This window comes from Pseudomonas sp. MIL9 (genome assembly GCF_016887925.1).
GTDB classification, from domain to species: domain Bacteria; phylum Pseudomonadota; class Gammaproteobacteria; order Pseudomonadales; family Pseudomonadaceae; genus Aquipseudomonas; species Aquipseudomonas mohnii.
The window spans coordinates 284,068-338,375 of record NZ_JAFEHE010000005.1 but is presented as its reverse complement, the minus strand read 5'-3'; the positions used below and the strand labels follow the sequence as shown (position 1 = coordinate 338,375).

Genomic DNA, 54,308 nt, shown 5'->3' with positions numbered 1-54,308 from the left:
TGTCCATCGAGCTGAAATACTTCGAAGGCCGTCCGGTTATCGAAGAAGTGAAGCGCGTTAGCCGTCCAGGCCTGCGTCAGTACAAGTCCGTCGATGATCTGCCAAAAGTTCGTGGCGGTCTCGGTGTGTCTATCGTCTCCACCAACAAGGGTGTGATGACTGATCGTGCTGCGCGCGCTGCCGGTGTCGGCGGCGAAGTTCTTTGCACTGTGTTCTAAGGGGGGATAAGCATGTCTCGCGTCGCTAAGAACCCCGTTAAGCTGCCAGCCGGTGTCGAAGTAAAATTCGCAGGTCAACAGCTTTCGGTGAAGGGTGCCAAGGGCACTCTCGAACTGAACATCCATTCGTCCGTTGAGATTGTTGAAGAAGCTGGTGAGCTGCGTTTCGCTGCTCGCAATGGCGATCAACAAACTCGCGCAATGGCTGGTACCACTCGTGCGTTGGTAAACAACATGGTCCAAGGCGTAAGCCAAGGCTTCGAGCGCAAGCTCCAGCTGGTCGGTGTTGGTTACAAAGCGCAAGCAAAAGGCACAGTGCTGAACCTGGCTCTTGGCTTCTCGCATCCAGTGGATTACGAACTGCCGGAAGGCATCACCGCTGAGACTCCTAGCCAGACCGATATCCTGATCAAGGGCATCGACAAGCAGCTGGTAGGTCAAGTGGCCGCCGAGATCCGCGACTTCCGTCCACCAGAGCCATACAAAGGCAAAGGTGTGCGCTACGCGGACGAAGTCGTCCGTCGTAAAGAAGCCAAGAAGAAGTAGGGCATAGCAAATGACCGACAAAAAAGTTACTCGACTGCGTCGCGCTCGCAAAGCACGCCTGAAAATGCACGAACTCGAAGTCGTGCGTCTCTGCGTGTTCCGCTCTTCGCAGCACATTTACGCCCAGGTCATTTCGGCCGACGGCAACAAAGTCCTGGCAAGCGCCTCGACTTTGGATAAAGAACTGCGTGATGGCGCCACTGGCAACATCGACGCGGCCACTAAGGTTGGCCAGCTGGTCGCTACGCGTGCTAAGGCCGCTGGCGTCTCGCAGGTGGCTTTCGACCGCTCTGGCTTCAAGTACCATGGCCGCGTTAAAGCGTTGGCTGATGCTGCTCGTGAAGCTGGGCTGGAGTTCTAAGTTATGTCAAATAACGACCAAAAGCGCGACGAAGGCTACATTGAGAAGCTGGTTCAAGTTAACCGCGTAGCCAAAACCGTTAAAGGCGGCCGTATCTTCACTTTCACCGCGTTGACCGTGGTTGGTGATGGTAAAGGGCGCGTTGGCTTCGGCCGTGGCAAGTCGCGTGAAGTGCCTGCTGCGATCCAGAAGGCAATGGAAGCTGCTCGCCGCAACATGATCCAGGTTGATCTGAACGGCACCACTCTGCAGTACGCAATGAAGTCCGCTCACGGCGCTTCGAAGGTGTACATGCAGCCTGCTTCTGAAGGTACCGGTATCATCGCTGGCGGCGCTATGCGTGCCGTTCTCGAAGTTGCTGGCGTTCAGAACGTTCTGGCCAAGTGCTACGGCTCGACTAACCCGGTAAACGTGGTTCACGCCACTTTCAAAGGTTTGAAGGCTATGCAGTCTCCTGAATCCATTGCCGCCAAGCGTGGCAAAAGCGTCAAGGAGATCTTCTGATCATGGCTACCGTTAAAGTTACGCTGATCAAAAGCATGACCGGCCGCATCCCTAACCACAAACTGTGCGTTAAGGGTCTGGGTCTGCGTCGCATCGGTCACACTGTAGAAGTCCAGGATACTCCCGAGAATCGCGGGATGATCAACAAGGCTTACTACATGCTGCGTGTCGAGGGTTAATCGATGAAGCTCAATGATCTGAGTCCAGCGCCGGGTTCCCGTCGCGAAAAGCATCGTCCGGGCCGTGGTATCGGTAGTGGTTTGGGTAAGACTGGTGGCCGTGGTCACAAAGGTCAGACTTCCCGCTCCGGTGGCACCATTGCTCCAGGCTTTGAAGGCGGTCAACAGCCGCTGCATCGTCGCCTGCCGAAGTTCGGTTTCGTTTCCCTGAAAGCCATGGATCGCGCAGAAGTGCGTCTGTCCGAGCTGGCTAAAGTGGAAGGCGACATCGTCACCGTGCAGTCCCTGAAAGATGCCAACGTGATCAACGTCAACGTACAGCGTGTGAAAATCATGCTGTCCGGTGAAGTGACTCGCGCTGTCACTATCGGCAAGGGAATCGGCGCCACCAAAGGTGCGCGTGCGGCTATCGAAGCAGCTGGCGGCAAGTTCGAGGAATAAATGGCTAAGCAAGGTGCTCTCTCTGCGCTCGGCAAAGGCGGTATGTCTGAACTCTGGGCTCGTCTGCGTTTTCTGTTCCTGGCGATTATCGTCTACCGAATAGGCGCACACATCCCGGTTCCAGGTATCAACCCGGACCGACTCGCGGACCTGTTTCGACAGAATGAGGGGACCATTCTTAGCTTGTTCAACATGTTTTCCGGCGGCGCGCTGGAACGGATGAGCATCTTTGCATTGGGGATCATGCCGTACATTTCGGCATCGATCATCATGCAGCTGATGACCGCCGTCAGCCCGCAGCTGGAGCAGTTGAAGAAGGAAGGTGAAGCTGGCCGTCGCAAGATCAGCCAGTACACCCGCTACGGCACTGTCGTCCTCGCTCTCGTTCAGGCCATTGGCATGTCCATTGGTCTGGCGGGGCAGGGCGTAGCGTTCACTGGTGACTTTGGCTTCCATTTCGTCGCGGTATCCACTTTTGTGGCTGGTGCGATGTTCATGATGTGGCTGGGTGAGCAGATTACTGAGCGTGGTGTTGGCAACGGTATCTCGATGTTGATTTTTTCGGGTATCGTCGCCGGTCTTCCGAGAGCGATCGGGCAGTCTTTCGAGTCTGCACGTCAGGGTGATATCAACATCTTCGCCCTGGTTGCCATCGGTTTGCTGGCAGTAGCGATTATCGGTTTCGTGGTGTTCATTGAGCGTGGCCAGCGTCGTATTGCTGTTCACTACGCCAAGCGTCAGCAGGGTCGCAAGGTCTTCGCTGCGCAGACCAGCCACTTGCCGCTGAAGGTGAACATGGCCGGTGTTATTCCGGCTATTTTCGCGAGCAGCATATTGCTGTTCCCGGCTTCGTTGGGTGCCTGGTTCGGTCAGTCTGAAGGTATGGGCTGGTTGCAGGACATCTCGCAGTCGATCGCTCCTGGTCAGCCGTTGAATATTCTGCTGTTTAGTGCAGGGATTATTTTCTTCTGCTTCTTCTATACGGCGTTGATGTTCAATCCGAAAGACGTAGCGGAAAACCTGAAGAAGTCCGGTGCCTTTATTCCGGGCATCCGTCCAGGTGAGCAGTCTGCGCGCTACATTGATGGCGTTCTGACTCGCTTGACCATGTTCGGTGCTCTTTACATGACGGCCGTCTGCCTGTTGCCCCAGTTCCTGGTGGTTGCAGCCAACGTTCCGTTCTACCTTGGCGGGACCTCGTTGCTGATCGTGGTCGTGGTTGTGATGGACTTCATGTCCCAAGTACAATCGCACCTCGTTTCGCACCAGTACGAATCCCTGATGAAGAAAGCCAACCTGAAGGGTTACGGCAGCGGCATGTTGCGCTGAGTACCCATAAGGTTCGAGGAGTTGGTGATGAAAGTTCGTGCATCGGTGAAAAAGCTGTGCCGTAACTGCAAGATTATTCGCCGCGAAGGTGTTGTTCGAGTAATTTGCAGCGCGGAACCGCGTCACAAACAGCGCCAAGGCTGAGTGTGATTGTGCTTCAAGCCCGGCAGCTAGTGCGCTGCCGGGTTGATTATTTGTTATTACAGCGATATTATCTCGCGCCCTATTTCTTGGCTTCCGGGGCGTAGGTAGCTGTCAATTGGAGTCCCACTGAATGGCCCGTATTGCAGGCGTTAACATTCCAGATAACAAGCATACTGTTATCTCGCTGACCTACATCTATGGTGTTGGTCGCACTACTGCACAGAAAATTTGTGCAGATACTGGGGTAAACCCAGCAGCAAAGATCAAGGATCTGAGCGACGAGCAAATTGAACAGCTGCGTGGCGAAGTGGCGAAGTTCACCACTGAAGGTGACCTGCGTCGCGAAATCAACATGAAAATCAAGCGCTTGATGGACCTCGGTTGCTATCGCGGTCTGCGTCATCGTCGTGGTCTGCCAGTACGCGGTCAGCGTACCAAGACCAACGCGCGTACCCGTAAAGGTCCGCGTAAGCCGATCCGCAAGTAATCGCCCCAGCGAATCGACAGGAAATTAATCATGGCAAAACCTGCTGCTCGTCCTCGTAAAAAAGTTAAAAAGACAGTGGTTGATGGCATCGCCCACATCCATGCATCTTTTAACAACACCATCGTGACCATTACCGACCGTCAAGGTAACGCTCTTTCCTGGGCTACCTCCGGTGGTTCGGGTTTCCGCGGTTCCCGCAAGTCCACCCCGTTTGCTGCTCAAGTAGCTGCTGAACGTGCTGGTCAAGCTGCGCTGGAATACGGCCTGAAAAACCTCGACGTAAACGTCAAAGGTCCAGGTCCAGGTCGTGAATCCGCAGTCCGCGCTTTGAACGGCTGTGGCTACAAGATCGCCAGCATCACCGACGTGACGCCAATCCCGCACAACGGGTGCCGTCCGCCGAAGAAGCGCCGCGTGTAATCCAGGAGATTGTAAAGAATGGCTCGTTACATTGGTCCAAAATGCAAACTCGCTCGTCGCGAAGGCACCGATCTCTTCCTGAAGAGCGGCGTGCGCGCGATCGAATCGAAGTGCAACATTGAAGCAGCACCTGGTATCCACGGCCAACGCCGCGGTCGCCAGTCCGATTACGGCACCCAACTGCGTGAAAAGCAGAAGGTCCGTCGTATCTACGGCGTTCTCGAGCGTCAATTCAGCGGCTACTACAAAGAAGCTGCTGGCAAGAAAGGCGCAACTGGCGAAAACCTGTTGCAACTGCTCGAATGCCGTCTGGACAACGTTGTATACCGTATGGGCTTTGGTTCGACTCGTGCCGAATCTCGCCAGCTGGTATCGCACAAGTCGATCAGCGTAAACGGTCAGACCGTTAACGTACCGTCCTACCAGGTTCGTGCTGGTGACGTGGTTGCTGTTCGCGAGAAAGCAAAAAATCAACTTCGCATTGTCCAAGCTCTCGATCTGTGTGCCCAACGTGGCCGCGTAGAATGGGTAGAAGTAGACACTGAGAAGAAGTCGGGCGTTTTCAAGAACGTTCCAGCTCGCAGTGATCTGTCCGCCGACATCAACGAAAGCCTGATTGTCGAGCTCTACTCCAAGTAAGGGCTAGAAAATAGGTGCATCCATGCAGATTTCGGTAAATGAGTTCCTGACACCCCGCCACATTGATGTGCAGGTTGTCAGTCCAACCCGCGCCAAGATCACTCTCGAGCCTCTCGAGCGTGGCTTTGGCCACACCCTGGGCAACGCGCTGCGCCGCATCCTGTTGTCCTCAATGCCCGGCTGTGCAGTAGTCGAGGCCGAGATTGACGGTGTGCTCCACGAGTACAGCGCCATCGAAGGTGTACAGGAAGACGTAATTGAAATCCTGTTGAACCTTAAAGGTCTGGCTATCAAGCTGCACGGCCGTGACGAAGTTACGCTGACCTTGTCGAAGAAGGGTTCGGGGGTGGTTACCGCTGCCGATATTCAGCTGGATCATGATGTCGAGATCGTTAACCCCGATCACGTAATCGCTAACCTGGCGTCTAACGGCGCCCTGAACATGAAGCTCGTCGTAGCTCGTGGTCGTGGTTATGAACCGGCAGACTCGCGTCAGAGCGATGAAGACGAAAGCCGCAGCATCGGTCGCTTGCAGCTTGACTCTTCGTTCAGCCCGGTTCGCCGTATCGCATACGTGGTGGAAAACGCCCGTGTCGAACAGCGTACTAACCTGGACAAGCTGGTTATTGATCTGGAAACCAACGGTACTCTGGATCCTGAAGAGGCTATCCGCCGCGCTGCAACCATCCTGCAACAGCAGTTGGCTGCGTTCGTCGACCTCAAAGGTGACAGCGAACCAGTGGTAATCGAGCAAGAAGACGAGATCGATCCGATCCTGCTTCGCCCGGTTGACGATCTGGAACTGACTGTACGTTCGGCCAACTGCCTTAAGGCGGAAAACATCTACTACATCGGTGACCTGATTCAGCGTACCGAAGTAGAGCTGTTGAAGACTCCGAACCTGGGCAAGAAATCCTTGACTGAAATCAAGGACGTTCTGGCCTCCCGCGGTCTGTCCCTCGGCATGCGCCTCGACAACTGGCCGCCTGCAAGTCTTAAGAAGGACGACAAGGCGACTGCCTGATCGTCGTAATCACCGAACGTAGTGTTTGGTAAGGAATGAACCATGCGTCATCGTAAAAGTGGTCGTCACCTCAGCCGCACCAGCTCGCACCGCAAGGCCATGTTCCAGAACATGGCGGTGTCGCTGTTCGAGCACGAGCTGATCAAAACTACTCTGCCAAAAGCCAAAGAACTGCGTCGCGTTGCTGAGCCGCTGATCACTCTGGCCAAGACAGACAGCCTGGCTAACCGTCGTCTGGCTTTCGACCGTACTCGTTCGAAAGCTATCGTTGGTAAGCTCTTCAACGACCTGGGCAAGCGTTACGCTACCCGTGAGGGTGGCTACCTGCGCATCCTCAAGTGCGGTTTCCGCGCTGGCGACAACGCGCCTATGGCGTACGTCGAGTTGGTTGATCGTGCTGTCGGCGGTGAAGCTGTATCCGCTGAGTAAGACGTCAGTCTGAAACAAGGAACCGGGCCCAGTGCCCGGTTTTTTGTGCCTGTAAGAAATGCGCTCTACGTACAAGCTTCAAGCCTTCCTGGTCGGCACTATAAGTGTGGGTTGATCATTAGTAATTTTCTATCGATCTCCGCAAGTTAATGAATTTGTGGCGGTCACGATGATGATCAATACTTCCCGCCAAGCCGATTCCCCGGCAGTTCAAGACTGACAAAGGAAGAGTTCGCATGAGCCAAAATAAAACACTGACCACCGCCAGTGGCGCTCCTGTCGCCGATAATCAGAATTCCCGTTCCGCCGGCCCTCGGGGCCCGCTGCTGCTCGACGATTTCCACCTGATCGAGAAACTCGCCCATTTCAACCGGGAAAACATCCCTGAACGACGTGTACACGCCAAAGGTTCAGGTGCGTACGGTACGTTTACCGTGACTCGCGACATTACTCAGCTCACCAGCGCCAAGCTGTTTGAAACAGTGGGTAAACAAACGCCGACCTTTTTGCGGTTTTCCACCGTTGGCGGTGAGCGCGGTTCGGCGGATACCGAGCGCGATCCACGCGGCTTCGCGTTGAAGTTCTACACCGAGGAAGGAAATTGGGACATTGTTGGCAACAACACGCCAGTGTTCTTCATCCGCGATCCGCTCAAATTTCCGGACTTTATCCATACGCAAAAGCGGCTGCCGCAAAGCAATCTCAAAAGCGCGCAGGCGATGTGGGACTTCTGGTCCCACTCTCCTGAAGCGCTGCACCAGGTCACGATCCTGTTTTCCGATCGTGGCATTCCTGATGGCTATCGTCACATGCACGGCTTCGGCAGTCACACGTACAGCTTGATCAATGCCAATGGCGAACGCCATTGGGTCAAGTGGCACTACAAGACCCGACAAGGGATCAAGAACCTGGCGCCGGCAGAAGCTGCGCGCCTCGCGGGTACTGATCCGGATTACGCCCAGCGTGATCTGTTCAGCGCCATCGAGCGTGGCGACTTCCCGAAATGGCGTGTGTGCATCCAGATCATGACCGAAGCACAAGCTGCCGCGCATTATGAGAACCCGTTCGACGTGACCAAGACCTGGTCGCAGAAAGAGTTTCCGTTGATTGAGGTCGGCGAGTTGGAGCTCAATCGCAACCCGCTCAACTATTTCGCGGAAGTCGAACAAGCAGCGTTTGGCCCAAGCAATATGGTACCGGGAGTTGGGCTGTCGCCAGACCGGATGCTACAGGGACGCGTTTTCGCTTATGCCGATGCTCACCGCTACCGTGTTGGCACCAATCACCAACAATTGCCGGTTAACGCTCCGCGTAGCCCGGTTAACAGCTATCAGCGCGATGGATCGATGGCGTTTGGCACCAATGGCGGTGCAGCACCCAACTACGAACCGAACAGTTATGTCGAATCGCCTAAACAAGCACCTCGTTACGCTGAGCCGGCGCTCGCGTTAAGCGGTTCGGCCGATCGCTACGATCACCGCAAGGATACCGATTACTACAGTCATGCCGGCGCGCTGTTTCGCCTGATGAGCGATGAGCAGAAAGCGTTGTTGGTCGGTAACATTGCCGGTGCGATGGGGGGTGTATCCAGTGATGTGGTTGACCGCCAATTGCAGCATTTCTACAAGGCTGATCCGGCGTATGGAGAAGCAATCGCGAAACTGCTCGACGTACAGCTTAACGAAGTCTAAATGAGAAGCAGAACCGCCCTTGATTGGGCGGTTTTTGCGTTAATTAAGCTGCTTTTCTCAGAATATCTTCGCTTTTATTGCTTGAATCGAGTGACCTGCCAGGCAGCTTGGTTCAAACTACAGACTTTCAAGCAGGGAGATGTAGGGCGATGCAAGGCCACCCAGACGTTATCGATTACCTCAACACGTTGCTGACCGGCGAATTGGCCGCGCGTGATCAATATTTCGTCCATTCGCGGATGTATGAGGACTGGGGATTCACCAAGCTCTACGAACGAATCAATCACGAAATGGAAGAAGAAGCCGGTCACGCCGATGCGTTGATGCGGCGGATACTGATGCTGGAAGGCACGCCACGTATGCGTCCGGACGATCTCGATGTGGGCACTACAGTGCCTGAGATGCTCGAGGCGGATCTGCGCCTTGAGTACAAGGTTCGCGCAGCACTGTGCAAAGGTATCGAGCTCTGCGAGCAGCACAAGGACTACGTCAGTCGCGAAATCTTGCGTATTCAGCTCAATGACACCGAAGAAGATCACACCTACTGGCTGGAAAAGCAGTTGGGTCTGATCAAGTTGATCGGTCTCGAGAACTACCTGCAATCGCACACCTGATTGCGGCGGATATCAAAAAGCCCCTGTCACTGATGAAGTGACAGGGGCTTTTTACTGGCCTGGACTCAGGCCCGATCGCGTTCCAGTAGCGGTTTCAGGTAGAAGCCGGTATGAGACTGTTTCATCTGCGCCACTTCCTCCGGTGTACCGACGGCAATGATTTGCCCGCCCTTGGAGCCGCCTTCCGGCCCCAGGTCCACCAACCAGTCAGCGGTCTTGATCACGTCCAGGTTGTGCTCGATCACTACGACCGTGTTGCCGTGGTCGCGCAGTCTGTGCAACACGTCGAGCAGTTGCTGGATATCTGCAAAGTGCAGGCCCGTGGTCGGCTCGTCGAGGATGTACAGGGTCTTGCCTGTGTCCCGCTTGGATAGCTCGCGGGACAGTTTCACCCGCTGTGCTTCGCCACCGGACAGCGTGGTCGCGGATTGCCCCAGTTTGATGTACGACAGGCCGACATCCATCAGCGTCTGCAGCTTGCGCGCCAGTGCCGGTACGGCGTCGAAGAACTCCCGCGCTTCCTCGATGGTCATCTCGAGGGTTTCGTGGATGCTCTTGCCCTTGTACTTGATCTCCAGGGTTTCGCGGTTGTAGCGCTTGCTCTTGCACACGTCACAAGGAACGTAGATGTCCGGCAGGAAGTGCATTTCCACCTTGATCAGGCCATCGCCCTGGCAGGCCTCGCAGCGTCCGCCCTTCACGTTGAAGGAGAAGCGCCCCGGCCCGTAACCACGGGAGCGGGACTCCGGCACGCCGGCGAACAGTTCGCGAATCGGCGTGAACAACCCGGTGTAGGTCGCCGGGTTGGAACGCGGCGTACGACCAATCGGGCTCTGGTCGATATCGACGACCTTGTCCAGGTGCTCCAGACCCTTGATGCTGTCGTGAGCGGCGGCTTCCAGCGTGGTTGCACCGTTGAGTGCCGTGGCGCTCAGGGGAAACAGCGTGTTGTTGATCAGGGTCGATTTGCCTGAGCCGGATACACCGGTCACACAGGTCAGCAGCCCGATCGGGATCTCGAGGTCGACGTTGCGCAAATTGTTGCCGCGAGCGCCCTTGAGCGATAGCGACAGCTTCTTGTTGCGCGGCGTGCGTTTGGCCGGTACTTCGATCTTCACCCGACCCGACAGGTACTTGCCCGTCAGCGAGTCAGGGTGAGCCATCACCTCGGCCGGCGTGCCTTCGGCGACGATATGTCCGCCATGAACCCCGGCGCCCGGGCCGATATCCACCACGTAGTCAGCCAGGCGAATCGCATCTTCGTCGTGCTCGACCACGATCACCGTGTTGCCGATATCCCGCAGATGCTTGAGCGTGCCAAGCAACCGGTCGTTGTCGCGTTGGTGCAAGCCAATCGACGGCTCGTCGAGGATGTACAGGACACCAACCAGGCCGGCGCCGATCTGACTGGCCAGGCGAATACGCTGGGCCTCACCACCGGACAGGGTGTCGGCGCTGCGATCCAGCGACAGGTAATCCAGACCGACGTTGACCAGGAACTGCAGGCGCTCGCGGATTTCCTTGAGGATCTTGTCGGCGATTTCCCCACGACGTCCGGTGAGCTTGAGCTCGCCGAAGTAATCGCAGGCATCGCCGATGGGCAGGTTGGTCACCGCCGGCAAGGTTTTCTCGCCGACCCATACATGCCGCGCCTCACGCCGCAGACGGGTGCCGCGGCAGTCCGGGCAGGCCTGGGTGCTTAAGAACTTGGCCAGCTCTTCGCGCACCGAAGCCGATTCGGTTTCGCGGTAGCGGCGTTCCAGGTTCGGCACGATGCCTTCGAACGGGTGCGAACGCTTGACGATGTCGCCACGGTCGTTCAGGTACTTGAAGTCGACGTTTTGCGAGCCACTGCCGTGCAGGATGAATTTCTGCTGATCGCCGGGCAATTCGTTGAACGGCACTTCGAGGCTGAACTTGTAGTGCGAGGCCAGCGAGCCGAGCATCTGGAAGTAATAGACGTTGCGTCGATCCCAGCCGCGAATTGCGCCTTCGGCCAGGGTCAGCTCGCCATTGACCAGTCGCTTGATGTCGAAAAACTGCTTCACACCCAGGCCATCACATGTCGGGCAGGCGCCGGCCGGGTTGTTGAAAGAGAACAGCTTGGGTTCGAGTTCGCTGATGGCGTGACCGCAAATCGGGCAGGCGAAGCGTGCGGAGAAAATCATCTCTTCACCCGGTTCGTCGTCCATCGGTGCCACCAGGGCGATGCCGTCTGCCAGCTTCAGCGCAGTCTCGAAGGATTCGGCCAGACGTTGCTGCAGGTCGGCGCGGACCTTGAAGCGGTCGACCACCACATCGATGGAATGCTTCTTTTGTTTGTCGAGCTTGGGCGCTTCATCCAGCTCATACAGCTTGCCGTTGATCCTGGCGCGCACGAAGCCCTGGGCACGCAGCTCTTCGAACACCGAAAGGTGCTCGCCCTTGCGCTCGCGAATGACCGGGGCCAGCAGCATGAGCTTGCTGCCCTCCGGTTGCGCCAGAACCAGGTCGACCATCTGGCTGACGGTCTGAGCCTCAAGCGGGATGTCGTGATCCGGGCAGCGCGGAATACCTACGCGGGCATAAAGCAGGCGCAGGTAGTCGTAGATTTCGGTGATGGTGCCGACCGTCGAGCGCGGGTTGTGCGAGGTCGACTTCTGTTCGATGGAAATGGCCGGCGACAGGCCTTCGATGGTGTCGACATCGGGCTTTTCCATCATCGACAGGAACTGGCGGGCGTAGGCCGACAATGATTCGACGTAGCGGCGCTGGCCTTCGGCGTAGAGCGTATCGAAAGCCAGGGATGACTTGCCGGAGCCGGACAGGCCGGTGATGACGATCAGCTTGTCCCTTGGCAGGGTCAGGTCGATATTCTTCAGGTTGTGGGTTCGAGCCCCACGAATCAGGATCTTGTCCAAAGTGGCCTCGCTTGGCGGGCGTCGAAAACGTAAGAGTATACGGCCAAATACTGGATGGATGCACACTATCAAATGACGGGAGTATTGGCTTACATGAAGAGTCTGTCAGCTGAGCGCGTCAAAGCGTCGCGATATACCCCGCCAATCGATGGGACTGGTAGAATCGCCGCCGGTTCACATGAGGTTTTTCCATGCACGATCCCCACAGCGAACGCATGAGTGGCAGCGAGACCCGCGCGGCGAGTGGTCTGGCCCTGGTGTTCGCCTTCCGTATGCTTGGCATGTTCATGGTGTTGCCGGTATTGGCGACCTATGGGATGGACCTGGCGGGAGCGACCCCGGCCCTTATCGGGCTGGCGATTGGCGCTTACGGCCTGACCCAGGCGATTTTCCAGATTCCTTTCGGTTTCATTTCCGACCGCATCGGTCGCCGCCCGGTCATTTATCTCGGTTTGATTATCTTTGCGCTGGGCAGTCTGCTGGCCGCCAACGCCGATTCGATCTGGGGCGTGATCGCCGGACGTATCCTCCAGGGGGCCGGGGCGATTTCCGCCGCAGTCATGGCATTGTTGTCAGACCTGACCCGCGAGCAGCATCGGACCAAGGCCATGGCCATGATCGGCATGACGATTGGCCTGTCGTTTGCCGTCGCCATGGTGGTCGGACCGTTGCTGACGCGCGCTTTCGGCCTGAGCGGATTGTTCCTTGCCACCGGTGGCATGGCGCTGTTCGGCATTGTGATCGTGATGTTCATGGTGCCGCGTGCCACCGGGCCGTTGCAGCATCGTGAGTCCGGTGTCGCACGCCAGGCGCTGATTCCGACGCTCAAGCACCCGGACCTGCTGCGCCTGGACCTGGGCATCTTTGTGTTGCACGCGATGTTGATGTCGAGTTTCGTTGCGTTGCCCTTGGCCCTGGTCGAAAAAGCCGGGCTGCCTAAAGAGCAGCACTGGTGGGTGTACCTGACCGCGCTGCTGATTTCCTTCTTCGCCATGATTCCGTTCATTATCTACGGCGAGAAAAAACGCAAAATGAAACGAGTTTTGCTCGGTGCCGTCGTGACGCTGATGCTCACTGAGCTATTCTTCTGGCAGTTCGGCGACAGCTTGCGGGCTCTGGTGATCGGGACGGTGGTGTTCTTCACTGCGTTCAATCTGCTGGAAGCTTCGTTGCCGTCGCTGATCAGCAAGGTTTCACCGGCCGGCGGCAAGGGCACGGCCATGGGGGTGTATTCCACCAGCCAGTTCCTGGGTTCGGCACTGGGCGGCATTCTCGGCGGCTGGTTGTTCCAGCATGGCGGTTTGTCGGTTGTGTTCCTGGGATGCGCCGGTCTGGCTGCCCTCTGGCTGGCCTTTGCTGTTACCATGCGCGAACCACCCTACGTCACGAGCCTGCGCTTGCCGTTGTCGCCCGAGGCGATCCGCGAAGCGGGTCTGGTTGAGCGCCTGAAGGCGGTCGTAGGGGTAACAGATGCAGTGATCGTCGCTGATGAAGCGGCCATTTACATCAAATTGGACACCGAACTATTGGATCGCACCACCCTTGAGCGCCTGGTGAACAGCCCGGCCGAGGCAGCGTGCGTAGCCTAGGAGAACGTAATGGCCCGTGGGGTTAACAAAGTCATATTGGTCGGCACTTGCGGCCAGGATCCTGAAGTTCGCTACCTGCCAAACGGTAACGCCGTGACCAACCTGAGTCTGGCGACCAGCGAGCAGTGGACTGACAAGCAAACCGGTCAGAAAGTCGAAAAGACCGAATGGCACCGTGTGTCGATGTTCGGCAAAGTTGCAGAGATCGCTGGCGAGTACCTGCGTAAAGGTTCGCAGGTGTACATCGAAGGCAAGCTGCAGACCCGCGAGTGGGAAAAAGACGGCATCAAGCGTTACACCACCGAAATCGTCGTCGACATGCAAGGCACCATGCAACTGCTGGGCGGCCGTCCACAGGGCGACCAGCAAGGCCAGGGCGGCGGTAACAACTACCAGCAATCCGCTCCGCGCCAGCAGGCACCACGTCCTGCCCCGCAACAGCAGCCACAGCGCCCGGCACCGCAACAAGCCGCGCCGCAACCGGCTCCGGATTTCGACAGCTTTGATGACGATATTCCGTTCTGATAAGCCGCTTCACCCGCTCTGAACACAAAGGCCCGGCGCTCACAGCGTCGGGCCTTTTTTTGTGGGCAATGGATTGATCAATTCGCTACCGGGCGCGGCAAGCTCCGGTCCTAGCCCTGGCTCGCAGACAGGAACTCGTCGGTGGCTATCACCTTGGCGTAGGCAAAACCCAAGGCTGACATGAAGGCCGCATGAACGTGGGCAGCCGGGACTGTCACGCCGTTGAATTCCAGGTCACGGGTCGCACAGGCGTCGTGGATCACTGTCACGGTGTAACCAAAATCCGCTGCGGCACGGGTGATGCCATCGATGCACATGTGGCTCATGCTGCCGACCACCACCAGTTCCTTGATGCCCTGTTCGTCGAGGATCGACTGCAGTTCGGTTTCGCGGAACGAGTTGACGAAGTGCTTGAGTACCACCGGCTCATCGGTACGGTTGAGGACTTTGGGGTGCAGCTTCGCGCCTTCGGAGCCAGGGGTGAAAAACGGTGCTTCTTCGGACGTGAATTCGTGGCGAATGTGCACCACCGAATCGCCAGCATCACGGAAGGCGTTGAGCAGACGTACAGCGTTGTCCGCCGCGGCATCGGCGCCGACCAGTGGCCACTTGCCTTGGGGGAAGTAGTCGTTTTGGATATCGACTAGGATGAGTGCTTGCTTGGCCATGACTGTTTCCTTGAAGTACGGGTTGAATGTGGCATCAAGTATTGGCCCAGGCACGCCATCCGGGGATTGGCCGCACCGACAATAGAAGGGGGAAAACTGACAATGGATGCACAAAGGGCGATCGCCGAACTGGGCGTGTTGATCTATCCCGGCGCGCAAATGGCGGCGGTGCATGGGTTGACGGACCTGTTCGGGGTGGCCAACCGGATCGCCGCCGAGCATCAGGCGGTGCAGTTGCCGCTGCTTCGGGTCAGTCATTGGCAGGTGGATGGCGAGCAGGCGCCAGCGCGGGTGTACGACAGCCATCCTGGCGTGGACGGCGCCTTGGTGGCGGTATTGATTCCGCCGTCGATTGCCGGGTTCCGCGAAGGCCAGGCATCGCAGGCGTTGATTCGCTGGATGCGCCAGCAACATGCCAGCGGCGCAACCCTCGGTGGTGTCTGCGTGGGCTCGATTCTGCTGGCCGAAAGCGGTCTGCTCGACGGCCGGAGTGCCACCACCCACTGGACCTCGGCCAAGGCATTCGCCGAACGTTACCCGGCAATCAAGCTCAAGGCTGATACCCCCATCGTCGATGACGGCGACCTGATCACCACCGCCGGGCTGATGGCTTGGTCGGAGCTGGGTCTGCGCCTGGTGGATCGCTTGCTGGGGCCGAGCATCGCCACCGGCACCGCACGCTTTCTGGTGGTTGAACACAGTGACAGCGCCAGCGAGTGCGGCAGCAACTTCGCGCCGATTCTCAGCCATGGCGATGCATCGATCCTCAAGGTTCAACACTGGCTGCAAAGCACCGGGGCCACCGACGTGTCGTTGACGTCCATGGCCGAGCGGGCAGGGCTGGAGGAGCGCACCTTCCTGCGCCGGTTCCGTGCCGCCACCGGGCTCAAGCCCACCGAGTACTGCCAGCACCTGCGGGTCGGCAAGGCGCGGGAAATGCTCGAATTCACCAACAGCACCATCGACCACATTGCCTGGACCGTGGGGTATCAGGACCCGGGCGCCTTTCGTTCGACCTTCAAGAAGATCACCGGGCTGGCGCCAAGTGATTACCGGACCCGGTTTGGCGTGATGCCGAGTGTTGTTACCCGCTAAAAGCCGTGGGAAGAGGAAGGTTTGAGTCGTGCAAAATGCCGGAATGTTAAAGGTCGTCGTGCAGAATAAAACAGGCCTGATGCCACCACCTTTCGCGTAACCGGCTGATTTGAAATACGTTTCTTTTCAGCCGCGATTGGCCTGATCTCTGCACCCCAACAGCTACATTCATCTGGCGCCGATTGAAGGGGGACGCATGACCCCAACAAGCCGCAAGAAACTGGTGGTCGCCCACTCGGTGCGCTCCGACGCGCCGTTGCATGAAATCGAAACCAATCGCGCGCTGGCCCGCTGGCTGGCGCACATCCTCGGGCTCAAGTACGGCGGCAGTTACGACCCGACGCAGCATCTCGGTCGTGAACTTTACCTGTTGCCGACGCAAACCCTGGTCGGTGCTGCCGCTGCCCGGCAACTGGGCGTCAAGGGGCCTGAGGATTTGTGGGGCGGTTACGTCGAGCATGACTTCATCTGCACCAAGGCCATCAGTCACGGTTTGTGCAACCATCTGGCCCGTGCTCCCCATGGCTGGTCGCCGTTGTTTTCCCAACGGGTGCGCCCTGTGGTGCTGGATGGTCTCAGCGTGTTTTCCTTCGACGATGCGCGGCCGGCGGCGGAGCACCTGCTATACACCGGCCCGATCCGCCTCAAGCCGATTCATGCGTGCGCCGGGCGGGGTCAGGAAGTCATCAAGTGCCTCGACCAGTTCGATGAAATGCTTGCCCGACCCGAGGCCAAAACCCTGTTCACCGAAGGCGTGGTGCTGGAGCAGGACCTGGACCAGGTGATTACCCACAGCGTTGGTCAGAGTTTCATCGGCGACAAGGTACTGAGTTATTGTGGTGATCAATATTTGACCAAAGACGCCCACGGCGAAGAGGTCTATGGTGGTTCCAACCTGTTGGTGGTGCAGGGTGGATACGACGATTTACTGAAGCTGGACCTGCCCGATGACGTGCGGCTGGCCATCCAGCAGGCACAAGTGTTCGACAGCGCCGCGGATGAAGCCTACCCCGGTTTCTATGCGTCGCGTCGCAATTACGACATTGCCCAGGGCATGGCCAGCGACGGCAAGCCACGCAGCGGCGTGCTCGAACAATCCTGGCGCATGGGCGGGGCCAGCAGTGCCGAAGTGGCGGCCTTGCAGAGCTTCGTCAACGATCCGGATATGCGCGCGATTCGTGTGTCTTCGGTGGAAACCTACATTGAACAACCTTTGCCGGCGCACGCCATCGAGGTGTATCGCGGACCGGCGCAAGACAGTGATTTTCTCCTCAAGTACGTAACGGTCAAATCCTATGACGGCTAGAAGCGAAAGCATTCAAATCGACATCGACGACGAACAGATGAGCGGGACTTTTCTCAGCCCCAAATCCAAGGTCCCCGGCGTGTTGTTCGTGCACGGCTGGGGCGGTAGTCAGGAGCGCGACCTGGAACGGGCCAAAGGCATTGCCGGCCTGGGTTGCGTGTGCCTGACCTTCGACCTGCGCGGGCATACCGGCGGCACCGGCATCCCGTTGTCCCGGGTGACCCGTGAAGACAACCTGCGCGACCTGCTGGCGGCCTACGATCGCCTGCTCGCGCACCCGGCGCTCGATACCTCGGCGATTGCCGTGGTCGGCACCAGCTATGGCGGTTACCTGGCTGCGATCCTGACTTCGTTGCGCCCCGTGCGCTGGCTGGCGCTGCGGGTGCCGGCGCTGTACCGCGACGATCAATGGCACACGCCCAAGCGCGATCTGGACAAACTCGATCTGCGCGATTATCGCAGCACCCTGGTGCGCGCCGATGGCAACCGGGCGCTGCATGCCTGTTCGCAATTTACCGGGGATGTGCTGCTGGTGCAGTCCGAGAGCGACGACTACGTGCCCCACGCAACCATCATGAGTTATCGCGCGGCCTGTCAGCAGACCCATTCGCTGACGCACCGCATCATCGACGGTGCCGACCATGCGTTGAGTGATCCCGTTTCACAGCAAGCCTACACCTCGATCCTCGTGGACTGGATCACGGAAATGGTGGTGGGCGAGCGGCTGAGCATCATTCAGTCCCGGTGATAGTGGGTGTTTCGAAGGACGCCATCGCGGGCAAGCCCGCTCCCACAATGGATCCTGGTTGAACACATTATTTGTGAACACCAGGGACCCTGTGGGAGCGGGCTTGCCCGCGAAGGCGGCCTTTCAGGCAGCATCAGTCACTTGGGCTTCCTCGAGATCCGCAATGCCTTGGCCTTGGCCTCCACCACCAGATACATCACCAGTGTGATCAACAACGGCAGCAGGAAGTAGATCGCCCGGTAGGCCAGCAGCCCCGCCACCAGGCTGCCCCGCGACACCTCATGTTGCAGCAGTGCCACGAACACCGCCTCCAGCACACCGAGGCCGGCCGGGATGTGGGTGATCACCCCGGCGATGGCGCTGATCAGCAGCACGCCAAGCACCAGCGGATAGTCCAGTTTGCTCGGCAGCAGGGTGAAAATCACCGCCGCCATCAACGACCAGTTCAAGGCCCCGAGGGCCAGTTGCAGGATGGCCATGCGCAGCGACGGCAAGTTGATTTCCACACCGCGAATGGCCCATTCCCGGCGGGTGGAGTACCGGCAGGCGGCCAGATAGCCCGCGCTCACCAGCAGCAGTAACACACCCACCCCTTGCAGCGCTCCGCTGCTGAGTGTCCAGCCGGGCGGCATGCGCACCAGACCACTGCTGAACACTGCGCCGGCAATCACCATGTAGCCAAACCAATTGGTGGCCAGGCTCAGACCGAGGATTTTCGCGATGTTGGCTTTGCTCACACCGAGTCGTGAGTACAGCCGATAGCGCATGGCAATGCCGCCAACCCAGGCGCTCAGGTTGAGGTTGAAGGCGTAACTGATGATCCCGACGGGCAGGATCTGTTTCCACGTGAGGTCCTGGCGGATGTAAGTGCGGCCGATCAGGTCGAAGCAGGCATACACCAGGAAGCTCGTGAGGGTCAGCCCGGACGCGATGATCAGCGTGCGCACCTTGAAGTCGGCCAGGGTGTCGAACACCTCGTTCCATTCGATGCGCTGGGCGAACATCGTCAACAGCACGATCAGCGCCAGAAAAAACAGCAGCGTCAATGGTCGTTTCCAGCGGCTCCAGCGCGACTTGGCCGGGTGTTCGGCGTTGCGCATCGCGGGCGCTTCAGTGCGACTCATGATGGCTCGCTCCGGGGCGGCGCGGTGAAGGCCTTGAGGCGGGGTTTGTGTGCCGGCAACCAACCGGCCCAGGCCGGGAAATGCCGCAGGAAGTGGAAGACCAGAAAACCCACGGTCATGTGCCAGATGCGGCCGCGCGGGGCGTTGTCGACCGACATGACCTTGCAATGGTTGTCGCTGAGATCTTCGAGGCGTTCGAACAGATGCCGGTTGAACCCACGGTCGCGGATCAACACATTGGCCTCCAGGTTCATCGACAGGCTCAACGGGTCGAGGTTGCTGGAGCCGACCGTGCTCCAGTCTTCGTCCACCAGCGCGACTTTGCCGTGCAGCGGACGGTTGCAATATTCGTAAATCCTCACACCGGACTTGAGCAGGTAGTCGTAGGTCATGCGCGCCGCGAGCTTGGCCACCAGCATGTCCGGCTGCCCTTGCAGAATCAGCCGCACCTCGACACCCCGGCGGGCTGCATTGCGAATATCGCGCAGCAGTCGATAGCCGGGAAAGAAGTACGCGTTGGCGATCACCACGCGCCGTTGTGCGGTACGCAGTACCTGGCGGTAAACCTCCTCGATGTCGGTCCGATGCTCGCCGTTGTCGCGATACACCAGGCGCACTTGTCCATCGTGATCGCTGAACGCCAACTCCGAGCGGCGTTGGCGACGTCGTTGCCACCAGTACCTGGCGCGCACCGGGCGCCCGCATTGCAGCAGGGCAAAGTGATGGATGTCGGTCACCGCCGGGCCTTGCACTTCCACCGAGTAATCCTGCTTGGCCTCCGGGCCGAAGTCGGCCAAATGGTCGGCGGAAAAGTTGATCCCGCCGAGGAACGCGAAGGTCCCGTCGACGACCACGATCTTGCGGTGCAGGCGCCGAAACCAGTTGGTGCGGATGCCCAGGCGTTTGGGCGCCGGGTCGAACATTTGCAAATGCACACCGGCGTCACTGAGGGCGGCGAGGTAACCGCTGCTCAGTTCTCCGCAGCCAAATCCGTCGAGGCTGGCGGTGACACGCACGCCGCGCCGGGCCGCGTCGATCAGTACGTCCTGCAGTTCTGCGCCGACCTTGTCCTCGAAGACGATGAAGGTTTCCAGGAGGATTTCGCTTTTGGCCTGACGCATCGCCTCGAACACCCGGGGGAAATAGGCTTCGCCGTTTTCCAGCAACTCGACCCGGTTGTTGCCCTGCCAGCGGTACTCGACATCGACCACGGCCGGCTCGCTGACCGGGGGCGCGGGAACCGGGTCCACGGTGGTTTTATCCATCGGCGAAGCACTCATAGCTCGATCTCCACCGATAGCGGTGCGTGGTCGGAAAGGTGTGACCAGGGTCGGTTTGTCAGCACCTGCGGGCAACCGGCTTTCAGATTGCGTACGTAGATGCGGTCCAGGCGCAGCGCCGGCCATCGCGCGGGAAAACTGCGCGCCGGTTTGCCCTGATGTTCGGCGAAGACTTCGCGCAAGCCGCAAGGCTTGAGCAAGGCATCGGCGCGCTGGCGCCAGTCGTTGAAATCACCGGCGATGATTACTGGTGCGTCACCGGGCAGTTCTTCCAGGCGACGGGCCAACAGCTTGAGTTGTTCAGTGCGGTGGCTTTCACGCAGGCCCAGGTGCACGCAAATGGCATGCACCTCCGGGCCTTCGCCGGGCAAGCGCAACACACAATGCAGGACGCCGCGATTCTCGTGGCCGCTGATCGACACGTCGAGATTGTCATGGCGCACGATCTGGAATTTCGACAGCAGCGCATTACCGTGATCGCCCGCCGGGTAGACCGCGTTGCGCCCATAGGCGAACTGCGGCCAGAGGCTGTCGGCGAGGAATTCGTATTGCGGCATCGCCGGCCAATTGTCATAGCGCTTGGGGTGGTGTTCGTGGGTGCCGTGGACTTCCTGCAAAAACACCACATCGGCAGACACACTGCGCACCGCTTCGCGCAATTCCGGCAGGATGAATCGCCGGTTCAATGCGGTGAAGCCTTTGTGGGTATTGACCGTCAGTACGGTGAAGCGATGCACCAGGGGCTCGATGGTCGCTTGCTCGTCGGTGACGCCAACCGGCTCGGTAATGCTCATGCCAGCACTCCTTCGGCAGCCGGCGTGTCGACGTACCACTCGGCGTAGCGCTCTGGCCGTTGCAGGGCGTAAAAAAATCCATTGAGTTCGATGCTATTGACGGCCCGCGAGGCGAATTGCAATTCGCGCTTCCGGGCCAGGCCCTTCGGGTAGAAATCCCCTCGCCAAGGTGTGTAGCGCCAACCTGAAATGCCGATATGAATCGCCGCCATGTCGCCTCCGGTCCGAGTGCCCCTGTCTTTTGATGACTGCGGGGCAATGGCGAAAGTTTCGACGGGACTACGGGTGGCAGGTATTGCTTGACCTAAGCCAGGGCACTGCCCGTTGTGGGAGCCAGCCTGCTGGCGATGGTCTTCAACGATAACGCGTGTGATCTGGATAAACGCGGCGCCCTTGGGTCCATCGCCAGCAGGCTGGCTCCTACAGGTATTGCGTGACCTATGCCAGGGCATGGTCTCTTGTGGGAGCCGGCTTGCCGGCGATGGTCGTCAACGATAACGCGTGTGATCTGGATAAACGCGGCGCCCTTGGGTCCATCGCCAGCAGGCTGGCTCCTACAGGTATTGCGTGACCTATGCCAGGGCATGGTCTCTTGTGGGAGCCGGCTTGCCGGCGATGGTCGTCAACGATAACGCGTGTGATCTGGATAAACGCGGCGCCCTTGGGTCCATCGCCAGCAGGCTGGCTCCTACAGGTATTGCGTGACCTATGCCTGGGCATGGTCTCTTGTGGGAGCCGGCTTGCCGGCGATGGTCGTCAACGATAACGCGTGTGATCTGGATAAACGCGGTGCCCTTGGGTCCATCGCCAGCAAGCTCGCTCCTACAGGTATTGCGTGACCTATGCCTGGGCATGGTCTCTTGTGGGAGCCGGCTTGCCGGCGATGGTCGTCAACGATAACGCGTGTGATCTGGATAAACGCGGTGCCCTTGGGTCCATCGCCAGCAAGCTCGCTCCTACAGGTATTGCGTGACCTATGCCTGGGCATGGTCTCTTGTGGGAGCCGGCTTGCCGGCGATGGTCGTCAACGATAACGCGTGTGATCTGGATAAACGCGGTGCCCTTGGGTCCATCGCCAGCAAGCTCGCTCCTACAGGTATTGCGTGACCTATGCCTGGGCATGGTCTCTTGTGGGAGCCGGCTTGCCGGCGATGGTCGTCAACGATAACGCGTGTGATCTGGATAAACGCGGTGCCCTTGGGTCCATCGCCAGCAAGCTCGCTCCTACAGGTATTGCGTGACCTATGCCTGGGCATGGTCTCTTGTGGGAGCCGGCTTGCCGGCGATGGTCGTCAACGATAACGCGTGTGATCTGGATAAACGCGGTGCCCTTGGGTCCATCGCCAGCAGGCTGGCTCCTACAGGGGGGTCAGTGACCGACGACGATACGTGTCGAGGATTCGGCATACACCGGACCCAAGCGGTCAAGACGACCGCTCCAGGCCGTCAGCGCCAGTGCCACCAGTACCACCAGGCCGCCAATCCACGCCGTATGTATCAGCCCCATATGCGCAACGATCAGGCCACCACCCCAGGCGCCACCGGCGATGCCGAGGTTGAACGCGGCGATGTTCAGGCCGGAAGCCACGTCCACCGCATGTGGCGTGTGATGTTCGGCCTGGCGCACCACGTACACCTGCAACCCCGGCACATTGCCGAACGCCACGGCGCCCCAGACCAGCACGGTGGCCAGCGCCAGCCATGGATTGCCGGCCGTGAAAGTCAGCACGAACAGCACGGCGGCGAGCAGGCTGAAGATAATTTTCAGGGCGCTGATCGGACCGCGTTTGTCCGCCAGTTTGCCGCCCCAGATGTTGCCCACGGCCACCGAGATGCCGTAGACCAGCAGCACCAGGCTGACGGTGCTGGCGCTGAAGCCGGAAATGTCCTGGAGGATCGGTGCCAGGAACGTGAACGCAATGAACGAACCGCCGTAGCCGACCGCCGTCATGGCGTACACCAGCAACAACCGTGGTTGCTTGAGCACCTGCAATTGCTGCAACAGCGACGCAGGTTTGCTGTGGGCGATGTTTTTCGGCACGTACAGCAGGCTGCCGATGAACGCGATCACACCCAGCGCGGACACGGCGAGAAAGGTTTCACGCCAGCCGAAATGCTGGCCGATGAAGGTGCCCAACGGCACGCCAGTGACCAGTGCCACGGTCAGTCCGGTGAACATGATGGCGATCGCGCTGGCGGCTTTGTCCTTGGACACAAGGCTGGTCGCGATGGTCGAACCAATCGAAAAGAACACCCCGTGGGCCAGGCCGGTGACGATCCGCGCAATGATCAGCGATTCGTAGCTCGGCGCTTTCCAGGCCAGCAGGTTGCCGAGGGTGAACAGCACCATCAGCGACAACAGCAGCATTTTGCGCGGGACTTTGCCGGTGAGGGCCGTCAGCACGGGGGCGCCGACCGCGACGCCCAGCGCATACAGGCTGACCAGAAGGCCGGCGGACGGCAGGCTGACGCCCAGGTCGGCGCCGATGGTGGGTAACAGGCCAACGATGACGAATTCGGTCGTCCCGATGGCAAATGCGCTGAGGGTCAGCGCGAGCAAGGCAATGGGCATGGCTGCAACTCCGGTGGGTTGATTCGATGGAGCGCAGTGTCGAGGTTTGGGGTGTGCGGAAAAATACAGGGATGAGCATTTGATATTTGCGTGCAGATCAAATATTGCCGCGACAACGGCAGCCCTGTGGCGAGGGCGCTTGCTCCGGGCGGCGTTCCGACGATGAGGCCAGCCCAGGCAGCACTAATGCCGGATCAGCTTGCCATGCACTTCCGCCATGGCCTGTTGATCCAGCTCCAGCCAGAAATGCGGTTTGCCGGCGATCTCGGCCGCGGCCGGCAAACCGTCGCGGTACACCAGCCGATTGCTTGCCAGTGCCGGTACTTTGGGACCGGGCAGCAGGGTGCCGGCGAGGTTCAAGGGATCGACGCCGCACACCGCGATCAAGCTGCCGTCATGGGGCCGGCGCCGGACTTCGCGCAACAGCGCAATCGCCTCGGGCAGGGCGAATTGCTCGCCCGCCAAGCCACTGACAAAGCGTCCGCCGCGAATCTCGCCCCGCGCTTCCAGTCGATGGAAGGTGCGCAGTAATTCGCGCCAGCTCGGCAACCAATCGGCCTCGCGTTCCAGCAGGCGCCAGAAAACGACGCCATAGCGACGCAGCAGGGTCATGGCGATGTGTTCCAGGGTCTCGGCAGGCGTGGCCGACGGCTGCTTGTTATCCACAACCGGCGCGACAGCCCCGCGCCGTAACAGCGCCCAGCGCCCGGCATCGTCCATACCGCCGACAAACGCGCCGCGCCCGCGACGGCTGCTGCGGTTCTGGCGTTTACTGGCCGGCGTGATCAGTGCCCGCAGTCCGGCGAAGCTGTCGGCGTTCACCAGTCCGGCGCCCACCAGTTCCTGCAAGGCAATTTCCAGCTCCGAGCGCAGCAGGTGGGCCTCGTGAATCAACTCATCGAAAAACAGCGCGCCATGCTGGCTGAGTGCGGCATGGACCTTTTGCGTTTTCGGCGACAGTTCACTGATCGGCGTTTGCTCGGTCAAGTCGCTCCAGAGCCCGACCCGATTGCGCGGCAGTAGCAGAATCGGCGTGCTGCGCAGCGCGGTGCCGGCGCTTTTGTTGCGCGCGGTGAGTCGGGTCCAGACCAGTTTGCCGCTGCGGCACAGGTCATCCAGCCAGCTCGGCGCATAGTCCTTGAGGCGTGCTGGCAGCAGGTCGCTGTCCCAGGCCGATGCGGCGCCGGGGTAGCCCTCGAACTGCGCGATGATCGTTGGCAACACCGCACTGCCCTGGCCCTGAGTGGCGCTGGATAAGTGCTGCCAGTCGAACAGGAACCGCATGAAATCCTGCAACGCCACCGGCTCGATTTCCCGGCGCAGGCGCTTGACCGTGTAGCGATGAATACGCGCCAGCAAATGACGCTCGCACCATTGTTCTTCGGTCGCGCCCGGCGTGAAGCGGCCGCGCAGCACATAACCTTCGCGTTCCAGTTGCGCCAGTGCCTGGGCAACCTGTGTCCCGGGCAAGCCGAGCGGATCGGCAATCGCCTTCAACGGTAACGGGCCAAAAGCGCTGAGCCGGGCGCGGATGACTTCAAGCACCGCATCGTCCGCGTCCCAGGCTTCATCAAATCCCGGCAGCGCCTCCAGTGCCGGCAGTACATCGGCCTGTGGATAAATCGCCCGCAGGCAGGTCAACCGTTCCCGTGCCAGCCACAGCGACGAGTCGAGGCGGCAGGCGCGGCCGCTGTCGGCCAGGGTGTTGAGCCAGTCGAGCCAGTTCGGGTTGGCCTGGGCTTCGGCTTCGGTGATGCAGGCCAGGCTCATCAATGCCTCGTGCATTTCATCGATACCATTGGGGGCAGGCCAGGCTTCTTCGCGTACGGCGGCAATCGCTTCGGCGTCCAGCGCGCCGAGGTCGTCGGTCGATTCCGGGTCGCTCCAGCGGCGGTTGAGCACCGCTTGCGTGCGGCGTTCTTCCAGCGGCGCATCGTCGAGAAAGGTGTAGGGGCGGGCGCTGAGAATCTCCGCCGCCAATGGCGAGGGTGCCGGCAGGTCGCGGCTGATCAGCCGGACCTCGCCGCGCTCCATGCGCCGCAACAGCGCGAGCCAGCCTTCGCTGTCCATGGCTTCGTGCAGGCAATCGTCTAGGGTTTGTTCCACCAGCGGATGGTCGGGAATGTCCCGCTCGCCGACGAGGTTTTCCACACAGGCGATCTGATCGGGAAACACGCTGGCGATCAGGTCTTCACTCTTCATCCGCTGGATCTGCGGCGGGACTTTTCGCCCACCGGAATAGCGTGGCAACGCCAGCGCCACCCCGGCATTCCAGCGCCAGCGCACGCCGAACAGCGGCGCATCGAGGACGGCTTGAATCAGCGTGTGCTCGGCGCTGTTGCTGTGCAGGTAACGCCACACGTCCTCCAGCTCAAAACTGTGGCTGGTGGACAACGACAACACGATGGCGTCTTCACTGGCGGCAGCCTGCAATTCGAAGTTGAAGGTGCGGCAGAAACGCTTGCGCAGGGCCAGGCCCCAGGCGCGGTTGATGCGGCTGCCGAACGGCGTGTGGATGATCAGTTGCGTGCCACCGGACTCGTCGAAAAACCGTTCCATCAGCAGTGTGTCTTGCGAGGGCAGGGCGCCGAAGGCCTGGCGCGCGCGGGCCAGGTATTCCACCAGTTGTTCGGCGCTGGCCAGGTTCAGGCCGAGTGTCTGGGTCAGCCAGTCGAGACTCGGCTGTAAATGACCCGGCGTAGCGCCGAGCAGTTCATCGAGTTGCGCTTGCAGGCGCGCGACGGCGAACGACAGTTCCGCGCTGCGCCCCGGCGCCTCACCGAGCCAGAACGGTATGGTCGGCGGTTGACCCTGGGCGTCCTCGACCCGGACCTTGCCGGTCTCGACCCGCAGGATCCGGTACGACGTATTGCCCAGCTGAAAAACGTCGCCAGCGATGCTTTCCACCGCGAAGTCTTCGTTGACGCTGCCGATGTTCAGCCCTTGCGGCTCCAGCAACACGCTGTAGTCGGCGTTGTCCGGAATGGTCCCGCCGCTGGTCACGGCCGTCAGCTTGGCTCCCCGGCGACCGCGCAGGCTGCGGGTCACCGCGTCGCGGTGCAGGTAAGCGCTGCGGATCCCCTGGCGACCGTTGTAGCCCTCGGCGAGCATCCGCAGCAGCGCCTGATAATGTTTGTCGTCGAGCGCGGCGTAGGGCGAGGCCTGGCGGAACAACGCCAGCAACGCGTCCTCCGGCCATTCCTGGCAACTGACTTCGGCGATGATCTGCTGCGCCAGCACGTCCAGCGGGGCCTCGGGGATTTGCAGGGTGTCGAGTTCGCCCCGGCGCACGCAGTCGAGCAGGGCGGCGCATTCGATCAGGTCGTCGCGGGTGGTGGCGAACAAACGGCCCTTGGGGGTGCCGCCGACCTGGTGCCCGGAGCGACCGACCCGTTGCAGAAAAGCCGAAATCGAGCGCGGCGAGGCGATCTGGCAGACCAGGTCGACGTCGCCAATATCGATCCCCAATTCCAGCGACGCCGTGGCGATCAGCACTTGCAGTTCGCCGCGCTTGAGCCGTTGCTCGGCATCCAGGCGAAACTCCTTGGCCAGGCTGCCATGGTGGGCGGCCACGGCGTCCTTGCCGAGACGTTCGCTCAAGTGACGGCTCAGGCGTTCGGCCAGGCGCCGGGTGTTGACGAAAATCAGCGTGGTCCGGTGTTCGCGGGCGAGAGCGGCGAGGCGGTCGTACACCAATTCCCAGACATCGTTGGCCATTACCGCTGACAGCGGAACTGGCGGCACTTCAATGTCCAGGTCCCGTGGGCGGGCGTGGCCGATGTCGATGATTTCGCACGGCCGGTCGCGGCCCACCAGGAAGCGCGACACCGCTTCGATGGGTTTCTGCGTGGCGGACAGGCCGATGCGCACCAGTGGCTCGGCGCAGAGCGCTTGCAGGCGCTCGAGGCTCAGGGCGAGGTGGCTGCCGCGTTTACTGGCGGCGATGGCGTGGATCTCATCGACGATCACCGTGCGCGTGGTGCCGAGCATTTGCCGGCCCGAATCGGAGCCGAGCAGCACGTAGAGCGATTCCGGAGTGGTGACCAGAATGTGCGGCGCCGTCTTGCGCATCGCCGAGCGCTCTTTTTGCGGGGTGTCGCCGGTGCGCACGGCCGTCGTGATCTGCAATTCGGGCAAGCCCAGCAGGCGCAATTGTTCGGTGATCCCGGCCAGCGGGTCTTGCAGGTTGATGCGGATGTCGTTGGACAGCGCCTTGAGCGGCGAGACGTAGACCACCAGGGTTTCGTCCGGCAGGCCTTCGGGCTGCTCCAGGCCACGGTGCACCAACTCGTCGATGACGGCGAGGAACGCGGTGAGGGTCTTGCCGGAGCCCGTGGGGGCGGCGATCAGGGTCGAGCGACGCTGGCGGATCAACGGCCACGCCCGGGCCTGGGCGGCGGTCACCGTCGCGAAGGTCTTGCTGAACCAGGCGCTGACGGCCGGGTGGAAGCCGTTCAGGGCACTGTCTGCGGGGATGGGCAGGTTCATGCCACAATTTATGCGGGTGGGGGGCGCAAGATGCAAGTACCGCTGGGGCGGCGCAGGCAGCCCAAATCCCGCACATCTACACTTTACGGATGACGGTTGCGCACTAAACCCGCAAAATGCAAGGATTCTGGCTACTTTCAACGACACCGCTCACGAGCGCTGTCGACAAACCCTCGTTCCAATCAGACTGGGCCTGCTGACTCTATGCGAATGCGCCTTATGTTACTGGGCGGCGGAAATGCCCTTGGGCAAGCGCTGATTCGCCTCGGTGCGGAAGAAGACATCGGTTTCCTCGCCCCCCGCCCACCGCAAGACGGCTGGGATGCCGCGAGCCTGACGCAACTGCTCGACGACACCCGCCCGGACGCGTTGATCAACCTCGCCTACTACTTCGACTGGTTCCAGGCGGAGACGGTCAGCGAACAGCGTCTGGCCGGGCAGGAGCGGGCGATCGAACGCCTGGCCGAACTGTGCCAGCATCACAACATCGTCCTGGTGCAACCTTCGAGCTATCGCGTGTTCGATGGCTCCCGGGCGACCGCCTACAGCGAAAAAGACGAACCGGTGCCGTTGGGCCTGCGCGGTCAGGCGTTGTGGCGTATCGAGCAAAGTGTGCGCGCCACGTGCCCGCAACATGTGCTGTTGCGTTTCGGCTGGCTGCTCGACGACAGTCCCGAGGGCACGCTGGGGCGTTTTCTCAGTCGCGCCGAACTGCCGGAAGAGTTGCTGATGGCCGACGATCGGCGGGGCAATCCGACCCCGGTGGATGACGCTGCCCGAGTGATCATCTCCGTACTCAAGCAGCTGGACTGCGCCGCGCCGCTGTGGGGCACTTACCACTACGCCGGGCATGAAGCGACCACGCCGCTGGCCCTGGGCCAGGCGATCCTCACCGAGGCACGGGCCCTGCATCCGCTGGCCATCGAAGCACCGACCGCCCAGGCTCACGCCGCGCGCCCGGACGCCGCTGAAGAACCGCAACACGCGGTATTGGCCTGCAAAAAAATTCTGCACACGTTCGGGATCAAGCCACGCGCTTGGCGTGCGGCCCTTCCGGGCTTACTCGACAGGTTCTATCGCCATGGCTGACGGCCCCGTTTTAATCACCGGCGGTGCCGGTTTCATTGGTTCGCATCTCGCCGATGCCTTGCTCGCCAAGGGCCATTCGGTGCGGGTGCTCGATGACCTGTCGACCGGCAAGCGCAGCAACCTGCCGCTGGACAATCCCAAGGTCGAGTTGATCGTCGGTGACGTCGCCGATGCCGCACTGGTCGCACGGGCGATGGCCGGTTGCAGCGCCGTGGCACACCTGGCGGCAGTGGCGTCGGTGCAAGCCTCGGTGGACGATCCGGTGAAAACGCACCAGAGCAATTTCATCGGCTCGCTCAATGTCTGCGAAGCCATGCGCCAGACGGGTGTCAAACGCGTGTTGTTCGCCTCCAGCGCGGCGGTGTATGGCAACAATGGCGAAGGTGAGCCGATCGATGAAGACACGCCCAAGGCGCCGTTGACCCCTTATGCATCGGACAAATTGTCCAGCGAACATTACTTCGATTTCTATGGGCGCCAGCATGGGCTGGAACCGGTGATTTTCCGCTTCTTCAACATCTTCGGCCCACGTCAGGACCCGTCCTCGCCGTATTCCGGGGTGATCAGCATTTTCAGCGAGCGTGCGCAGAACGGCCTGCCGATCACGGTGTTTGGCGACGGCGAGCAGACGCGCGATTTTGTCTACGTCGAGGATCTGGTCAGCCTGCTGGTGCAAGCCATCGAGAAACCGCAGGTGGACGTCGGCGCGGTCAACGTTGGCTGGAACGAGGCGACGAGCCTCAAGCAGATGCTGACGGCGCTCAAGGAAGTGATCGGCGAGTTGCCGCCGGTGAACTACGGCCCGGCACGCTCCGGCGACATCCGTCATTCACGGGCGAACAACCGGCGTCTGCTGGAGCGCTTTACCCGCCCGCAACAGACGCCGTTGAGTGTCGGACTGGCGCGATTGTTGGGACGCTGAGATTCAGCGAGCACAAAAAAGGCGCCCCTGGAGGCGCCTTTTTTGTGGCCGGATTTCGCTTCTGAGGCGAGTTAATTCCTGTGGCGAGGGGGCAAGCCCCTTCACCACAAAAGCCAGGTTCACCACCACGTGAACATCCGTTAGAACTTGTAACCCAGGCCCACCATGTAGATGAACGGGTCCACATCGACGTTGACGCGGGCACGGGTGCCCGGTGCCACGGCGTCGTTTTCCACGGTCGCGCGGGTATCGATGTCGATGTAGCGAAACTGGGCGTTGAGCATGATGTTGTCGGTGATCATGTAATCGGCACCGACCTGGAACGCCATGCCCCAGGAGTTATCTGCCTTGAAGTTGCTGAAGCCTTTGGCCTGGGCATCGCTGCTGACGTGTTCGTCGTAAATCCAGGTGTAGTTGATACCGGCGCCGACGTAAGGCTGGAATGCGGACTTCGCGTCCAGCGGGTAGTACACGACGCTGAGGGTCGGCGGCAGGTGTTTCAGCGAGCCGAGTTTGCCGTTCGCCGCACCCAGGGACGTGCCCTTGAGTTTGACGTCATGCTCGAACGGCGTGGCCGCGAGCAGCTCGATCCCCCAGTTTTTGGTGATCATGTAGGCAAAGTTGAGACCCAGCTGTGTGTCGCTGTTCAGGGTTGCCTTGCCCCCCAGATTGGTACCCGCCAACGGACCCTGATCGACTTTGACGCTCGAGCTGTCGTCTTTCGGGTTGACGGTGATTGCACCGGCACGAAGGATGATCTCACCGGCTTCGTGGGCGTGTGCGAGCGGGGCGGCGAGCGCGAGGGAGACCAGCGCGACGCTGAGCAAGGACTTGTTCATGGGGGCTCCAGAGGACGTTAAAAATGTTTGTAGTCCAATGGTAAACAGCCGTTTGATTCGGTCTTTTGACTCAGCTCAATGAAAGTTGGGTGTGCGGAATTTTGTTGGCGATTTTGCGGGCCTCTTCGCGAGCAAGCTCGCTGCCACAGGGTTGCGCGATTCCCTGTGGGAGCAAGCTTGCTGGCGATGGACGCAAAAAAAACGGTTCACTCCGGCAATTCATAGATGTAAATCTTGTCCGCCTCCATCTGATACCCGGCATCGGCCAGTTCGCTGGTGGAGGGTTTGACCTGCATCGCACCTTCGATCCAATACGGCTGATACAGCTCGTCGAGCTTCACGCCGACTTCGCTTTTGACATGCACGATCTGGTTCGAGGGCGGCGGCGGAACGTGGATGCAGGCGCCGAAATACGGCACCAGCAGAAACTCCGTCGTACGTCCTTCTTCGCTCACTTCCAGCGGCACGATGTAACCCGGCAGGCGAACGTTTTGCCCGTCAAGGGCCTTGACCACCGGCGCGTTGGGCATGTCCTGCCTGGCGGCGGGCGCGGATTCGGCGGACAGTGCGCTGCTCATCTGCGACATGTCGTGCAGTGGCGTCATGTTCGGCACTTCCGCCGGGGCGTCCGGCGGGATCATTTCCGACCAGGTCAGCTCTTTCGGCTCGGCCGCCCACAGGGGTAGGGCGACCAGCATCAACAGCGCAAGCAGAGCGCGGGGCATTTTCAACGTCCTCATAAACGGATCGACAGGCCATCGGCCAGGGATTGGCGATAAGCGCGCCAGGCCGGCACGCTGCCCATCAGCAGCGCGGCGATCAGAATGCCACCGAGCAGCGTCCATTCATATTCGCTTGGCCAGGTCAGCGGCAGAAACAGACCGTAATTGGCTTGCACGTAACCCTGGGCGGCAGCGATGCACACATACAGCAGCGCGACGCCGGCGACCACGCCGGACAATGCCAGGGCAAACGCCTCCAGCACCAGCAGCGTTGCGATGTGCCACGGCCGCGCGCCTACCGAACGCAGGATCGCCATCTCGCGGCGCCGCTCGTTGAGGCTGGTGAGAATGGCCGTGAGCATGCCGATCAGCCCGGTCAGCACGACGAACAACGACACCACGAACAGGGCTTTTTCCGCGGTGCCCATCAAGCTCCACAATTCTTGCAGGGCCACGCCCGGCAGGATCGCCAGCATTGGTTCGCCGCGGAACTCATTGATTTCACGCTGCAGGGCAAAGGTCGAAATCTTGTTGTTGAGGCCCAGCATGAACGCGGTGATCGCTTGCGGCGTCAGGTCCATGTTGCGCGCCTGATCGGCGCTGACCCGACCTTCGCCCCTGGCTGGCACGCCGTTGTGCCAGTCGATGTGAATGGCTTCCATGCCGCCAAGACTGATGTGCAGCGTGCGGTCCACCGGGGTACCGGTACGCTTGAGAATGCCGACCACGGTGAAGGGCTTGTCGTCGTGCTTGACCAGGCTGATCGCCGCGACACCGTGGGCCAGGACCAGTTTGTCGCCCAGTTTGTAATGCAGTGCATCGGCCACTTCGGCTCCGAGCACCACTTCGAACGGATCGGTGGCGAAGGCGCGACCGTCGGCCAGTTCCAGGTGCTGCTGGCGGCCGTACTGATAATGCTCGAAGTACGCTTCGGTGGTGCCCATCACTCGGTAACCGCGGTGCGAGTCGCCGAGGGACATCGGGATCGCCCACTTCACTTTCGGGTTGCTGGCGAAGTGTTCGAAGCTGTCCCAACGAATGTTGTTGGTGGCGTTGCCGATGCGGAACACCGAGTACAACAGCAAATTGACCGAGCCGGAGCGCGCGCCGACGATCAGGTCGGTGCCGCTGATGGTGCTGGCGAAACTGGCCTTGGCCTCGGTGCGCACCCGCTCTACCGCCAACAACAGGCAGACCGACAGGGCAATGGCGAACGCGGTGAGGATCGCGGTGAAGCGGCGGTTAGCCAGGCTGGCCATGGCTAGACGAAACAAATACATCTCAGACCTCGGACGGGGTGGCGGCACGATTGAGATCGGCCAGCGACAGGTGGCGATCGAACAGCGGCGCAAGGCTTTGATCATGGCTGACGAACAGCAGGCTCGATCCGGCTTCGCGGCATTCGGCGAACAGCAGGCGAATGAAGTTTTCGCGGGCGTCGTAATCCAGGGCCGAGGTCGGTTCGTCGGCGATCACCAGTTCCGGTTGGCCGATCAACGCCCGTGCGGCCGCAACCCTTTGCTGTTGGCCGATGGACAGCGAATCGGCGCGGCGACTGAGGATGCTTTCATCTTTCAAACCCAAATGTGCAAGCAACGTGGCCGCGGCCTGATCGATGCTGCCATGGCGCTGGATCGCCCGTTGCGCGCGCAACTTGGAGAAGTGGCAAGGCAGCTCGACGTTTTCGCGCACCGAGAGAAACGGCAGCAGGTTGAACTGCTGGAAGATGTAGCCGGTGTGATCGACGCGAAAGTGATCGCGGGCGCCGGCCGAGAGTTCGGTCAGTTCCTGGCCGAGCAGGCGGATACTGCCACGATTCGGTTTCTGCACACCGCCGAGCAGGCCGAGCAGGGTGGTCTTGCCGCTGCCGCTCGGGCCTTTGAGGAACAGGGTTTCCCCCGGCTCCAGGCGAAACGCCGGGATATCCAGCAACGGTGGGTGACCGGGCCAACTGAAGCCCAGGTCGGACAGTTCGATGAGTGCTTGGGTCATGGCGCCGATTTCAGTGGTGTTCATTAACCTGTGGGAGCGAGCCTGCTCGCGATGGCGGTGTAACAGTCAACACAGATGTTGAATGTTACGGCCTCATCGCGAGCAGGCTCGCTCCCACGTTTGATTTGCGGTGGATCAGAATTTCAGGGCAGCGGCCTTCGCCGTCACCTCGACCCCTTGTTGCCCGCTCGGGCCGATCAGTTGTATCTGAATTTTCTGGGTGGCCGGGAACGTGTTGAAGATATTCGCCAGATCCAGAGTCTTCAGCGCACCGGGAGTGGCGCAGGTGAAGCTGTAATGGGCGTGAATTTCGCTGTGGTCGTGATGATGTTCGTCCTTGGCGTCTTCGTCGTGATCATCATCAGCCTCCGGTTTGTCGCCGAACAGCGGGCTTTCCAGTTTCTGACTCGCCACTTCGCAACTGGCGGCTTTCGCCAGGGAGAACAGCGCCAGGGGCTTCTCCAGTTGGGCGCGGACGGTGGCCACCTTGGCCTTGTCGGCATCGGTGGTGGCGGTGTGTTCGAAGCCCACCAGGTTCATCGCCGGGCTTTCCAGCTCCAGCTCCAGGGTCTGACCATCCAGCACCGCGTTCAAGCGACCGACACCGTGTTCGTGGGCGCCGAGGCTACCGTGCTCATGGTCGTGGTCATGTTCGTCAGCCGCGTGGGCGACAGCCAGTGGCAACAAGGCAAACGGCAAAGCGAGCAGCAGACGACGCATGGGTGACACTCCGGAAAGTAAAATGAAAAATATGTTATGTAATCTTATAACGTAAGTGCGGAGAGTTTGACTGGCTGCTTGGCGTTGCACAAGTCCCATGGGAGCATGCCCGTCAGAAACAGGCGGGAGCAGACTCATGTTGCGAATTCGCGGAAGCATCGGCGACTGGCCGGTGGATTTGACGCTGGAGATGGATGACGCCGACTGGGCGCGGCTGGGGGCGCAGTTGACCGTGGAAAAAACCGAGGTCAATGCCGCGCCGGCCAAACCGCAGAATCAGGATGATGCGCTGTGGCAGATTGCCAGGGACTTATTGCGCAAGGCCGGGCAGTTGAGTGGGCCGGATCTGCTGGAGCAACTGGAAGGGCTGACCGGTAATGCGTCGGCGGGCAAACGCCTGTTGGTGCGTTTGCGCCATTGCCCGGACGTGAAGGTGGAGAGCGGCGGGGATACGCCGCTCTATCGCTGGTTGTAGGCGCGAGCTGGCTCGCGAAGGACGTCAATCCTGACGCGGGCTACCTGCATAACTGCGGCGCCCTTATGTCCATCGCGAGCAGGCTCGCTCCTGCAAGGTCGTGCTTAATAAAGGGCTGCAAACAACTTGCGACGGTAGGTGGTCACCAGCGGGTGATCGTTGCCGAGCAGTTCGAACACCTGCAGCAAAGTCTTGTGTGGCAAGCCTTCGCTGTAGCTGCGGTTGCGGATGAACAGCTTGAGCAGGCCATCCAGCGCCGCGTCGTATTGCTGGCGGGCCAGTTGCTGCACCGCCAGTTGATAGACCGCTTCATCGTCCTGCGGATTTTTCGCCAGGCGTGCCTTCAGCTCGGCGGCATCCGGCAAGTCCTTGGCCTGGCCGAGAAACTTGATCTGCGCCTTGGCGCCGGCCAATGCAGCCTTGTGTTCATCACTCTTGACCGCGTCGAGCACGGCTTGCGCCTCGCCCAGTTCACCGCGTTCGGTGAGGCAGCGGGCATAGAGGATCAGCGCCTTGGCGTTGGTGTTGTCTTCGCCCAGCAGCACTTTGAGGATGGCTTCGGCGTCGGCGAAGCGGCTGTCGTCGAACAGCGCCTGGGCCTGGTCGAACGGATCGGCCGCTGCGGGCGGCGGCATTTGCACGTGAGGTTCGAGCATCGCCCGCACGGCGGATTCCGGCTGCGCCCCGGCAAACCCGTCGACCGGTTGACCATCCTTGAACAGCACCACGGTCGGCAGGCTGCGAATGCCGAAACGGGCAACGATGTCCTGTTCGATGTCGCAGTTGACCTTGGCCAGCAGCAACTCACCCTGATAACTCTCGGCAATGGTCTGCAGCATCGGCATCAGCACTTTGCACGGCGCACACCATTCGGCCCAGAAATCCACCAGCACCGGTTTGTGGAAAGAATTCTCGATCACCGACTGGTCGAAGTCGGCAGTCGTGGCGTCGAAGATGTACGGCGTTTCCTGGCTCATGGGGGATCTCGTAGAAGCGTGAATGGGGCAACTATACGGCCTGGCGCTACGCTTTCAAGCGCGCCGCGCATGGTAAAGGCTCACATGCCGAAACTCTTCCGGCTCCGCCAGATCCGGCAGGGTCATCGCTTCAAGCATTTCGATTCGGCGATACAACGGATGGCGAAAATCCCGGACTCGCGAATCGGCCACCAGCGCCTCCTGGCCACGACTCAGGAACTCATCGAGTAGCGGCAGGTTCGCCCGGTCGTACAACACATCGGCGACCAGGATCAGATCAAAGCGATCGGCTTCGGCGAAAAAATCCGTCGAGTAGTGGAGCTGCACGTCATTGAGTTCGGCATTCGCCCGACAGGCGGCAATCGCCAGCGGGTCGAGGTCGCAAGCCACCACTTCCAGCGCTCCGGCCTTCACCGCCGCAATCCCGGCCACGCCGGAGCCTGCGCCGAAATCCAGGACTCGTTTGCCTTTGACCCACTCAGGGAATTGCGCGAGATAGCGGGCTACCGCCAAGCCACTGGCCCAACAGAAACACCAGTAAGGCGGTTCATGCAGAATCCGCCGGGTTTCTTCCGGGGTGAAGGCGCGGTCCATGTTGTCGCCATCGATCAGCCACAGCTTCAGCTCGGTGCCCGGCAGCTTGCAGTCGACCAATTGCGCATCGCCAAGCAATTCCCCCAAGGCCCGTTGCAGGTCGAGCGGAGCACTCATGGGGCTTTGACGAATTGCAGTTGGCCCAGCACCCGGGTATTCGGTTGCGTGATCAGCTGCGCCGGCAGATGCAGGATCAGCTGGCCGGACTGGCTGGCGCGGCCGCGCAGTTCAACCCGGGCACCGGCCGGGAAGGATTCCGGATTGAAGCGCAGGTGGAAGGGCAATACCTGGTTGTTGCCGATCAGGCTCGAATTGGCGAGTAACTGTTGCGGACGGCCTTTTTCGTCGATCACCAGCAGCGCCAGTTCGACTTCGGCGCCTGCCGGCACACCTTGCAGGGTGCCGCTCAGTTCACGTTGATACGCCGGCAGCGGACCGAGGTTGGCCGACTCCCTGGCTTTCTTCTGCGCCTGCTCCGGCGCGGGGCCTGGTGTCGGTGGCTGGGTTTTGGGCGCATCGCTGCCGCAAGCCACCAGCAGGCTGAACAGACTGAGCAAAATGAGCGGTCGTAACGACATTGGCAGCTCCGTAAAGGTAAATTCCATGGATCGATAGATCATGGCGTCTGTATACCGCAAACCCTATGGCTTGTCTTGCCACGGGGATGCGCTACCATGGCCCTCCCTTTTTTTGTTGCCTGCCACCATGCACTGTCCCTTCTGCGGTGCCAACGACACCAAGGTCATCGACTCGCGTCTGGTCGCCGAGGGCGAACAGGTGCGCCGCCGGCGTGAATGCCTGGCCTGCGGCGAGCGATTCACGACGTTCGAGACCGCCGAACTGGTGTTGCCGCGCCTGATCAAAACCGACGGCAGTCGTCAGCCGTTCGACGAAGAAAAACTCCGCGCCGGCATGCAGCGCGCGCTGGAAAAGCGCCCTGTGAGTGTAGAACGCCTGGAGTCTTCGCTGGTGCACATCAAACACAAACTGCGTGCCACCGGCGAGCGCGAGGTCAAATCCCTCGTCGTCGGCGAACTGGTGATGGCCGAGCTGCAGAAGCTCGACGAAGTCGCCTACATCCGTTTCGCCTCGGTGTATCGCCGCTTCCAGGACCTCAACGAGTTCCGCGAAGAGATCGATCGCCTGGCCCGTGAGCCGGTGAAAGAATGAGCGTGCCTGCCGAACAAGCCATCCTCGACGCCCATTTCATGGCCCGTGCCCTGGAACTGGCGCGCAAAGGTCATTACACGACGCACCCCAATCCCCGGGTCGGTTGTGTGATCGTGCGTGACGGGCAGATCGTCGGCGAAGGCTGGCACGAACGCGCCGGCGAACCCCACGCCGAGGTCCACGCCTTGCGCGCCGCCGGTGAACTCGCCCGTGGCGCCACCGCTTACGTAACCCTCGAACCCTGCAGCCATCATGGCCGGACACCGCCCTGTGCCGACGCACTGGTCAATGCCGGTGTGGCGCGGGTGGTCGCGGCGATGCAGGACCCGAACCCGGAAGTCGCCGGTCGCGGCCTGCAACGCCTGGAACAGGCCGGCATCGCCACTGAAAGCGGTGTGCTGGAAGGCGAGGCGCGCAAGCTCAATCAAGGCTTCCTGAAACGCATGGAACACGGCTTGCCGTTCGTGCGGGTCAAGTTGGCCATGAGCCTCGATGGCCGCACGGCGATGGAAAACGGTGAAAGCCAATGGATCACCGGTCCGGCCGCGCGTTCGGCGGTACAACGCCTGCGGGCCCAGGCCAGTGTGGTGTTGACCGGTGCCGACACGGTGCTGGCGGATAACGCCCGCTTGACCGTGCGTGCCGATGAGCTGGGGCTGGACGCGGAGCAAACCGCACTGGCCATGAGCCGTCCGCCACTGCGCGTGCTGGTGGACGGTCGTCTGCGCGTGCCGCTGGATGCGCCATTCTTCAGGGCCGGGCCGGCGCTGGTCGCCACGTGCATGGCGGTGGAAGAGCAATACGCCAACGGCCCTGAGTGCCTGATCGTGCCGGGCTACGATGGCCAGGTCGATCTGCGCCAGTTACTGGTCGAACTGGCCGCTCGCGGAGTCAACGAGGTGTTGGTCGAGGCGGGGCCGCGTCTTGCCGGGGCTTTTGCCCAGCAAGGTCTGGTCGATGAGTTTCAGATCTTCATGGCCGGCAAGTTCCTGGGCTCCTCGGCGCGCCCACTGCTGGACTGGCCGCTCGCGCAAATGAAAGACGCGCCAGCGCTCAAAATTATCGAAATTCGTGCGGTTGGCGATGACTGGCGAGTCACTGCCATTCCTTTGCCAGCAGCGAGCGTATAATTTCCGGCCATCGCTACTGCGCTGGCTCTGTTCTCGAGGAGAACCCCATGTTCACCGGCATTATCGAATCCATCGGCAGTATTCGCGCATTGACCCCAAAAGGCGGAGATGTGCGGGTCCATGTAGAAACCGGCAAGCTCGACCTGAGCGACGTCAAACTGGGCGACAGCATTGCGGTCAACGGCGTGTGCCTGACGGCGGTTGAATTGCCGGGCAACGGCTTTGCGGCCGACGTCAGCCGCGAAACCCTCGACTGCACCGCCATGAATGACCTGAAAAGCGGCAGTCCGGTCAATCTGGAAAAAGCCCTGACTCCGACCACTCGCCTTGGCGGGCATCTGGTCAGCGGGCACGTCGATGGCGTGGGTGAAGTGGTTGCCCGCACCGAGAATGCCCGTGCCGTGGAGTTCCGTATCCGCGCACCGAAAGAACTGGCCAAGTACATCGCCCATAAAGGCTCGATCACCGTCGACGGCACCAGCCTGACCGTGAACGCGGTCGATGGCGCCGAGTTCCTGCTGACGATCATTCCGCACACCTTGAGCGAAACCATCATGGCGTCGTACCAGCCAGGTCGCCGGGTGAATCTGGAAGTGGACTTGCTGGCGCGTTACCTGGAGCGCCTGTTGCTCGGCGACAAGGCCGCAGAGCCTACGGCTGGCAGCACCATTACTGAAAGCTTTCTGGCCGCCAACGGCTACCTCAAATCCTGACTCAAGGGGGTGCCTTGTGGCGCTCAATAGCATCGAAGAACTGGTTGAAGACATCCGCCAAGGCAAGATGGTCATCCTCATGGATGACGAAGACCGCGAGAACGAAGGCGACCTGATCATGGCCGCCGAGTGCTGCAAGCCCGAGCACATCAACTTCATGGCCAAGCACGCCCGTGGCCTGATCTGCATGCCGATGAGCCGCGAGCGCTGCGAGCTGCTGAAGCTGCCGCTGATGGCGCCGCGCAACGGTTCCGGTTTCGGCACCAAGTTCACCGTTTCGATCGAAGCGGCCACCGGCGTGACCACCGGCATCTCCGCCGCCGACCGTGCCCGCACCGTTCAGGCTGCGGCCGCGAAAGACGCCAAGGCTGAAGACATCGTCAGCCCTGGCCACATCTTCCCGCTGATGGCCCAGGCCGGCGGTACGCTGGCTCGCGCCGGCCACACCGAAGCCGCCTGCGACCTGGCGCGCATGGCCGGTTTCGAGCCGAGCGGCGTGATCTGCGAAGTGATGAACGACGACGGCACCATGTCCCGTCGCGCGGAACTCGAAACGTTCGCTGCCGAACACAACATCAAGATCGGCACCATCGCCGACCTGATTCACTACCGGATGATCCACGAACGTACCGTTCAGCGGATTGCCGAGCAGCCGCTGGACAGCGAACTGGGCCAATTCAACCTGGTGACCTATCGTGACTCCGTGGAAGGCGACGTGCACATGGCACTGACCCTGGGCAATGTCTGCGCTGATGAACCGACCCTGGTCCGCGTGCACAACATGGACCCGCTGCGCGACCTGCTGATGGTCAAGCAACCGGGCCGCTGGAGCCTGCGCGCCGCCATGGCTGCGGTTGCCGAGGCCGGCAGCGGCGTGGTGCTGTTGCTCGGTCACCCGCTCGATGGCGACGTGTTGCTGGCGCACATCCGCGAAACCGCAGACCACGCGGCCGTGAAAAAACCGACCACCTACAGCATTGTCGGTGCCGGTTCGCAGATCCTGCGTGACCTCGGTGTGCGCAAAATGCGCCTGATGTCTGCGCCGATGAAATTTAATGCGATATCCGGTTTCGATCTGGAAGTTGTAGAATACGTGCCCTCCGAATAATGACCGGTTGTTTCCGGCCTTGAATTCGCGGTTCAAATATCACTGAGGGGCGCGTAGAAGACGCGTCCCGGCTCTTTAAGAGATCTAACGAATGACCCTGAAGACCATCGAAGGTACCTTCATCGCCCCTAAAGGCCGCTACGCTCTGGTAGTGGGCCGTTTCAACAGCTTCGTCGTTGAAAGCCTGGTCAGCGGTGCAGTTGATGCCCTGGTTCGCCATGGCGTGAGCGAAAGCGACATCACCATCATCCGTGCGCCTGGCGCCTTCGAAATCCCGCTGGTTGCGCAGAAAGTCGCTCAGAAGGGTGAGTTCGCGGCAATCATCGCCCTGGGCGCGGTCATTCGTGGCGGTACTCCGCATTTCGAATACGTGGCGGGCGAATGCACCAAGGGCCTGGCCCAGGTGTCCATGGAGTTCGGCGTTCCGGTTGCCTTCGGCGTCCTGACCGTTGATTCCATCGAGCAAGCCATCGAACGTTCCGGCACCAAGGCCGGTAACAAAGGTGCTGAAGCTGCCCTGTCCGCTCTGGAAATGGTCAGCCTGCTGGCGCAGTTGGAGGCCAAGTGATTAGCGACGAAAGCGATCGTTTCAACCCGCGCGATCCAAAGCCTGCGGATGCCGGCAAGCCATCGAAAAGCGTCAAGCGTCGCGAAGCCCGTCAGCTCGCGACCCAGGCGCTGTACCAATGGCACATGGCCAAACAGTCGCTGAACGAGATCGAAGCGCAGTTCCGGGTCGATAACGATTTCAGCGATGTCGATGGCGCTTACTTCCGCGAGATCCTCCACGGGGTTCCGCAGTTCAAGACCGAAATCGACACCGCACTCAAGCCTTGCCTGGACCTGACCATCGAAGAGCTCGACCCGGTTGAACTGGCGGTTCTGCGTCTGTCCACCTGGGAACTGCTCAAGCGCGTCGACGTACCGTACCGCGTTGTGATCAACGAAGGTATCGAACTGGCCAAGGTCTTCGGTTCCACCGACGGCCACAAGTTCGTCAACGGTGTGCTCGACAAACTGGCCCCGCGTCTGCGTGAAGCTGAAGTGAAGGCGTTCAAGCGCTAACCTGCGCTTGAACTGCCATTGCCATGGGTGAGTTTGAGCTGATCCGCAATTTCTTCGCCGCCGCGCCTTGTGCGCAGGGCGGCGAAGGCGTTGACCTCGGGATCGGTGACGATTGCGCCTTGCTGGCTGTTCCCCCGGGGGAGCAGTTGGCGATTTCTACCGATACGCTGGTGGCCGGTGTGCATTTCGCCGACCCTTGCGATCCCTTTCTGCTCGGTCAGCGCTCGCTGGCCGTGGCCGTCAGTGACCTGGCCGCCATGGGCGCCACCCCCATTGCCTTTACCCTTGCCCTGACCTTGCCGACGGTGACTGCCGATTGGTTGCAGGCCTATGCCCGCGGTTTGAACCGGATGGCGCAAAGCTGCGGCGTGGCACTGGTGGGCGGTGACACCACCCGCGGGCCGTTGAGCATGACCATGACCGTGTTCGGGCGCGTACCCAACGGGCTGGCCCTGAGCCGCAGCGGCGCGCAACCGGGCGACTTGTTGTGCGTCGGCGGTGAACTGGGCAATGCCGCTGGCGCCTTGCCTCTGGTGCTCGGCGAGCGCACTGCCGAACCTGCGATCGCCGATCCGCTGCTGGCGCACTATTGGTCGCCGCAACCGCAGTTGGCGCTGGGCCAGGCATTGCGTGGCAAGGCAACGGCGGCGCTGGACATCTCCGACGGCTTGCTCGCTGACTGTGGGCATATTGCGCTGGCCTCGAAGGTCGCCGTTCAGGTCGAGCGCGATCGCTTGCCGTTGTCCGGGGCCCTGGTCGCTTTACTCGGGCAGGCGGGGGCGCAGAACGCGGCCCTCAGCGGTGGCGATGATTATGTATTGGCTTTCACGCTACCGTCCGTCGAGTTGCCGCCATTGCTGGCCGAAGGCTGGCCGATTCATGTGATCGGGCGGATTGTGGCGGGGCAGGGCGTGACGCTGCTCGATAGCGATGGGCAAGACATCACCCCGCAAACCCGGGGTTATCAACATTTTCGGGAGTCACCGTGACAGATCATCCCAAACAGGTCCCGGCGGAAGTCGTACCGCCGTCGGTCTGGCGCAACCCGTGGCATTTCCTGGCGTTCGGCTTCGGCTCGGGCACCTTGCCAAAGGCCCCCGGCACCTGGGGTTCATTGGTTGCGCTACCCTTTATCCCGTTGTGGCAGATGCTGCCGGACTGGGGGTACTGGCTGATGCTCGGCATCACCATGCTGTTCGGCTTCTGGCTGTGCGGCAAAGTCGCGGACGACTTGCGGGTGCACGACCATGAAGGCATCGTCTGGGACGAAATGGTCGGCATGTGGATCACCCTGTGGCTGGTGCCGGAAGGCTGGCAGTGGTTGCTGGCGGGTTTCCTGATGTTCCGTTTCTTCGATATTCTCAAGCCGTGGCCGATTCGCTGGATCGACCGGCATGTGCACGGTGGCGTCGGGATCATGCTCGATGACGTGTTGGCGGGTGTGTTTGCGTGGCTGGCCATGCAGGGGTTGGTATGGATTTTCGCCTGACCTGACCGTGGAGGTCATGAGGCACCAAGTGGGAGAACTAAGGATGGCTCTACACAGGTTGATGGTAATGGTGCTTGCCGTGTTTTGCTCCCTCGCCCAAGCGCAGGAGGTCGTGGCGCCGCCGTCGGTCATTCACCTGGCCAGCGAAGATTGGGAGGACTATACCGCCGCCGACGGCCATGGGCTGGGCTGGGACGTGCTGCGACAAGTCTTCGAACCGGCAGGCGTCAAGCTCGATATCCGCACTGAACCCTACCTGCGCTCCGTAGGCCTGGCCGAGCGTGGCGAGGTCGACGCCTGTGTCGGTTCCTATCGCGACGAATCCAGCGAGCTGCTCTATCCCCGCTGGAACTTCGATACCGATCACATCTACGCCCTGGGGCTGGCCAGCAGCCCGGTGCCGACCCCGGAAACCCTGGGCAATTATCGGCTGGCGTGGGTTCGTGGCTACGACTACCAGGATTACTTGCCCAATGTGCGTCATTACGACGAAGTCATCCGGCGTACCGGTATCGTGTCGATGCTGACCCACAACCGTGCCGACTTCTATATAGACGCGTTGACCGAGGTCGATTACGTCGTCAGCCGCGCCAAGGATCCATCGCAGTTGCGCCGCACCCATATCGCAGAACTGCCGCTGTATCTGTGCTTCGCCAAGACCCCGCAGGCCCGTACGCTGATGGTGTTGTTTGACCAGCGCATGGAACAACTGGTGAAAAGCGGCGAGCTCAAACCCATCTTCGAACGCTGGAAACAGCCTTATCCGTTTGACGAAAATTGAAGGGCTGACACCTCACGGGAGCTGTGTCGTCAGGGGGCATATCAAACTTTTTGATCGTTATCCCCGATAATTCAGCCTAAGCGTCATCCGGAACCTGCTGTTACAATGCCCGACTGCGAATCTTCAGACTTTTAGATCAGGAGCACACAGGTGCCTGTCGTTTTTGTCGCCGCTTGCAAGCTGCCAACGCCTTTTGCGCAATTCACCATGCATGGCTTCCTCGATGAAGCCACCGGCCGTGAGCACGTTGTGCTGAGCCTGGGCGAGATTGCCGACGGTGCCCCGGTACTCGGCCGGTTGCACTCCGAATGCCTGACGGGCGATGCCTTGTTCAGCCAGCGTTGCGACTGCGGCTCGCAACTCGAAGCCGCGTTGCAGGCGATTGCCCGCGAAGGCCGGGGCGTATTGCTGTACTTGCGTCAGGAAGGCCGTGGCATTGGCCTGCTGAACAAGATCCGCGCCTATGAGCTGCAGGATGGCGGTGCCGACACCGTTGAAGCCAACGAGCGCCTGGGCTTTGCCGCCGACCAGCGCGACTACGCCATGTGCCTGCCGATGCTGGAACACCTGGGCGTGAAATCCCTGCGTTTGATGACCAACAACCCGCGCAAGGTCAAAGCCTTGACCGAGATGGGCATCGTGGTCGCCGAGCGCGTGCCGTTGCACACCGGTCATAATCCGCACAACAAACTCTACCTGGCGACCAAGGCCAGCAAGCTTGACCACATGATGGGCAATGAACATCAGGGCGAGGTAGACCGGGCGTGACCCGCGGTCAGGTGCGGCGGCGACTGTCCGTCAACTGGTGGCAATACCTGGCGCTGGCCTTGTTGCCGCTGTTCGTGATCAACGGCGTGTTCGGCCAGAGCGAAGCGATCTTGCCGGTGCTGGCGATGCCGTTGTTCATCGCCGGTGTGGCTTCGATGTTTGTCAGCCTGAAGTTTTTCGGTGTTTACAAGCACGCCTTGATCGCCACCCAGAAAGCCCTCGATACCCCTGAAGAGCCTGCCGCGTGGATCAGCCTGGCGGCCAAGCGTCGCACAGCCTTCCTTGTCGCCGCCCTGCCGGCATGGATTGGTGCCCTGGCCGTGTTCGTCGGTCTCGAAGCCGTGCCGCTGGTGCTGCTGGGGCTCTCGACCACGGTGCTGTTCTACCTCTACCGCATTCCGCGTCAACTCGGCTGATGCATGCGGCCTGGCTGGCGGTTCTGCTGCTGGCCGTCATCGGCTCGGTGGCGGCGGTCGAACGGGTCGTCAGTCTTGCGCCATCGCTCTCTGAAATTGTTGTCGAACTGGGTTCAGCCGACCTGCTGGTGGGGGTGCTGAATGCCGGTGAGCGTCCCGCTGAAATCCAGGACTTGCCTTCCGTTGGCCGCTACGGTCAGTTGGATATGGAGCGGCTGCTCAGCCTCAAGCCCGACTTGCTGCTGCTCTGGCCCGGCAGCGTCGGCCCGGCCCAGCGTGAACAACTCAAAGGCTTGAACATCCCGACCTTCGTCGCCGAGCCCCATAACCTGGAACAGCTTGCCGCACAGATCGAGGCGATTGCCGCTCAGCTCGGTCGAACAGAGCGCGGCGCTTCATTGGCCACGGATTTGCGCCGACGACTGGATGAACTGCGTCAGCGCTATCGACGGGATACGCCGTTGCGAGTGTTTTATCAGGTCTGGGACCGACCGCTGTACACCATTGGCGGCGAGCAGATCATCAGTGACGCGCTGGAAGTCTGTGGCGCAGAAAACGTATTTGCCGATCTGAAGTTGCCGGCACCTCAGGTCAGCGTGGAAGCAGTGTTACAGCGCAATCCGCAAGTGATTCTGGCTGGCGATCAGGCGCAGCTCGATGCGTGGAAGGCGTGGCCGCAGGTGGCGGCGGTGGCGCAGGGAAAGTTGCTGTTGGTAGAGGATAAAGGGCTGGAGCGGCCGAGCGGCCAGATGATCAACGCGACAGCCAGGCTTTGCCAGTTGATCGCACCTGATCGCTGAGACCGGGGCGCCTGCCATCGCGAGCAAGCTCGCTCCCACATTGGATTGGAGCACACCGCAGATCTCTGTGGGAGCGAGCCTGCTCGCGATGAGGCCAACCCGAACACCGCTCATTTCAGATCAGATCTGCGGGGTCCACGTCACCCCGAACATCCAGGTTTGGTCTTCCTCTCGATACCCATACTGACTGCCTTCATGGCTGTACAGCACCCGGCTGTAGTCCTTGTCCAGCAGGTTATCGACTTTCAACTCCAGCTTGATCTCGTGATTGAGTTCCCAACTGCTGCGCAACCCCAACAAGGCATAGCCACCCAAGGGTTGTTGATTGTTCAGGTCGTCATAACTTCCGCTCACCGCTTGCCAGCTGGCGCCGAGGCCCAGGCGGTCGAACTGCCGGTCCAGGTCCAGGCTCAAGGTGCGCCGGGCACGCCGCGCCAGGGTATGGCCCGTGTCGCGATCGCGAGGGTCAATGATCGCTACGCCGAGGTTGCTCTGCCAGCCGAACAGCTCCTGTTTCAACGCCGCTTCAAAGCCGTTGATCCGTGCCGAAGCCACGTTCTGCGGGCGCGAGTTGCTGCCGAAGATGATCGCGTCTTCCAGGTCCGTGCGGTACAGCGAGGCTTCCAGGCGACTGTCCTGCGTCAACTGACTGCGCCATTGCAGCTCATAGCTCTTTGACGTTTCGGGTTTCAGGTCGGGGTTGCTGAAGTCCGGGTAATACAGGTCATTGAAGGTCGGTGCACGGAAGCCTTCGCTGTAGCTCAGCAGGACCTCGTTGTCCGGGTTCAGCGGCAGCGTGAAGGTGCCGCTCCAGCTGTTCTGGCCGCCGAACTGCTGATTGTCATCGTGACGCAAGCCCAGTTCGGTGGAGAAGCGGTCTGTCTGGTAGCGGTGCTGGATGAACGCCGCGCGGTTCCAGCGACTGTCTTCGTTGAAGTCCGTGCTGCTGTTGATCCGGTCTTCGTACCAGTCGCCGCCGAGGATCAGGCTGTTGCGCTCGTTGAGCTTCAGATCGTTCTGCCAGGTCAGCGAGTCGCGATAGGTGTTGAACACGCTGCGCTCGTCGCTGAGTTTGTCGAGGGTCTTCTCGCGGTTTTCGCTGTGGCCGAATTCGAGGCGGGTTTTCCAGAGGTCATTCACTCGCGCATCGAGGTAACTGCTGACACTGCTCACGTCGAATTCGCTGTAGGGCTGTTGCTGCACCGACTCGAATGTCGCCAGGTCGAAGCGGCCAAACGGGTTGTCGAACGCGCTTTTGCCACGGTTATCCAGCAGGTTGGCGCCGATTTCGATGTCGTCGGTGAGTGCGTGGCTCAGGCTCAGGCTCAGCGACTTGTTGCGGTATTCATCGTGATCGCCATCGCTGGGATACGACTCGCGGGTGCGGTTGATCCCGGCGGTTTCATCAAGGCTGGTGCCAAGGTTGAAACGGGTGCGTTCATCGCCACCGGACAGGCCGAGGCTGCGCTCCCAGGTCTGGTGGCTGCCAAAGCCCATGTGCAGGCGCGGTTGCAAGCCTTGCTCGCCGCCGCGACGGGTGAAGATCTGGATGACGCCGCCAATCGCATCGCTGCCGTAAATCGCCGAGCGAGAGCCTCGCAGCACTTCCAGGCGCTCGACCTGCTCGATGTTGATGTGTTGCAGGTTGCTGTCACCGGAGGTCGAGTTGCCGATCCGTTGGCCGTCCACCAGCACCAGGCTCTGGGCCGATTGAGTGCCGCGAATGTACACCCCCGGCAAACTGCCACGACCACCGGTTTGCGCCACTTGCACGCCCGGCACTCGACGCAGCAGATCGGTGACGCTGTCCGGTTGCAGGCGGTCGATGTCTTCGCGGGTGAACACGGTGTTGGCGGCGCTGCTGTCATTGCGCGCTTCGACCTGGCGGTTGGCGCTGATCAGCACGTCGGGCAGTTTCAGGGCTTGATCGCGTTCGAAAGTGTCAGCGAGGGTATTGGCGGTGGGTAGCAGAAACAGGGGCAGGGCGACGCGGGCAAACTTCATTGATAGTCCGATGGTGCGTTAAGGCAAGTACAGTTTTGAGAGCCCACAAAACACTGTGGGAGCGGGCTTGCCCGCGAAGGCGTCGGTACAGCCAACATTGATGTTGGATAAGCCGGCCTCTTCGCGGGCAAGCCCGCTCCCACAGGGAAAGTGTGTTTAGCGGTTAAGCAGCTGCAGCCGTTCGCGGATCGCGGCTTCGATTCCGGCCTCGTCCAATCCACACTCGGCCAGCATTTGCGCAGGCTTGGCGTGTTCGACGTAAGTGTCCGGCAAGCCCAGGTGCAGCATCGACTTGAGGATGTTTTCCCGGGCAAGGAACTCGCTGACCGCGCCGCCGGCGCCGCCCATGATCGCGTTTTCCTCGACGGTCACCAGCAGCTCATGGCTGGCGGCGATTTCCCGGACCAGTGCTTCGTCCAGTGGTTTGACGAAACGCATGTCGACCACGGTGGCGTCCAGCGTCTCGGCGACTTTCAGCGCCTCGGCCAGTTGCACGCCAAACACCAGCAGGGCGACGTTGTGGCCTTGACGGCGAACCACGCCCTTGCCGATTTCGATCGGTTCGAGGTTCTTCTCGATGGTTGCATTCGGGCCGGTGCCACGCGGGTAGCGCACAGCCGCCGGACCTTCGTACAGATGACCGGTGGTGAGCATTTTGCGCAGCTCGTTTTCGTCGCTCGGGGTCATCACCAGCATGCCGGGGATGCAGCGCAGGAAGGACAGGTCGAAGCTGCCGGCGTGCGTCGGGCCGTCTTCGCCCACCAGACCTGCACGGTCAATGGCGAACAAGACGTCGAGGTTCTGCACTGCCACGTCATGGATCAGCTGGTCGTAGCCGCGCTGCAGGAAGGTCGAATAAATCGCCACCACCGGTTTCGCGCCTTCGCAGGCCATACCGGCGGCAAGGGTCACGGCGTGCTGCTCGGCAATCGCCACGTCGAAGTAGCGCAGCGGGAAGCGCTCGCTGAAGGCCACCAGGTCGGAGCCTTCCTTCATCGCCGGGGTAATGCCCACCAGGCGCGGGTCGGCAGCGGCCATGTCGCACAGCCATTCGCCGAACACACCGGAATACTTTGGCCCGCTGGCCTTTTTCGGCGCAGCGGCGGGGGCGTCCAGTGGCTCGAGCTTGGTGATCGCGTGGTAGCCGATCGGATCGACTTCAGCAGGCGCGAAGCCCTTGCCCTTCTTGGTGACGATGTGCAGGAACTGCGGGCCTTTCAGATCGCGCATGTTGCGCAGGGTGGCGATCAGGGTCGGCAGGTCGTGGCCATCGATCGGGCCGATGTAGTTCCAGCCCAGCTCTTCGAACAGGGTGCCGGGGACCAGCATGCCTTTTGCGTATTCTTCGGTGCGACGGGCAATTTCCCAGGCACCGGGCAGGCGCGACAGCACTTTCTTGCTGCCTTCGCGCATGCTGGCGTAGGTGCGGCTGGACAGGATCTTCGCCAGATAGTTGGACAAGCCACCGACGTTGCGCGAGATCGACATGTCGTTGTCGTTGAGGATCACCAGCATGTCGGCGTTCACTTCCGGCGCGTGGTTCAGCGCTTCGAACGCCATGCCGGCGGTCAAGGCGCCGTCGCCGATCACCGCGATGGCCTTGCGATCATTGTTTTGCAGGCGGGAGGCAATCGCCATGCCCAGCGCTGCGCTGATCGAGGTACTCGAGTGACCGACGCCAAAGGTGTCGTATTCGCTCTCGGAGCGGCGCGGGAAGGCGGCGATGCCGTCCTTCTGGCGCAGGGTGCCCATGCGCTCGCGACGACCGGTGAGGATCTTGTGCGGATAAGCCTGATGACCCACGTCCCACACCAGCCGGTCGTCCGGGGTGTCGAAGACGTAATGCAACGCGATGGTCAGCTCGATCACGCCCAGGCCGGCGCCGAAATGCCCACCGGTCTGACCGACCGTGTAGAGCAATTCCAGGCGCAACTCATCGGCCAGGGTTTCCAGCTCGGCTTCGCCTAACCGGCGCAGGCCGTCCGGCGTGTTCGCGCGGTCGAGCAGGGGCGTGGTTGGGCGCTTGCGGGGAATCTCATGAAACGTCGTGGGCATCAGGCGAATCGTTATAGGTATAAAAGAGGCGGCAGTTTACCTGATGGATCGCACCCTGCCCACGCATAGGTCCTTTTTGGCGGATACGCCTTTAGTTGCGACGCTCGACGATGTAACGGGCCAGATCGCGCAACGGTTCGGCCGCTGCGTCAAACGGTCGCATCGCGTGCAGGGCCTGATCGCGCAATTCCAGGGCGTAGGCCTTGGCGGCGTCGAGGCCGAGCAGGGCCGGGTAGGTCGGCTTGTCGCGGGCAATGTCGGCGCCCTGGCGTTTGCCGAGGGTTTCGGTATCGCTTTCGACGTCGAGAATGTCGTCCTGGACCTGAAATGCCAGACCAACGGCCTGTGCATAAGTCTGCAGGGACTTCAGTTCGTCCTTCTGCGCGTGCCCACTGGCCAGGGCACCGAGCTTGACGCTGACTTCGATCAGCGCACCGGTCTTGTGCCGGTGCATGTATTCGAGGGCCTTCTGATCGAGCTTGAGACCGACCGAACCCAGGTCGATGGCCTGACCGCCGACCATGCCCGCCGGGCCTGCGGCCAATGCCAGGGCGCTGACCATCTGCAGGCGGATTTCCGCGTCTGCGCTGTTCAGGCGCGGGTCGAGCAGTGCGCTGAAAGCCAGACTCTGCAAGCCGTCGCCGGCGAGGATCGCGCAGGCTTCATCGAATTTCTTGTGAGTGGTGGGCTGGCCGCGGCGCAGGTCGTCGTCGTCCATGGCCGGCAAATCGTCGTGCACCAGCGAGTAGGCGTGGATCAGCTCCACCGCGCAGGCCGCGCCGTTGGCTTGCTCGGCCTTGCCACCCAATGCTTCACACGCGGCGTAGGCCAGCAGCGGGCGCACACGCTTGCCGCCGTTCATCACGCTGTAGCGCATGGCTTCGTAGAGACGCGCCAGCTCAGGGCCGGGCGCGATGAACAGGGTTTCCAGGGCCGCATTGACCCGGGCCTGGCTGGTCGCCGAATACGCTGCAATCATTCTGGTTGATCCGCGTCGAAGGGTTCCTCGGCCAACTCGCCATCACGCTCGAGCAGCACCTGCACCTTTTGCTCGGCCTGGGCCAGCGCCGCCTGGCAATCGCGGGTCAGACCGATGCCCTGCTCGAAAGCGGTCAGCGAGTCTTCCAGCGACAATTCACCATTCTCCAGACGCTCGACCAGCGTTTGCAGGTCAGCGAGGGATTGTTCGAAATCCAGTGCAGCTTTTTTGCGGGCCATGGCGGCGAGTTCCGGTTGACGTTAAACCGGCGCGACACTAGCAGACATGGGGTTTATGGGCAAATGAGCGGGGCATTTGGCGACTGCTTCGCGGCCAAGCGAGAGCGAGCTCCCCGGCCACAAGTGGATGGTGGCGCAGACTTGGGGATTATTCGGCTCATAAAATGAGCCGAATAGAAGCGTTATTCGGCTCACTGTCCACTCACCCGCGTGATTTGCGCCGCATTTTCAAAGGGAGCTGATTGTTAGAAGCGGCCACGGCGGTTAACCTTCGCGCCCAATACGACCCGACAGTCACGGGTCTTTCAGACGAAACGCAGTATCAACCTCTGTAACGCGCCGAGGATCGGGCGCAAGGTTTCGTCATGCATGGCAGGAGGCATCACATGCGTTCGATTCTTTTGCTGCTGGTTGGATGGCTCTGTGCGCCGGTACTCCTGGCCGCGCCGAGCGCCGAGGTGTCGGAACCCGTGGGCGGTTGGCGCTACAACGGTTTGCTCGACCGTACGGAACATCCGCAAGTGGCCTATCCCACGCCGCCCATCGACCGGGGTGTGCAGCGCAATCGCACGATGATCGAGGGCCAGCTCAAGGCCATCGGCACGCAACGCGGCCCCCACACCCTGGCGGTCAACGGCAATCCGTTGAACCTGTACACCGACGATCAGGGGCGTTTCGCCCGGCCCTATGCGTTCGGCGCCGGCTCCAACAGTGTCGAAGTGCGCAGTGCCGAAGGCCAGTCGCTCAAGCGCGTTCAATTCTATGAAGCCAACAACCTGCGCACCCCGGCGCGGATTCGGGTGGTGCTCGGTTGGGATGACCCGAAGGCCGAGCTCGACCTGCACATCATTACTCCCGATGGCCAGCACGCGTTCTGGGCTCATTCGGCGCTGACCAACGGCGGCGGCCTCGATCCGGATGGCGTCGACGGTCCCGGCCCGGAAATGTTCACCATGACGGCGCCGCTGCATGGCACCTATCTGGTTTACGTGAACTATTGGGGCAACTTCGGCAGTGGCGGCTATAACTTCGATGAGGCCAGCAACCAGAACGAGGTGATCACCTCGCAGATCAATCTGGTGCTCAACGAAAATACTGTCGACGAAAAACGCGAGACCTTCATCGTGCCCTTGCGTGCGATCGGCGACCTGCTGCTGGTCAAGACTTTCAACTATTAAGCATCCCGCACCACGGATGAATTGGGTTTTGTGAAATGAGTGAAAACATCGTGTCTCCAGCCGCCGATGCATCGGCCGCCAAACCTTCCCGGCGCTGGCCGGCGCTATTGCTCGGGTTGGGCCTGGTAGCCGTTGTGGCGGGCGGGGTGGGATGGTTCCTGCACAAGCCCAAGGCCCCTGCGCCCGTATTGGCCAGCGACAAGCTGGGCATGAGCCGGCCGGATGGCCTGCTGGAAACCCGTTCCTTGAGCCAATTGCCCAAGGATTTGCTGGCGGTGCCGTTCCTCAAGGAAACCCTCACCGAAGATTTCGTCTTCTATTACGAAACCCACGCTGATCGCCTCGGGCTGATCGGCAGTCTGCGGCGGATCATTTACGAGCATGATCTGAAGTTGCAGGACAGCCTGATCGAGCAGCTCTTCGATCAACCCGCCGACGTGGCGCTGTGGCGTGGGGCGGATGGTCGGCTCAAGGATTTCCTGCTGGTGATGGATCGCGGCGGACTGGCCAAGGTGCTCGAGCCGCTGGCGAAGGTCGCGCTGGATGATTCACAGCTGAGCAAAATCGCCGATGTGAAAGTCGGCAACGACGATGTGGCGCTCTATCAGCTCACCTACAACGCCAGCAAGGCGCTGCTGTTTGCCTCCCATGGCGACAAACTGCTGGTGCTGTCCAACCCGTCGAAACTCTACGACCCGCAAAGTGGCCAGGCCGAGGAGCCGGGCAGTGTCTCGACAGCCGCCATCGCCGCGTTGCTCAACGGTGACAAACTGTTCCCCGAAGCGTTCGGCCTGCCGCCGCGCGCGCCCGAAGTGAAGCAGCGCCTCTCGGTCAACGCCAGTGTGCTGGCGATGGGTTACCAGCGTTTCATCCCGAACTTCGCCGGTCTGCGGTTCGACATGGACGACAAGGGCTGGCACAGCTTCCTCGCCATGGATGAACTGGACGACCAGCCGGGCTTCGATTTCAAACCGATCTGGCAAGCCATGCCCATGGGCGCCAGCGCTTGCGTGGCCTTGCCGCTGGCGGCGGAACAGCAGCAACCGCTGCTGGTGAAACTCGGTGCCGATGAACCCACGGCCAAGGCGCTGACCGAACACATGGCCGGTGTGGCTGGCCTGTGCTGGTACGCCGATTCGCGGCTGTACACGCCGCTGCTGGTGGCCGGCCTGAACGATAAGGACAGTGCCCGACTCGACGGTGATCTGGGCAAACTGTTCGGCTCGATGGTCGGTGCCTACGAAGGCAAGGTCGATGATCACGCGTTCCCGGTGGTCGAAAAGCAGGAGGGCCAGAGCCATCAGTGGCAGCGCCAGGTCAGCTCCAACTTCGGTCCATACGCGGCCAAGGACGCCGAAGACCCGGACGCGATCACCGGCAAGGCTTTCATGCGCGTCAGCCTGGCGCGTCACGGTTCGACGCTGCTGTTCTCCCTCGACGACAAACTGGTGGACAAGGCGCTCGGCACCCTCGACAAGCGCTTCCCGCCGATGGCTGACGTGGTGCCGAAAGACCGGCTGATGCCGGTCTATTTCGGTCCGGATGCGATGGCCCAGCTGATGCAGCAGGAAACCCTCGACAGCCTGCCCCAGGACATGGAGCCGGTGTTCTACAACGCCGCGCAAACCTACCTGATCCCGAAACTGCGCAAGCTCGGCGGTTATGGCAAGTACGCGCTGACCTTGCCTGAAGGCAGCGAACCCGACGGCCACTGGCAATGGCTGCCACTGGAATGGAAAGCGCTGTGACCGGACTGATCCGAAGCCTTGGCCTGCTCGCGCTGTTGCTGAGCGCGGGTGCCCGGGCCGTCGAAACCCCGGCGCTCGACCCGCAGCAATCCCAGGTGTTCCGCGCCTGGTTCGTGCGCATCGCCCAGGAGCAACTGAGCCAGGGCCCGAGCCCGCGCTGGTATCAGCAGGACTGCGCCGGGCTGGTGCGCTTCGCTGCCAACGAAGCACTGAAAGTCCA

Annotated in this window: 57 protein-coding genes and 1 pseudogene (2 of these 58 only partly in view); 38 read left to right on the top strand and 20 right to left on the bottom strand. The window is 61.0% G+C overall.

Annotated elements, in window-relative coordinates; translation table 11 throughout:
• The 15 genes from rpsH to bfr form a co-directional block, all read left to right on the top strand.
• A protein-coding gene (gene rpsH, locus JQF37_RS08165) for a 30S ribosomal protein S8 (RefSeq protein ID WP_008065722.1) crosses the window boundary here: on the top strand, positions 1-218 show its 3' portion. It extends 175 nt beyond the left edge of the window; 218 of the gene's 393 nt are visible here — the last part of the coding sequence; its start codon lies beyond the left edge, outside the window; its stop codon occupies positions 216-218.
• Between the two features lie 12 nt (positions 219-230).
• Positions 231-764, top strand: coding sequence for a 50S ribosomal protein L6 (gene rplF, locus JQF37_RS08160; protein WP_003176412.1), 534 nt, complete (start codon positions 231-233; stop codon positions 762-764).
• 10 nt (positions 765-774) lie between these two features.
• Positions 775-1,125 carry a 50S ribosomal protein L18 gene (rplR, locus tag JQF37_RS08155; protein WP_003186037.1) on the top strand — a complete coding sequence of 117 codons (351 nt, stop codon included), beginning with the start codon at positions 775-777 and terminating at the stop codon, positions 1,123-1,125.
• Between the two features lie 3 nt (positions 1,126-1,128).
• Positions 1,129-1,629 (top strand): 30S ribosomal protein S5, encoded by a 501-nt coding sequence (gene rpsE, locus JQF37_RS08150; protein ID WP_003186035.1) that lies wholly within the window; start codon positions 1,129-1,131, stop codon positions 1,627-1,629.
• 2 nt (positions 1,630-1,631) lie between these two features.
• The gene (rpmD, locus tag JQF37_RS08145) at positions 1,632-1,808 is read left to right on the top strand and encodes a 50S ribosomal protein L30 (RefSeq protein WP_003176408.1); all 177 of its coding nucleotides are present in this window, start codon (positions 1,632-1,634) and stop codon (positions 1,806-1,808) included.
• Between the two features lie 3 nt (positions 1,809-1,811).
• Positions 1,812-2,249, top strand: a complete 438-nt coding sequence (rplO, locus tag JQF37_RS08140) for a 50S ribosomal protein L15 (RefSeq protein ID WP_003228720.1) — start codon at positions 1,812-1,814, stop codon at positions 2,247-2,249.
• Entirely contained in the window at positions 2,250-3,578 is a 1,329-nt protein-coding gene (gene secY / locus JQF37_RS08135) for a preprotein translocase subunit SecY (RefSeq protein WP_003228718.1), read from the top strand. It abuts the gene before it with no gap.
• A 27-nt stretch (positions 3,579-3,605) separates the two neighbouring features.
• Positions 3,606-3,722 (top strand): 50S ribosomal protein L36, encoded by a 117-nt coding sequence (gene rpmJ, locus JQF37_RS08130; protein WP_002555468.1) that lies wholly within the window; start codon positions 3,606-3,608, stop codon positions 3,720-3,722.
• A gap of 130 nt (positions 3,723-3,852) precedes the next feature.
• Entirely contained in the window at positions 3,853-4,209 is a 357-nt protein-coding gene (gene rpsM, locus JQF37_RS08125) for a 30S ribosomal protein S13 (RefSeq protein WP_008374135.1), read from the top strand.
• Positions 4,210-4,239: 30 nt separating this feature from the next.
• Positions 4,240-4,629, top strand: a complete 390-nt coding sequence (rpsK, locus tag JQF37_RS08120) for a 30S ribosomal protein S11 (protein ID WP_002555466.1) — start codon at positions 4,240-4,242, stop codon at positions 4,627-4,629.
• A gap of 18 nt (positions 4,630-4,647) precedes the next feature.
• Positions 4,648-5,268 carry a 30S ribosomal protein S4 gene (gene rpsD / locus JQF37_RS08115; RefSeq protein WP_003176404.1) on the top strand — a complete coding sequence of 207 codons (621 nt, stop codon included), beginning with the start codon at positions 4,648-4,650 and terminating at the stop codon, positions 5,266-5,268.
• Positions 5,269-5,290: 22 nt separating this feature from the next.
• The gene (gene rpoA, locus JQF37_RS08110) at positions 5,291-6,292 is read left to right on the top strand and encodes a DNA-directed RNA polymerase subunit alpha (protein ID WP_007924176.1); all 1,002 of its coding nucleotides are present in this window, start codon (positions 5,291-5,293) and stop codon (positions 6,290-6,292) included.
• 42 nt (positions 6,293-6,334) lie between these two features.
• Positions 6,335-6,721, top strand: a complete 387-nt coding sequence (rplQ, locus tag JQF37_RS08105) for a 50S ribosomal protein L17 (protein ID WP_007924175.1) — start codon at positions 6,335-6,337, stop codon at positions 6,719-6,721.
• A gap of 236 nt (positions 6,722-6,957) precedes the next feature.
• Positions 6,958-8,412 carry a catalase gene (locus JQF37_RS08100; RefSeq protein ID WP_130209722.1) on the top strand — a complete coding sequence of 485 codons (1,455 nt, stop codon included), beginning with the start codon at positions 6,958-6,960 and terminating at the stop codon, positions 8,410-8,412.
• A 149-nt stretch (positions 8,413-8,561) separates the two neighbouring features.
• Positions 8,562-9,026, top strand: a complete 465-nt coding sequence (gene bfr / locus JQF37_RS08095; RefSeq protein WP_025109504.1) for a bacterioferritin — start codon at positions 8,562-8,564, stop codon at positions 9,024-9,026.
• Positions 9,027-9,091: 65 nt separating this feature from the next.
• On the opposite strand, the gene uvrA is transcribed toward bfr, so the two are convergent.
• Positions 9,092-11,926 carry an excinuclease ABC subunit UvrA gene (gene uvrA / locus JQF37_RS08090; RefSeq protein ID WP_130209724.1) on the bottom strand — a complete coding sequence of 945 codons (2,835 nt, stop codon included), beginning with the start codon at positions 11,924-11,926 and terminating at the stop codon, positions 9,092-9,094.
• A gap of 191 nt (positions 11,927-12,117) precedes the next feature.
• Here uvrA and JQF37_RS08085 point away from each other — a divergent pair, with 191 nt between their 5' ends.
• The gene (locus tag JQF37_RS08085) at positions 12,118-13,515 is read left to right on the top strand and encodes an MFS transporter (protein WP_130209726.1); all 1,398 of its coding nucleotides are present in this window, start codon (positions 12,118-12,120) and stop codon (positions 13,513-13,515) included.
• Between the two features lie 9 nt (positions 13,516-13,524).
• A complete protein-coding gene (locus tag JQF37_RS08080) occupies positions 13,525-14,040 on the top strand; it encodes a single-stranded DNA-binding protein (protein ID WP_007970128.1) in 516 nt (171 codons plus the stop codon).
• 110 nt (positions 14,041-14,150) lie between these two features.
• Here JQF37_RS08080 and JQF37_RS08075 read toward each other — a convergent pair whose 3' ends face one another.
• Positions 14,151-14,708, bottom strand: a complete 558-nt coding sequence (locus JQF37_RS08075) for a cysteine hydrolase family protein (RefSeq protein ID WP_130209728.1) — start codon at positions 14,706-14,708, stop codon at positions 14,151-14,153.
• 102 nt (positions 14,709-14,810) lie between these two features.
• Here JQF37_RS08075 and JQF37_RS08070 point away from each other — a divergent pair, with 102 nt between their 5' ends.
• The 3 genes from JQF37_RS08070 to JQF37_RS08060 all read left to right on the top strand — a co-directional run bounded on the left by JQF37_RS08070 (position 14,811) and on the right by JQF37_RS08060 (position 17,857).
• Entirely contained in the window at positions 14,811-15,803 is a 993-nt protein-coding gene (locus tag JQF37_RS08070; protein WP_130209730.1) for a GlxA family transcriptional regulator, read from the top strand.
• A gap of 196 nt (positions 15,804-15,999) precedes the next feature.
• The gene (locus JQF37_RS08065; protein WP_204149610.1) at positions 16,000-17,109 is read left to right on the top strand and encodes a DUF3182 family protein; all 1,110 of its coding nucleotides are present in this window, start codon (positions 16,000-16,002) and stop codon (positions 17,107-17,109) included.
• Entirely contained in the window at positions 17,099-17,857 is a 759-nt protein-coding gene (locus JQF37_RS08060) for an alpha/beta fold hydrolase (RefSeq protein WP_130209734.1), read from the top strand. Before JQF37_RS08065 ends, JQF37_RS08060 begins: the two co-directional genes overlap by 11 nt.
• A gap of 137 nt (positions 17,858-17,994) precedes the next feature.
• On the opposite strand, the gene JQF37_RS08055 is transcribed toward JQF37_RS08060, so the two are convergent.
• From JQF37_RS08055 to JQF37_RS08030, 6 genes and pseudogenes are all read right to left on the bottom strand, one after another.
• Complete coding sequence (locus JQF37_RS08055) at positions 17,995-18,981, bottom strand: lysylphosphatidylglycerol synthase domain-containing protein (protein ID WP_130209736.1); 987 nt, start codon at positions 18,979-18,981, stop codon at positions 17,995-17,997.
• Complete coding sequence (clsB, locus tag JQF37_RS08050) at positions 18,978-20,261, bottom strand: cardiolipin synthase ClsB (protein WP_130209738.1); 1,284 nt, start codon at positions 20,259-20,261, stop codon at positions 18,978-18,980. Before clsB ends, JQF37_RS08055 begins: the two co-directional genes overlap by 4 nt.
• A complete protein-coding gene (locus tag JQF37_RS08045; protein ID WP_130209740.1) occupies positions 20,258-21,055 on the bottom strand; it encodes an endonuclease/exonuclease/phosphatase family protein in 798 nt (265 codons plus the stop codon). Before JQF37_RS08045 ends, clsB begins: the two co-directional genes overlap by 4 nt.
• Before the next feature lie 20 nt (positions 21,056-21,075).
• A pseudogene (locus tag JQF37_RS08040) lies at positions 21,076-21,267 on the bottom strand (DUF72 domain-containing protein); the annotation flags it as partial.
• A gap of 1,157 nt (positions 21,268-22,424) precedes the next feature.
• Positions 22,425-23,627, bottom strand: coding sequence for an MFS transporter (locus JQF37_RS08035; protein ID WP_130209742.1), 1,203 nt, complete (start codon positions 23,625-23,627; stop codon positions 22,425-22,427).
• A gap of 183 nt (positions 23,628-23,810) precedes the next feature.
• On the bottom strand, positions 23,811-28,115 hold the full coding sequence (locus JQF37_RS08030) for a DEAD/DEAH box helicase (RefSeq protein ID WP_130209744.1): 4,305 nt from the start codon (positions 28,113-28,115) through the stop codon (positions 23,811-23,813).
• Between the two features lie 204 nt (positions 28,116-28,319).
• Here JQF37_RS08030 and JQF37_RS08025 point away from each other — a divergent pair, with 204 nt between their 5' ends.
• Both JQF37_RS08025 and JQF37_RS08020 read left to right on the top strand, forming a co-directional pair.
• Positions 28,320-29,204: a sugar nucleotide-binding protein gene (locus tag JQF37_RS08025; protein ID WP_103403396.1), complete on the top strand. Its 885-nt coding sequence runs from the start codon at positions 28,320-28,322 to the stop codon at positions 29,202-29,204.
• On the top strand, positions 29,197-30,126 hold the full coding sequence (locus JQF37_RS08020) for an NAD-dependent epimerase/dehydratase family protein (RefSeq protein WP_130209746.1): 930 nt from the start codon (positions 29,197-29,199) through the stop codon (positions 30,124-30,126). The genes JQF37_RS08025 and JQF37_RS08020 overlap by 8 nt, the downstream gene beginning before the upstream one ends.
• Positions 30,127-30,266: 140 nt before the next feature.
• Here the strand turns inward: JQF37_RS08020 and JQF37_RS08015 are convergent, their stop codons facing one another.
• From JQF37_RS08015 to JQF37_RS07995, 5 genes are all read right to left on the bottom strand, one after another.
• Positions 30,267-30,965, bottom strand: a complete 699-nt coding sequence (locus tag JQF37_RS08015; protein WP_130209748.1) for an OmpW family outer membrane protein — start codon at positions 30,963-30,965, stop codon at positions 30,267-30,269.
• A gap of 206 nt (positions 30,966-31,171) precedes the next feature.
• Positions 31,172-31,690, bottom strand: a complete 519-nt coding sequence (locus tag JQF37_RS08010) for a DUF3299 domain-containing protein (protein WP_090466835.1) — start codon at positions 31,688-31,690, stop codon at positions 31,172-31,174.
• A gap of 11 nt (positions 31,691-31,701) precedes the next feature.
• Positions 31,702-32,967 carry an ABC transporter permease gene (locus JQF37_RS08005; protein ID WP_047533894.1) on the bottom strand — a complete coding sequence of 422 codons (1,266 nt, stop codon included), beginning with the start codon at positions 32,965-32,967 and terminating at the stop codon, positions 31,702-31,704.
• 1 nt (position 32,968) lies between these two features.
• A complete protein-coding gene (locus tag JQF37_RS08000; RefSeq protein ID WP_130209750.1) occupies positions 32,969-33,679 on the bottom strand; it encodes an ABC transporter ATP-binding protein in 711 nt (236 codons plus the stop codon).
• Between the two features lie 135 nt (positions 33,680-33,814).
• A complete protein-coding gene (locus JQF37_RS07995) occupies positions 33,815-34,399 on the bottom strand; it encodes a DUF2796 domain-containing protein (protein WP_130209752.1) in 585 nt (194 codons plus the stop codon).
• Between the two features lie 136 nt (positions 34,400-34,535).
• On the opposite strand from JQF37_RS07995, the gene JQF37_RS07990 reads away from it, so the two are divergent.
• Entirely contained in the window at positions 34,536-34,874 is a 339-nt protein-coding gene (locus JQF37_RS07990; protein WP_130209754.1) for a hypothetical protein, read from the top strand.
• Positions 34,875-34,978: 104 nt separating this feature from the next.
• On the opposite strand, the gene trxA is transcribed toward JQF37_RS07990, so the two are convergent.
• Genes trxA through JQF37_RS07975 form a run of 3 tightly spaced genes read right to left on the bottom strand, consistent with a single transcriptional unit; the run spans position 34,979 to position 37,023 of the window.
• Positions 34,979-35,851, bottom strand: coding sequence for a thioredoxin (trxA, locus tag JQF37_RS07985; RefSeq protein WP_130209756.1), 873 nt, complete (start codon positions 35,849-35,851; stop codon positions 34,979-34,981).
• Positions 35,852-35,905: 54 nt separating this feature from the next.
• On the bottom strand, positions 35,906-36,562 hold the full coding sequence (locus JQF37_RS07980) for a 50S ribosomal protein L11 methyltransferase (protein ID WP_130209758.1): 657 nt from the start codon (positions 36,560-36,562) through the stop codon (positions 35,906-35,908).
• On the bottom strand, positions 36,559-37,023 hold the full coding sequence (locus tag JQF37_RS07975; protein ID WP_130209760.1) for a YbaY family lipoprotein: 465 nt from the start codon (positions 37,021-37,023) through the stop codon (positions 36,559-36,561). Before JQF37_RS07975 ends, JQF37_RS07980 begins: the two co-directional genes overlap by 4 nt.
• Before the next feature lie 127 nt (positions 37,024-37,150).
• Between JQF37_RS07975 and nrdR the strand changes: the two genes are divergently transcribed.
• The 12 genes from nrdR (at position 37,151) to JQF37_RS07915 (ending at position 45,885) form a co-directional block, all read left to right on the top strand.
• The gene (gene nrdR / locus JQF37_RS07970) at positions 37,151-37,615 is read left to right on the top strand and encodes a transcriptional regulator NrdR (RefSeq protein ID WP_003228656.1); all 465 of its coding nucleotides are present in this window, start codon (positions 37,151-37,153) and stop codon (positions 37,613-37,615) included.
• Positions 37,612-38,745 carry a bifunctional diaminohydroxyphosphoribosylaminopyrimidine deaminase/5-amino-6-(5-phosphoribosylamino)uracil reductase RibD gene (ribD, locus tag JQF37_RS07965; protein ID WP_130209762.1) on the top strand — a complete coding sequence of 378 codons (1,134 nt, stop codon included), beginning with the start codon at positions 37,612-37,614 and terminating at the stop codon, positions 38,743-38,745. Before nrdR ends, ribD begins: the two co-directional genes overlap by 4 nt.
• Before the next feature lie 47 nt (positions 38,746-38,792).
• Positions 38,793-39,458: a riboflavin synthase gene (locus tag JQF37_RS07960; RefSeq protein WP_008059524.1), complete on the top strand. Its 666-nt coding sequence runs from the start codon at positions 38,793-38,795 to the stop codon at positions 39,456-39,458.
• 16 nt (positions 39,459-39,474) lie between these two features.
• Positions 39,475-40,566 carry a bifunctional 3,4-dihydroxy-2-butanone-4-phosphate synthase/GTP cyclohydrolase II gene (gene ribBA, locus JQF37_RS07955; protein WP_130209764.1) on the top strand — a complete coding sequence of 364 codons (1,092 nt, stop codon included), beginning with the start codon at positions 39,475-39,477 and terminating at the stop codon, positions 40,564-40,566.
• 91 nt (positions 40,567-40,657) lie between these two features.
• Positions 40,658-41,134 (top strand): 6,7-dimethyl-8-ribityllumazine synthase, encoded by a 477-nt coding sequence (gene ribE / locus JQF37_RS07950; protein ID WP_003228649.1) that lies wholly within the window; start codon positions 40,658-40,660, stop codon positions 41,132-41,134.
• Positions 41,131-41,631 carry a transcription antitermination factor NusB gene (nusB, locus tag JQF37_RS07945; protein ID WP_103403407.1) on the top strand — a complete coding sequence of 167 codons (501 nt, stop codon included), beginning with the start codon at positions 41,131-41,133 and terminating at the stop codon, positions 41,629-41,631. Before ribE ends, nusB begins: the two co-directional genes overlap by 4 nt.
• A 23-nt stretch (positions 41,632-41,654) precedes the next feature.
• Positions 41,655-42,620, top strand: a complete 966-nt coding sequence (gene thiL, locus JQF37_RS07940) for a thiamine-phosphate kinase (RefSeq protein WP_130209765.1) — start codon at positions 41,655-41,657, stop codon at positions 42,618-42,620.
• Positions 42,617-43,120 carry a phosphatidylglycerophosphatase A gene (locus tag JQF37_RS07935; RefSeq protein ID WP_047533863.1) on the top strand — a complete coding sequence of 168 codons (504 nt, stop codon included), beginning with the start codon at positions 42,617-42,619 and terminating at the stop codon, positions 43,118-43,120. Before thiL ends, JQF37_RS07935 begins: the two co-directional genes overlap by 4 nt.
• A gap of 43 nt (positions 43,121-43,163) precedes the next feature.
• A complete protein-coding gene (locus JQF37_RS07930) occupies positions 43,164-43,901 on the top strand; it encodes a transporter substrate-binding domain-containing protein (RefSeq protein WP_130209767.1) in 738 nt (245 codons plus the stop codon).
• 150 nt (positions 43,902-44,051) lie between these two features.
• Positions 44,052-44,669: a GTP cyclohydrolase II gene (gene ribA / locus JQF37_RS07925; RefSeq protein WP_047533858.1), complete on the top strand. Its 618-nt coding sequence runs from the start codon at positions 44,052-44,054 to the stop codon at positions 44,667-44,669.
• Positions 44,666-45,085: an MFS transporter gene (locus JQF37_RS07920; protein WP_130209769.1), complete on the top strand. Its 420-nt coding sequence runs from the start codon at positions 44,666-44,668 to the stop codon at positions 45,083-45,085. The genes ribA and JQF37_RS07920 overlap by 4 nt, the downstream gene beginning before the upstream one ends.
• Positions 45,085-45,885, top strand: a complete 801-nt coding sequence (locus tag JQF37_RS07915; RefSeq protein ID WP_130209771.1) for a cobalamin-binding protein — start codon at positions 45,085-45,087, stop codon at positions 45,883-45,885. Before JQF37_RS07920 ends, JQF37_RS07915 begins: the two co-directional genes overlap by 1 nt.
• A gap of 120 nt (positions 45,886-46,005) precedes the next feature.
• Here JQF37_RS07915 and JQF37_RS07910 read toward each other — a convergent pair whose 3' ends face one another.
• The 4 genes from JQF37_RS07910 to JQF37_RS07895 form a co-directional block, all read right to left on the bottom strand.
• Positions 46,006-47,889: a TonB-dependent receptor gene (locus JQF37_RS07910; RefSeq protein ID WP_130209773.1), complete on the bottom strand. Its 1,884-nt coding sequence runs from the start codon at positions 47,887-47,889 to the stop codon at positions 46,006-46,008.
• A gap of 156 nt (positions 47,890-48,045) precedes the next feature.
• Complete coding sequence (gene dxs / locus JQF37_RS07905; protein ID WP_130209775.1) at positions 48,046-49,944, bottom strand: 1-deoxy-D-xylulose-5-phosphate synthase; 1,899 nt, start codon at positions 49,942-49,944, stop codon at positions 48,046-48,048.
• Between the two features lie 91 nt (positions 49,945-50,035).
• Positions 50,036-50,923, bottom strand: a complete 888-nt coding sequence (gene ispA / locus JQF37_RS07900) for a (2E,6E)-farnesyl diphosphate synthase (protein ID WP_047533844.1) — start codon at positions 50,921-50,923, stop codon at positions 50,036-50,038.
• Positions 50,920-51,162: an exodeoxyribonuclease VII small subunit gene (locus tag JQF37_RS07895; RefSeq protein WP_007894317.1), complete on the bottom strand. Its 243-nt coding sequence runs from the start codon at positions 51,160-51,162 to the stop codon at positions 50,920-50,922. The genes ispA and JQF37_RS07895 overlap by 4 nt, the downstream gene beginning before the upstream one ends.
• A gap of 386 nt (positions 51,163-51,548) precedes the next feature.
• Between JQF37_RS07895 and JQF37_RS07890 the strand changes: the two genes are divergently transcribed.
• The 3 genes in view from JQF37_RS07890 to JQF37_RS07880 are tightly spaced (at most 35 nt apart) and all read left to right on the top strand, a layout consistent with a single transcriptional unit that may run on beyond the window.
• The gene (locus JQF37_RS07890; protein WP_130209777.1) at positions 51,549-52,340 is read left to right on the top strand and encodes a DUF2135 domain-containing protein; all 792 of its coding nucleotides are present in this window, start codon (positions 51,549-51,551) and stop codon (positions 52,338-52,340) included.
• A gap of 35 nt (positions 52,341-52,375) precedes the next feature.
• A complete protein-coding gene (locus JQF37_RS07885) occupies positions 52,376-54,088 on the top strand; it encodes a DUF2138 domain-containing protein (protein WP_130209779.1) in 1,713 nt (570 codons plus the stop codon).
• Positions 54,073-54,308, top strand: the start of a protein-coding gene (locus JQF37_RS07880) for a DUF1175 family protein (protein ID WP_130209795.1). 415 nt of this gene lie beyond the right edge of the window; 236 of the gene's 651 nt are visible here — the first part of the coding sequence; the start codon lies at positions 54,073-54,075; its stop codon lies off the right edge, out of view. The genes JQF37_RS07885 and JQF37_RS07880 overlap by 16 nt, the downstream gene beginning before the upstream one ends.

What these genes read in the sequence shown, in the direction of transcription:
- rplF (WP_003176412.1), top strand. Translation starts at nt 231, where the DNA reads ATGTCTCGCGTCGCTAAGAACCCCGTTAAGCTGCCAGCCGGTGTCGAA.
- rplR (WP_003186037.1), top strand. Translation starts at nt 775, where the DNA reads ATGACCGACAAAAAAGTTACTCGACTGCGTCGCGCTCGCAAAGCACGC.
- rpsE (WP_003186035.1), top strand. Translation starts at nt 1,129, where the DNA reads ATGTCAAATAACGACCAAAAGCGCGACGAAGGCTACATTGAGAAGCTG.
- rpmD (WP_003176408.1), top strand. Translation starts at nt 1,632, where the DNA reads ATGGCTACCGTTAAAGTTACGCTGATCAAAAGCATGACCGGCCGCATC.
- rplO (WP_003228720.1), top strand. Translation starts at nt 1,812, where the DNA reads ATGAAGCTCAATGATCTGAGTCCAGCGCCGGGTTCCCGTCGCGAAAAG.
- secY (WP_003228718.1), top strand. Translation starts at nt 2,250, where the DNA reads ATGGCTAAGCAAGGTGCTCTCTCTGCGCTCGGCAAAGGCGGTATGTCT.
- rpmJ (WP_002555468.1), top strand. Translation starts at nt 3,606, where the DNA reads ATGAAAGTTCGTGCATCGGTGAAAAAGCTGTGCCGTAACTGCAAGATT.
- rpsM (WP_008374135.1), top strand. Translation starts at nt 3,853, where the DNA reads ATGGCCCGTATTGCAGGCGTTAACATTCCAGATAACAAGCATACTGTT.
- rpsK (WP_002555466.1), top strand. Translation starts at nt 4,240, where the DNA reads ATGGCAAAACCTGCTGCTCGTCCTCGTAAAAAAGTTAAAAAGACAGTG.
- rpsD (WP_003176404.1), top strand. Translation starts at nt 4,648, where the DNA reads ATGGCTCGTTACATTGGTCCAAAATGCAAACTCGCTCGTCGCGAAGGC.
- rpoA (WP_007924176.1), top strand. Translation starts at nt 5,291, where the DNA reads ATGCAGATTTCGGTAAATGAGTTCCTGACACCCCGCCACATTGATGTG.
- rplQ (WP_007924175.1), top strand. Translation starts at nt 6,335, where the DNA reads ATGCGTCATCGTAAAAGTGGTCGTCACCTCAGCCGCACCAGCTCGCAC.
- JQF37_RS08100 (WP_130209722.1), top strand. Translation starts at nt 6,958, where the DNA reads ATGAGCCAAAATAAAACACTGACCACCGCCAGTGGCGCTCCTGTCGCC.
- bfr (WP_025109504.1), top strand. Translation starts at nt 8,562, where the DNA reads ATGCAAGGCCACCCAGACGTTATCGATTACCTCAACACGTTGCTGACC.
- JQF37_RS08085 (WP_130209726.1), top strand. Translation starts at nt 12,118, where the DNA reads ATGCACGATCCCCACAGCGAACGCATGAGTGGCAGCGAGACCCGCGCG.
- JQF37_RS08080 (WP_007970128.1), top strand. Translation starts at nt 13,525, where the DNA reads ATGGCCCGTGGGGTTAACAAAGTCATATTGGTCGGCACTTGCGGCCAG.
- JQF37_RS08075 (WP_130209728.1), bottom strand. Translation starts at nt 14,708, where the DNA reads ATGGCCAAGCAAGCACTCATCCTAGTCGATATCCAAAACGACTACTTC.
- JQF37_RS08070 (WP_130209730.1), top strand. Translation starts at nt 14,811, where the DNA reads ATGGATGCACAAAGGGCGATCGCCGAACTGGGCGTGTTGATCTATCCC.
- JQF37_RS08065 (WP_204149610.1), top strand. Translation starts at nt 16,000, where the DNA reads ATGACCCCAACAAGCCGCAAGAAACTGGTGGTCGCCCACTCGGTGCGC.
- JQF37_RS08060 (WP_130209734.1), top strand. Translation starts at nt 17,099, where the DNA reads ATGACGGCTAGAAGCGAAAGCATTCAAATCGACATCGACGACGAACAG.
- JQF37_RS08055 (WP_130209736.1), bottom strand. Translation starts at nt 18,981, where the DNA reads ATGAGTCGCACTGAAGCGCCCGCGATGCGCAACGCCGAACACCCGGCC.
- clsB (WP_130209738.1), bottom strand. Translation starts at nt 20,261, where the DNA reads ATGAGTGCTTCGCCGATGGATAAAACCACCGTGGACCCGGTTCCCGCG.
- JQF37_RS08045 (WP_130209740.1), bottom strand. Translation starts at nt 21,055, where the DNA reads ATGAGCATTACCGAGCCGGTTGGCGTCACCGACGAGCAAGCGACCATC.
- JQF37_RS08035 (WP_130209742.1), bottom strand. Translation starts at nt 23,627, where the DNA reads ATGCCCATTGCCTTGCTCGCGCTGACCCTCAGCGCATTTGCCATCGGG.
- JQF37_RS08030 (WP_130209744.1), bottom strand. Translation starts at nt 28,115, where the DNA reads ATGAACCTGCCCATCCCCGCAGACAGTGCCCTGAACGGCTTCCACCCG.
- JQF37_RS08025 (WP_103403396.1), top strand. Translation starts at nt 28,320, where the DNA reads ATGCGAATGCGCCTTATGTTACTGGGCGGCGGAAATGCCCTTGGGCAA.
- JQF37_RS08020 (WP_130209746.1), top strand. Translation starts at nt 29,197, where the DNA reads ATGGCTGACGGCCCCGTTTTAATCACCGGCGGTGCCGGTTTCATTGGT.
- JQF37_RS08015 (WP_130209748.1), bottom strand. Translation starts at nt 30,965, where the DNA reads ATGAACAAGTCCTTGCTCAGCGTCGCGCTGGTCTCCCTCGCGCTCGCC.
- JQF37_RS08010 (WP_090466835.1), bottom strand. Translation starts at nt 31,690, where the DNA reads ATGCCCCGCGCTCTGCTTGCGCTGTTGATGCTGGTCGCCCTACCCCTG.
- JQF37_RS08005 (WP_047533894.1), bottom strand. Translation starts at nt 32,967, where the DNA reads ATGTATTTGTTTCGTCTAGCCATGGCCAGCCTGGCTAACCGCCGCTTC.
- JQF37_RS08000 (WP_130209750.1), bottom strand. Translation starts at nt 33,679, where the DNA reads ATGACCCAAGCACTCATCGAACTGTCCGACCTGGGCTTCAGTTGGCCC.
- JQF37_RS07995 (WP_130209752.1), bottom strand. Translation starts at nt 34,399, where the DNA reads ATGCGTCGTCTGCTGCTCGCTTTGCCGTTTGCCTTGTTGCCACTGGCT.
- JQF37_RS07990 (WP_130209754.1), top strand. Translation starts at nt 34,536, where the DNA reads ATGTTGCGAATTCGCGGAAGCATCGGCGACTGGCCGGTGGATTTGACG.
- trxA (WP_130209756.1), bottom strand. Translation starts at nt 35,851, where the DNA reads ATGAGCCAGGAAACGCCGTACATCTTCGACGCCACGACTGCCGACTTC.
- JQF37_RS07980 (WP_130209758.1), bottom strand. Translation starts at nt 36,562, where the DNA reads ATGAGTGCTCCGCTCGACCTGCAACGGGCCTTGGGGGAATTGCTTGGC.
- JQF37_RS07975 (WP_130209760.1), bottom strand. Translation starts at nt 37,023, where the DNA reads ATGTCGTTACGACCGCTCATTTTGCTCAGTCTGTTCAGCCTGCTGGTG.
- nrdR (WP_003228656.1), top strand. Translation starts at nt 37,151, where the DNA reads ATGCACTGTCCCTTCTGCGGTGCCAACGACACCAAGGTCATCGACTCG.
- ribD (WP_130209762.1), top strand. Translation starts at nt 37,612, where the DNA reads ATGAGCGTGCCTGCCGAACAAGCCATCCTCGACGCCCATTTCATGGCC.
- JQF37_RS07960 (WP_008059524.1), top strand. Translation starts at nt 38,793, where the DNA reads ATGTTCACCGGCATTATCGAATCCATCGGCAGTATTCGCGCATTGACC.
- ribE (WP_003228649.1), top strand. Translation starts at nt 40,658, where the DNA reads ATGACCCTGAAGACCATCGAAGGTACCTTCATCGCCCCTAAAGGCCGC.
- thiL (WP_130209765.1), top strand. Translation starts at nt 41,655, where the DNA reads ATGGGTGAGTTTGAGCTGATCCGCAATTTCTTCGCCGCCGCGCCTTGT.
- JQF37_RS07930 (WP_130209767.1), top strand. Translation starts at nt 43,164, where the DNA reads ATGGCTCTACACAGGTTGATGGTAATGGTGCTTGCCGTGTTTTGCTCC.
- JQF37_RS07915 (WP_130209771.1), top strand. Translation starts at nt 45,085, where the DNA reads ATGCATGCGGCCTGGCTGGCGGTTCTGCTGCTGGCCGTCATCGGCTCG.
- JQF37_RS07910 (WP_130209773.1), bottom strand. Translation starts at nt 47,889, where the DNA reads ATGAAGTTTGCCCGCGTCGCCCTGCCCCTGTTTCTGCTACCCACCGCC.
- dxs (WP_130209775.1), bottom strand. Translation starts at nt 49,944, where the DNA reads ATGCCCACGACGTTTCATGAGATTCCCCGCAAGCGCCCAACCACGCCC.
- ispA (WP_047533844.1), bottom strand. Translation starts at nt 50,923, where the DNA reads ATGATTGCAGCGTATTCGGCGACCAGCCAGGCCCGGGTCAATGCGGCC.
- JQF37_RS07895 (WP_007894317.1), bottom strand. Translation starts at nt 51,162, where the DNA reads ATGGCCCGCAAAAAAGCTGCACTGGATTTCGAACAATCCCTCGCTGAC.
- JQF37_RS07890 (WP_130209777.1), top strand. Translation starts at nt 51,549, where the DNA reads ATGCGTTCGATTCTTTTGCTGCTGGTTGGATGGCTCTGTGCGCCGGTA.
- JQF37_RS07885 (WP_130209779.1), top strand. Translation starts at nt 52,376, where the DNA reads ATGAGTGAAAACATCGTGTCTCCAGCCGCCGATGCATCGGCCGCCAAA.